Annotated in this window: 50 protein-coding genes (2 of these 50 cut by a window edge); 23 read left to right on the top strand and 27 right to left on the bottom strand. The window is 67.0% G+C overall.

What is annotated here, in order from left to right; translation table 11 throughout:
• The 3 genes in view from cysS to IT41_RS03040 are tightly spaced (at most 20 nt apart) and all read left to right on the top strand, a layout consistent with a single transcriptional unit that may run on beyond the window.
• A protein-coding gene (gene cysS / locus IT41_RS03050; protein WP_036738719.1) for a cysteine--tRNA ligase crosses the window boundary here: on the top strand, positions 1–1,452 show its 3' portion. The gene continues 6 nt to the left of window position 1, outside the view; only the last 1,452 of its 1,458 coding nucleotides appear in the window; its start codon lies beyond the left edge, outside the window; its stop codon occupies positions 1,450–1,452.
• Between the two features lie 20 nt (positions 1,453–1,472).
• Positions 1,473–3,092 carry a citramalate synthase gene (gene cimA / locus IT41_RS03045; RefSeq protein ID WP_036738718.1) on the top strand — a complete coding sequence of 540 codons (1,620 nt, stop codon included), beginning with the start codon at positions 1,473–1,475 and terminating at the stop codon, positions 3,090–3,092.
• Positions 3,093–3,102: 10 nt separating this feature from the next.
• Complete coding sequence (locus IT41_RS03040; protein ID WP_036738717.1) at positions 3,103–3,861, top strand: squalene/phytoene synthase family protein; 759 nt, start codon at positions 3,103–3,105, stop codon at positions 3,859–3,861.
• Positions 3,862–3,914: 53 nt separating this feature from the next.
• Here IT41_RS03040 and eno read toward each other — a convergent pair whose 3' ends face one another.
• The 4 genes from eno to IT41_RS03020 form a co-directional block, all read right to left on the bottom strand.
• Positions 3,915–5,192: a phosphopyruvate hydratase gene (gene eno / locus IT41_RS03035; protein ID WP_036738716.1), complete on the bottom strand. Its 1,278-nt coding sequence runs from the start codon at positions 5,190–5,192 to the stop codon at positions 3,915–3,917.
• A 64-nt stretch (positions 5,193–5,256) separates the two neighbouring features.
• On the bottom strand, positions 5,257–6,015 hold the full coding sequence (locus tag IT41_RS03030) for an endonuclease/exonuclease/phosphatase family protein (protein ID WP_036738715.1): 759 nt from the start codon (positions 6,013–6,015) through the stop codon (positions 5,257–5,259).
• A 13-nt stretch (positions 6,016–6,028) separates the two neighbouring features.
• Positions 6,029–7,444 (bottom strand): protein adenylyltransferase SelO, encoded by a 1,416-nt coding sequence (locus tag IT41_RS03025; RefSeq protein ID WP_036738714.1) that lies wholly within the window; start codon positions 7,442–7,444, stop codon positions 6,029–6,031.
• Positions 7,445–7,503: 59 nt separating this feature from the next.
• Positions 7,504–7,842 carry a DMT family transporter gene (locus IT41_RS03020; protein ID WP_269429283.1) on the bottom strand — a complete coding sequence of 113 codons (339 nt, stop codon included), beginning with the start codon at positions 7,840–7,842 and terminating at the stop codon, positions 7,504–7,506.
• A gap of 139 nt (positions 7,843–7,981) precedes the next feature.
• On the opposite strand from IT41_RS03020, the gene obgE reads away from it, so the two are divergent.
• Both obgE and proB read left to right on the top strand, forming a co-directional pair.
• Entirely contained in the window at positions 7,982–9,013 is a 1,032-nt protein-coding gene (gene obgE / locus IT41_RS03015; protein WP_036738712.1) for a GTPase ObgE, read from the top strand.
• A complete protein-coding gene (gene proB, locus IT41_RS03010) occupies positions 9,001–10,113 on the top strand; it encodes a glutamate 5-kinase (protein WP_036738711.1) in 1,113 nt (370 codons plus the stop codon). Before obgE ends, proB begins: the two co-directional genes overlap by 13 nt.
• A gap of 22 nt (positions 10,114–10,135) precedes the next feature.
• Here proB and IT41_RS03005 read toward each other — a convergent pair whose 3' ends face one another.
• The gene (locus tag IT41_RS03005) at positions 10,136–11,023 is read right to left on the bottom strand and encodes a 1-acyl-sn-glycerol-3-phosphate acyltransferase (RefSeq protein ID WP_231564680.1); all 888 of its coding nucleotides are present in this window, start codon (positions 11,021–11,023) and stop codon (positions 10,136–10,138) included.
• A 69-nt stretch (positions 11,024–11,092) separates the two neighbouring features.
• The gene (gene pepN / locus IT41_RS03000; protein ID WP_036738709.1) at positions 11,093–13,642 is read right to left on the bottom strand and encodes an aminopeptidase N; all 2,550 of its coding nucleotides are present in this window, start codon (positions 13,640–13,642) and stop codon (positions 11,093–11,095) included.
• Between the two features lie 156 nt (positions 13,643–13,798).
• Here pepN and IT41_RS02995 point away from each other — a divergent pair, with 156 nt between their 5' ends.
• The 6 genes from IT41_RS02995 to IT41_RS02970 all read left to right on the top strand — a co-directional run bounded on the left by IT41_RS02995 (position 13,799) and on the right by IT41_RS02970 (position 21,138).
• A complete protein-coding gene (locus IT41_RS02995; RefSeq protein ID WP_036738708.1) occupies positions 13,799–14,560 on the top strand; it encodes a hypothetical protein in 762 nt (253 codons plus the stop codon).
• Positions 14,561–14,733: 173 nt separating this feature from the next.
• Positions 14,734–16,881, top strand: a complete 2,148-nt coding sequence (locus IT41_RS02990) for a malate synthase G (RefSeq protein ID WP_036738707.1) — start codon at positions 14,734–14,736, stop codon at positions 16,879–16,881.
• Complete coding sequence (locus IT41_RS02985) at positions 16,878–17,324, top strand: methyltransferase family protein (protein ID WP_036738706.1); 447 nt, start codon at positions 16,878–16,880, stop codon at positions 17,322–17,324. The genes IT41_RS02990 and IT41_RS02985 overlap by 4 nt, the downstream gene beginning before the upstream one ends.
• A 12-nt stretch (positions 17,325–17,336) precedes the next feature.
• Positions 17,337–18,017, top strand: coding sequence for a D-lyxose/D-mannose family sugar isomerase (locus tag IT41_RS02980; protein WP_036738704.1), 681 nt, complete (start codon positions 17,337–17,339; stop codon positions 18,015–18,017).
• Between the two features lie 96 nt (positions 18,018–18,113).
• A complete protein-coding gene (locus tag IT41_RS02975; protein ID WP_036738702.1) occupies positions 18,114–19,688 on the top strand; it encodes a Re/Si-specific NAD(P)(+) transhydrogenase subunit alpha in 1,575 nt (524 codons plus the stop codon).
• A gap of 10 nt (positions 19,689–19,698) precedes the next feature.
• Positions 19,699–21,138: an NAD(P)(+) transhydrogenase (Re/Si-specific) subunit beta gene (locus IT41_RS02970; RefSeq protein WP_036738827.1), complete on the top strand. Its 1,440-nt coding sequence runs from the start codon at positions 19,699–19,701 to the stop codon at positions 21,136–21,138.
• A gap of 69 nt (positions 21,139–21,207) precedes the next feature.
• On the opposite strand, the gene IT41_RS02965 is transcribed toward IT41_RS02970, so the two are convergent.
• Positions 21,208–21,477, bottom strand: a complete 270-nt coding sequence (locus IT41_RS02965; protein WP_036738700.1) for a hypothetical protein — start codon at positions 21,475–21,477, stop codon at positions 21,208–21,210.
• Between the two features lie 160 nt (positions 21,478–21,637).
• On the bottom strand, positions 21,638–22,153 hold the full coding sequence (locus tag IT41_RS02960) for a L,D-transpeptidase family protein (protein WP_036738698.1): 516 nt from the start codon (positions 22,151–22,153) through the stop codon (positions 21,638–21,640).
• Between the two features lie 181 nt (positions 22,154–22,334).
• Here IT41_RS02960 and IT41_RS02955 point away from each other — a divergent pair, with 181 nt between their 5' ends.
• On the top strand, positions 22,335–23,630 hold the full coding sequence (locus tag IT41_RS02955) for a DUF3422 family protein (protein WP_036738826.1): 1,296 nt from the start codon (positions 22,335–22,337) through the stop codon (positions 23,628–23,630).
• Between the two features lie 115 nt (positions 23,631–23,745).
• Positions 23,746–24,090 carry an arsenate reductase family protein gene (locus tag IT41_RS02950; RefSeq protein ID WP_231564679.1) on the top strand — a complete coding sequence of 115 codons (345 nt, stop codon included), beginning with the start codon at positions 23,746–23,748 and terminating at the stop codon, positions 24,088–24,090.
• On the opposite strand, the gene IT41_RS02945 is transcribed toward IT41_RS02950, so the two are convergent.
• The 9 genes from IT41_RS02945 to IT41_RS02905 form a co-directional block, all read right to left on the bottom strand.
• Entirely contained in the window at positions 24,087–24,698 is a 612-nt protein-coding gene (locus IT41_RS02945; RefSeq protein WP_036738696.1) for a YitT family protein, read from the bottom strand. The genes IT41_RS02950 and IT41_RS02945 overlap by 4 nt on opposite strands.
• 65 nt (positions 24,699–24,763) lie before the next feature.
• Positions 24,764–25,747 carry an ABC transporter substrate-binding protein gene (locus IT41_RS02940; RefSeq protein ID WP_052081257.1) on the bottom strand — a complete coding sequence of 328 codons (984 nt, stop codon included), beginning with the start codon at positions 25,745–25,747 and terminating at the stop codon, positions 24,764–24,766.
• 87 nt (positions 25,748–25,834) lie between these two features.
• Complete coding sequence (locus IT41_RS02935) at positions 25,835–27,256, bottom strand: mannose-1-phosphate guanylyltransferase/mannose-6-phosphate isomerase (RefSeq protein ID WP_036738694.1); 1,422 nt, start codon at positions 27,254–27,256, stop codon at positions 25,835–25,837.
• Positions 27,257–27,407: 151 nt separating this feature from the next.
• The gene (locus IT41_RS02930; protein WP_036738692.1) at positions 27,408–28,328 is read right to left on the bottom strand and encodes a 2-hydroxyacid dehydrogenase; all 921 of its coding nucleotides are present in this window, start codon (positions 28,326–28,328) and stop codon (positions 27,408–27,410) included.
• Entirely contained in the window at positions 28,325–29,467 is a 1,143-nt protein-coding gene (gene rodA, locus IT41_RS02925; protein ID WP_036738690.1) for a rod shape-determining protein RodA, read from the bottom strand. Before rodA ends, IT41_RS02930 begins: the two co-directional genes overlap by 4 nt.
• Before the next feature lies 1 nt (position 29,468).
• Positions 29,469–31,412, bottom strand: coding sequence for a penicillin-binding protein 2 (gene mrdA, locus IT41_RS02920; RefSeq protein ID WP_036738688.1), 1,944 nt, complete (start codon positions 31,410–31,412; stop codon positions 29,469–29,471).
• 3 nt (positions 31,413–31,415) lie between these two features.
• Positions 31,416–31,946: a hypothetical protein gene (locus IT41_RS02915; RefSeq protein WP_036738686.1), complete on the bottom strand. Its 531-nt coding sequence runs from the start codon at positions 31,944–31,946 to the stop codon at positions 31,416–31,418.
• The gene (mreC, locus tag IT41_RS02910; protein ID WP_036738684.1) at positions 31,939–32,880 is read right to left on the bottom strand and encodes a rod shape-determining protein MreC; all 942 of its coding nucleotides are present in this window, start codon (positions 32,878–32,880) and stop codon (positions 31,939–31,941) included. Before mreC ends, IT41_RS02915 begins: the two co-directional genes overlap by 8 nt.
• A gap of 10 nt (positions 32,881–32,890) precedes the next feature.
• Positions 32,891–33,925 carry a rod shape-determining protein gene (locus tag IT41_RS02905; RefSeq protein ID WP_036738683.1) on the bottom strand — a complete coding sequence of 345 codons (1,035 nt, stop codon included), beginning with the start codon at positions 33,923–33,925 and terminating at the stop codon, positions 32,891–32,893.
• A 252-nt stretch (positions 33,926–34,177) separates the two neighbouring features.
• Between IT41_RS02905 and IT41_RS02900 the strand changes: the two genes are divergently transcribed.
• Positions 34,178–35,017 carry a glycosyltransferase gene (locus IT41_RS02900; protein WP_036738681.1) on the top strand — a complete coding sequence of 280 codons (840 nt, stop codon included), beginning with the start codon at positions 34,178–34,180 and terminating at the stop codon, positions 35,015–35,017.
• Between the two features lie 201 nt (positions 35,018–35,218).
• On the opposite strand, the gene IT41_RS02895 is transcribed toward IT41_RS02900, so the two are convergent.
• Both IT41_RS02895 and purD read right to left on the bottom strand, forming a co-directional pair.
• A complete protein-coding gene (locus tag IT41_RS02895; protein WP_036738680.1) occupies positions 35,219–36,781 on the bottom strand; it encodes a 2-isopropylmalate synthase in 1,563 nt (520 codons plus the stop codon).
• A gap of 344 nt (positions 36,782–37,125) precedes the next feature.
• Positions 37,126–38,388, bottom strand: coding sequence for a phosphoribosylamine--glycine ligase (gene purD / locus IT41_RS02890; RefSeq protein ID WP_036738679.1), 1,263 nt, complete (start codon positions 38,386–38,388; stop codon positions 37,126–37,128).
• A gap of 100 nt (positions 38,389–38,488) precedes the next feature.
• Between purD and xseA the strand changes: the two genes are divergently transcribed.
• Entirely contained in the window at positions 38,489–40,048 is a 1,560-nt protein-coding gene (gene xseA / locus IT41_RS02885) for an exodeoxyribonuclease VII large subunit (protein ID WP_036738678.1), read from the top strand.
• 49 nt (positions 40,049–40,097) lie between these two features.
• Here xseA and IT41_RS02880 read toward each other — a convergent pair whose 3' ends face one another.
• The 7 genes from IT41_RS02880 to IT41_RS02850 all read right to left on the bottom strand — a co-directional run bounded on the left by IT41_RS02880 (position 40,098) and on the right by IT41_RS02850 (position 46,363).
• Positions 40,098–41,312, bottom strand: a complete 1,215-nt coding sequence (locus IT41_RS02880) for an MFS transporter (RefSeq protein WP_036738676.1) — start codon at positions 41,310–41,312, stop codon at positions 40,098–40,100.
• 8 nt (positions 41,313–41,320) lie between these two features.
• The gene (eda, locus tag IT41_RS02875) at positions 41,321–41,959 is read right to left on the bottom strand and encodes a bifunctional 4-hydroxy-2-oxoglutarate aldolase/2-dehydro-3-deoxy-phosphogluconate aldolase (protein ID WP_036738675.1); all 639 of its coding nucleotides are present in this window, start codon (positions 41,957–41,959) and stop codon (positions 41,321–41,323) included.
• Positions 41,960–42,057: 98 nt separating this feature from the next.
• On the bottom strand, positions 42,058–42,684 hold the full coding sequence (locus tag IT41_RS02870; RefSeq protein WP_081967441.1) for a DUF1190 domain-containing protein: 627 nt from the start codon (positions 42,682–42,684) through the stop codon (positions 42,058–42,060).
• Positions 42,685–42,687: 3 nt separating this feature from the next.
• Positions 42,688–43,911: a glutathionylspermidine synthase family protein gene (locus tag IT41_RS02865; protein ID WP_036738673.1), complete on the bottom strand. Its 1,224-nt coding sequence runs from the start codon at positions 43,909–43,911 to the stop codon at positions 42,688–42,690.
• 78 nt (positions 43,912–43,989) lie between these two features.
• The gene (locus IT41_RS02860; RefSeq protein ID WP_036738671.1) at positions 43,990–45,309 is read right to left on the bottom strand and encodes a sensor histidine kinase; all 1,320 of its coding nucleotides are present in this window, start codon (positions 45,307–45,309) and stop codon (positions 43,990–43,992) included.
• On the bottom strand, positions 45,306–45,968 hold the full coding sequence (locus IT41_RS02855; protein WP_036738669.1) for a response regulator transcription factor: 663 nt from the start codon (positions 45,966–45,968) through the stop codon (positions 45,306–45,308). Before IT41_RS02855 ends, IT41_RS02860 begins: the two co-directional genes overlap by 4 nt.
• A complete protein-coding gene (locus tag IT41_RS02850) occupies positions 45,965–46,363 on the bottom strand; it encodes a PepSY domain-containing protein (protein ID WP_036738822.1) in 399 nt (132 codons plus the stop codon). The genes IT41_RS02855 and IT41_RS02850 overlap by 4 nt, the downstream gene beginning before the upstream one ends.
• A gap of 132 nt (positions 46,364–46,495) precedes the next feature.
• Here IT41_RS02850 and IT41_RS02845 point away from each other — a divergent pair, with 132 nt between their 5' ends.
• The 7 genes from IT41_RS02845 to IT41_RS02810 all read left to right on the top strand — a co-directional run bounded on the left by IT41_RS02845 (position 46,496) and on the right by IT41_RS02810 (position 56,183).
• The gene (locus IT41_RS02845; RefSeq protein WP_052081245.1) at positions 46,496–47,242 is read left to right on the top strand and encodes a hypothetical protein; all 747 of its coding nucleotides are present in this window, start codon (positions 46,496–46,498) and stop codon (positions 47,240–47,242) included.
• 253 nt (positions 47,243–47,495) lie between these two features.
• Positions 47,496–49,040: an OpgD/OpgG family glucan biosynthesis protein gene (locus tag IT41_RS02835; protein WP_231564678.1), complete on the top strand. Its 1,545-nt coding sequence runs from the start codon at positions 47,496–47,498 to the stop codon at positions 49,038–49,040.
• 5 nt (positions 49,041–49,045) lie between these two features.
• Complete coding sequence (gene mdoH, locus IT41_RS02830) at positions 49,046–51,217, top strand: glucans biosynthesis glucosyltransferase MdoH (protein WP_052081244.1); 2,172 nt, start codon at positions 49,046–49,048, stop codon at positions 51,215–51,217.
• A complete protein-coding gene (locus tag IT41_RS02825) occupies positions 51,214–52,326 on the top strand; it encodes an OpgC domain-containing protein (protein ID WP_036738667.1) in 1,113 nt (370 codons plus the stop codon). Before mdoH ends, IT41_RS02825 begins: the two co-directional genes overlap by 4 nt.
• Positions 52,327–52,386: 60 nt before the next feature.
• Positions 52,387–54,060: a formate--tetrahydrofolate ligase gene (locus IT41_RS02820; protein ID WP_175496387.1), complete on the top strand. Its 1,674-nt coding sequence runs from the start codon at positions 52,387–52,389 to the stop codon at positions 54,058–54,060.
• 3 nt (positions 54,061–54,063) lie between these two features.
• The gene (locus IT41_RS02815; RefSeq protein ID WP_074948040.1) at positions 54,064–54,669 is read left to right on the top strand and encodes a nicotinate-nucleotide adenylyltransferase; all 606 of its coding nucleotides are present in this window, start codon (positions 54,064–54,066) and stop codon (positions 54,667–54,669) included.
• Entirely contained in the window at positions 54,666–56,183 is a 1,518-nt protein-coding gene (locus tag IT41_RS02810; RefSeq protein ID WP_074948037.1) for a D-alanyl-D-alanine carboxypeptidase, read from the top strand. Before IT41_RS02815 ends, IT41_RS02810 begins: the two co-directional genes overlap by 4 nt.
• Here the strand turns inward: IT41_RS02810 and IT41_RS02805 are convergent.
• A complete protein-coding gene (locus IT41_RS02805) occupies positions 56,180–56,602 on the bottom strand; it encodes a tellurite resistance TerB family protein (protein ID WP_036738664.1) in 423 nt (140 codons plus the stop codon). The two genes, IT41_RS02810 and IT41_RS02805, sit on opposite strands and share 4 nt — an antisense overlap.
• Before the next feature lie 85 nt (positions 56,603–56,687).
• Here IT41_RS02805 and IT41_RS02800 point away from each other — a divergent pair, with 85 nt between their 5' ends.
• Positions 56,688–57,378 carry the start of a lysine--tRNA ligase gene (locus IT41_RS02800; RefSeq protein WP_036738663.1) on the top strand. It continues 902 nt past the right edge of the window, so only the first 691 of its 1,593 coding nucleotides appear in the window; the start codon lies at positions 56,688–56,690; its stop codon lies beyond the right edge, outside the window.

Here is a 57,378-nt window from a genome sequence, read left to right as displayed (position 1 = left end):
CAGATCAGGCTGACGAATACGAAAACCCGCCGGAAAGAGGATTTCCGGCCGATCGACCCGGAAAATGTGCGGTTCTACCTGTGCGGCCCGACGGTCTATGACCGCGCGCATCTGGGCAATGCCCGGCCGGTTGTGGTGTTCGACGTGCTGGTGCGGCTGCTGCGCCATGTCTATGGCGCGGATCACGTCACTTATGTGCGAAATTTCACCGATGTGGACGACAAGATCAACGCGGCCGCGCTGGCACGACAGCAGGCCGGCGCCCCCGGTACGCTTGAGGAGCTGATCCGCGAGCGGACGCAGGAAACCATCGGCTGGTATCATGCCGATATGGACGCGCTTGGCGCCGCGCGCCCCGATCACGAACCCCGCGCGACCGATTACATCGACCAGATGATCGCCATGATCGAAAAGCTGATCGCGGAGGGTCACGCCTATGCCAGGGACGGTCACGCGCTGTTCCGGGTGCGCTCCTATGCCGATTACGGCAAGCTTTCGGGGCGTTCTGTCGACGACATGATCGCGGGCGCGCGCGTCGAGGTCGCGCCCTTCAAAGAGGACCCGATGGATTTCGTGCTGTGGAAGCCTTCGGATGCGGGGCTGCCGGGCTGGGAAAGCCCCTGGGGGCGCGGGCGGCCCGGCTGGCATATCGAATGTTCGGCCATGGCGCATGAACTGCTGGGCGAAAGCTTCGACATCCATGCCGGCGGCATCGACCTGCAATTCCCCCATCATGAGAATGAGATCGCGCAAAGCGCCTGCGCCCATCCCCACGGCGAATTCGCCCGCGTCTGGCTGCATAACGAGATGTTGCAGGTCGAGGGCAAGAAGATGTCCAAGTCGCTGGGCAATTTCTTCACCGTCCGCGACCTGCTGGATCAGGGCATCCCGGGCGAGGTGATCCGTTTTGTGTTTCTCCAGACGCATTATCGTAAGCCGATGGACTGGACCGAGGAAAAGCGCATTGCTGCTGTTGGGCGGCTGAGTAAATGGGACGAGCTAAAGCGCCGTAGCCTGTCTGACCCTGAACGAGCGTTTGACGGCAGCATGGTTGATCACGCGGTTATTGACGCGCTTGCAGACGATCTGAATACCCCGGAGGTTCTGACGCGCCTCTATGCCATGCAGACCGAGGTGATGCTGGCGCGAAAGCCGGATAGTGAAATCGCCCTGAGTTTCTTTGATACGTTGCAATTTCTCGGTTTCAGTAACCTCGACACCCAAAGATTGCTTCGCAAGCAGGCAGTAGAAAAAGCGGCAGACAAGGTAAATCTCGTTGAAACCTTGCTGCAGGCGCGATCAGACGCCCGTCAGGCCCGTGACTTCAGTCGCGCCGATGCAATCCGTGATGCTTTGGTCGCGGCAGGCGTCGAAATAAACGACACGGCCGAGGGCTCCAGTTGGAGCTTTGCCCCAAATTTTGATGCTGATCGTCTGAAAGACGTGATCTGAATGCGACGGAGCCAGCCCGCATGAGCCAGCGCCTCTACCTCTACGACACCACCCTGCGTGACGGGCAGCAGACCCAGGGCGTGCAGTTCTCGGCCGCGGAAAAGACCGAGATCGCTGAAATTCTCGACCGCCTCGGCCTTGACTATATCGAGGGTGGCTGGCCCGGCGCCAACCCGACCGACAGCGATTTTTTCGCTACCGCGCCGAACACCCGCGCCACCATGACCGCATTCGGCATGACCAAGCGGGCCGGGCGCTCGGCCGAAAACGACGACGTGCTGGCGGCGGTGATGAATGCCGGGACCGGCGCCGTCTGTCTGGTCGGCAAGACCCATCCCTTTCATGTGCGCGAGGCGCTTGGCGTCTCGCTGGACGAAAACCTTGAAAACATCCGCGCCTCGGTCGCGCATCTGGTGGCGCAGGGGCGCGAGGCGCTGTTCGATGCCGAACATTTCTTTGACGGCTACGCCGATGACCCGGATTACGCGCTGACCTGCCTGCGCACGGCCTTGCAGGCCGGGGCGCGCTGGATCGTGCTGTGCGACACCAATGGCGGCACGCTGCCCGCCCGCGTGGCCGAAATCACCCGCGCCGTGATCGCGGGCGGCATTCCGGGCGACCGGCTGGGCATCCATTGCCATGACGATACCGGCAATGCGGTCGCCTGCACGCTGGCCGCCGTGGATGCCGGCGCGCGCCAGATTCAGGGCACGCTGAACGGGCTGGGCGAGCGCTGCGGCAATGCCAGCCTGACCACGCTGATCCCGACCCTGCTGCTGAAAGAGCCCTATCGCTCGGGCTTTCGGACCGGCGTGCCGGCTGGCGCGCTTGCGGATCTGACCCGAATCTCGCGCCGTCTGGACGAAATCCTGAACCGTGCCCCCGCGCGCGAGGCGCCCTATGTCGGCACCTCGGCCTTTGCCCACAAGGCCGGGCTGCATGCCAGCGCGATCCTGAAAAACCCCGCGACCTATGAACATATCGACCCTGAAACGGTCGGCAATGCGCGCATCATCCCGATGTCCAATCAGGCCGGGCAGTCGAACCTGCGCGCCCGGCTGTCGGATGCCGGGATCGAGGTCGAGCGGGGCGATCCCGCGCTGGCGCGCATCCTCGATCTGGTCAAGACGCGCGAGGATGCGGGCTATGCCTATGACGGCGCGCAGGCCAGTTTCGAACTGCTGGCACTGGCCGAACTGGGCCGGCTGCATCCGTTCTTTAGCGTCGAGCGCTATCGCGTCACGGTCGAACGCCGCCGCAATGCCATGGGCAAGCGCATCTCGGTTTCCGAGGCCGTGGTGGTCGTCGATATCGCGGGCGAGCGGATGCTCTCGGTCAGCGAAAGCATGGATGAGGACGGCCATGATCGCGGCCCGGTCAACGCGCTGTGGCGCGCGCTGGCCAAGGATCTGGGGCCCTATCAGGCCGCCATCGACGACATGCATCTGGTCGATTTCCGCGTCCGCATCACCGGCGGCGGCACCGATGCCGCGACCCGCGTCATCATCGACAGCGCCGACGGGCAGGGGCATCGCTGGTCCACGGTGGGCGTGTCGCCCAATATCGTCGATGCCAGTTTCGAGGCGCTGGTGGATGCCATCCGCTGGAAGCTGATCCGCGACGGTGTCGCCGCACAATAAGGGGCCGGGCATGAGCCTTGAAGAGATCGCGGCTGACCTGCGCGACGACGATCCCGACCGTTTCGGCGCCAGCCTGCTTGTGCCGCAGCCCGCCCGCGCGCGGCTATGGGCGCTTTACGCGCTGAACCACGAACTGGCCCGCGCGCCGCTGCACTCGAATGAGCCGCTGATCGCCGAGATGCGCGTGCAATGGTGGATCGATCGGCTTGAGGCGCTTGGCCGGGGCGAGGGGACGGGGCCCGAGCTGCTGGAATCGCTGGCCGCAACCTGGGGCGAGGCTGCCGCCGAACTGACCGATCTGGCCGAGGCGCGGCGGCGCGATTGCCAACGCCAGCCCTTTGCGGATGCCGATGCGGTCGAGGCCTATATCCGCGCCACGGCTTGCGCGCTGATGCGCCACGCGCTCCGGGCTCTGGCCGCGCCGGGCGGGGCGGATCAGGCCGCCCATGATCACGCATTGGGCACCGGGCTTGCGCAATGGCTGGCGGCGCTGCCGCAACTTGATGCCCTGGGGCTGGGCCTTGGACAGCCGGATCCGGCGCTGATTTCGGATCTGGCGCGGCGCGGGCTGGCGGCGCTGGATCGCGCCCGGGCGGCGCGTCGTTCGGTGCCCGGCAGGGTCGCGCCGGCGCTGTTTCGCGGCCCGGGCCATGTCGCGGCGCTGCGCCTCATGGCGTCCGAGGGGCGGCCCGTCGCCATTGCCGTATCCGAGTTCCGCCGCCGCTTTGCACTTGGCCGACTGGCGTTGACCGGGCGTTGGTGGGAATAGCGAAAGGCCCGCCTCTGTTCGAGACGGGCCTTGCTGCTCAAAATGGGCCCGGCTCAGCCGCGCAGGATCGAATTGCCGGCATACTCGGCGGCGGCGCCCAGCATTTCTTCGATTCGAATCAGCTGGTTGTATTTCGCCAGCCGGTCGGAACGGGCAAGGCTGCCGGTCTTGATCTGGCCGCAATTGGTGGCCACCGCCAGATCGGCGATGGTCGCGTCCTCGGTCTCGCCCGAGCGATGCGACATGACGCTGGTAAAGCGGGCGCGGTCGGCCATGCGCACGGCGTCCAGCGTCTCGGTCAGGGTGCCGATCTGGTTGACCTTGACCAGCAGCGAATTGCCGCAGCCCTTGGCGATCCCCTCGGCCAGACGGGCGGGGTTGGTCACGAACAGATCGTCGCCGACCAGTTGCACCGATGCACCCAAGCGGTCGGTCAACAGCTTCCAGCCGTCCCAGTCATCCTCGGCGCAGCCATCCTCGATCGACAGGATCGGGTAATCGGCGCACAGCGCGGCCAGGTAATCGACATTCTCGGCCGGGGTCAGGGTCTTGCCCTCGCCCTTCATCTCGTATTTGCCGGCCCTGAAATATTCGGTCGAGGCGCAGTCCAGCGCCAGCATGATGTCCTCGCCCGGCTTGTAGCCGGCCTTTTCGACGGCTTTCAGGATGAAATCCAGCGCGTCGCGGGTGCTGGAGAGGTTCGGCGCGAAGCCGCCCTCATCGCCGATCCCGGTCGAGAGGCCCGCCGCCGAAAGTTCCTTTTTCAGCGTGTGGAACACTTCGGAGCCCATGCGCACGGCGTCGCGGATGTTTTCCGCCGCCACCGGCATGATCATGAATTCCTGGATGTCGATCGGGTTGTCGGCATGTTCGCCGCCATTGATGATGTTCATCATCGGCACCGGCAGCACCCGCGCGCCGGCGCCGCCGACATAGCGGTAAAGCGGCAGGGCCGAGGCCTCGGCCGCGGCCTTGGCGGCGGCCAGCGACACGCCCAGGATGGCGTTGGCGCCCAGACGCCCCTTGTTGGGCGTGCCGTCCAGCTCGATCATCAGGCGGTCGATGGCGATCTGATCGGTCGCGTCCTCGCCGATCAGGTTCTCGGCGATCTCGCCATTCACTGCCGCAACGGCTTCCAGCACGCCCTTGCCCAGATAGCGGCCCTTGTCGCCATCGCGCTTTTCGACGGCCTCATGCGCCCCGGTCGAGGCGCCCGAGGGGACGGCGGCGCGGCCCATGGTGCCGTCCTCCAGCGTGACATCGACCTCGACGGTCGGATTGCCGCGGCTGTCCAGGATTTCTCGGGCGAAAATGTCGATGATCGCGGTCATGTCTCGGTCCCCTCGTGACAATGGTTGTCTGCTGTTTAACGGCCTTCGCCGGGGGGTGAAAGCGTCATTCGCCGGGCAGGGGGTCGATGCGGCCGGAAATTCCCGGCTCGGGCGCGGCCGAGCGTGGCTCATAGGCGATATCGGCCCAGACCGGCAGATGGTCCGAGGCCTGCCGCGCCATGTCATTGTCATGGACGCCGAAATCCAGCACCTCGATCCCGCGCGAGACGGCAAAGCGGTCGTAATGCAGGCGTGGAAACGGGGCGGGCCAGCTGGGGCCGGGGGCGATGACATGCATCGGCTCCAGCGCCTCGAGCCCGCGATCGCCGTGCCATTCGTTGAAATCCCCGGTCAGGACCAGCCGGTCATGGCCGAGCCGGCCGGCCTGCGCCAGAATCCGGCGCAGCTGCGCCCGGCGCGAGGTGCGCATCAGCCCCAGATGCAGCGCGATCAGCGTCAGGCCGGGCAGGCGCAGTGCCAGCGCGCCGCGCGGCTCGATCCCCGGCAGCGGCAGGCGGCGCACCTGCGCGTGTTCCATCAGTTCGGGGCGCAAAAGGATGGTCTGGCCGTGCCAGCCCAGCGAATTGCGCCCGGTGCCGTTGAAGACCGCGGGCACCATGCCGGTCGCATCCCGGATCTGGTCGCGGGGCAGGGCCTCGGGACGGTCGCCATAGCGGAAATCGACCTCTTGCAGGGCGATCACATCGGCCTTGATCTGGGCGATGACCTGCAGGTTGCGTTCCGGCGCATAGGGGCCGGTCATCCCGCGACATTTGTGCAGATTGTAACTGGCGAGGCGCAGGCTGTCCGGGACGGTCGACATGGGTCCTTTGATGTCAGGTGCCGCAGAAGGTGCGGTAAACGATTTCGTCTGCTTGCGGGGCGCGGGCCAGATCGACCCAGGCCTCGCGTTCATCGAAGGGCGAGCGAAGCGCAGAGTCAAGCCGCTCGAAGGGGGCGAAATCGCCCTCGCACGCGACCTCGATCGCCTGTTCGATGCGGTGATTGCGCGGGATGCGGCGCGGATTGGCGCGGGACATGGTCGCGCGCGCGCCGGGCAGGCCTTCGATGCGTGCCTGCCAGTCGAGGGCCCAGGCATCGAACGCCTCGCGGTCGGTGAATTCGTCGCGCGCCGTGCCATCGGCCAGCCCGGCGAAGCTGCGGGTGAAATCCGCGCGCTGGCCGGCCATCAGCTCCAGCAGGCGCTGGATCAGCGCGGTATCCTCGGCGCGCGGGTCGGCAATGCCCAGCTTGGCGGCAAAACGCGCGAGCCAGGCCTGCTGATAGGTTTCGGGAAAACTGTGCACGATATGGGTCGCGCGCTCGACCGCGGCCTCGTCATTGCCCATCAGCGGCACCAGGCAGCTGGCCAGCTGCGCCAGGTTCCAGACTGCGATATTGGGCTGTTCCTTCCAGGCATAGCGCCCGGCCGCGTCGATCGAGGAAAACACCTTGTCCGGCCGGAATTCATCCATGAAGGCGCAGGGGCCGTAATCGATCGTCTCGCCCGAGACGGACATATTGTCGGTATTCATCACCCCGTGGATAAAGCCGAGCGCCATCCAGCCGGCGATGGTCCGGGCCTGGGCGTCGACGACGCGCTGCAGCAGGCCGGCCGCGTCACCGGCATCGGGGTAATGGCGGGCGATGACGTGATCGGCCAGCAGCCGCAGCCGCGCATGGTCGCCGCGCGCGGCATAGAATTCAAAGGTGCCGACGCGGATATGGCTTGCCGCCACGCGGGTCAGCACGGCGCCCGGCAGCACCGATTCGCGGATCACCCGCTCGCCCGTGCTGACCGCCGCCAGCGCCCGCGTCGTGGGAATGCCGACCGCGGCCATGAATTCGCTGACCAGATATTCGCGCAGCACCGGCCCCAGCCAGGCCCGCCCGTCGCCGCGCCGCGAGAAGGGCGTCGGGCCGGAACCCTTCAGCTGAATGTCGAAACGCGCCCCGTCCGGGGCCACGATCTCGCCCAGAAGGACCGCGCGACCATCGCCAAGCTGCGGCACGAAGCCGCCGAACTGGTGCCCGGCATAGGCCTGGGCGATGGGCTCGGCCCCCTCGGGCAGGGTGTTGCCGGCCAGCATGGCGACGCCTTCGCCGCTGGTCAGCCAATCGGCATCCAGCCCCAGCTGAAGCGCCAGCGGGCGGTTCAGCGCCACCAGTTTCGGATCGCTGACCGGGGTCGGCGGCGTGCGGGTGAAAAACCCCTGCGGCAGGCGGGCATAGCTGTTGTCGAAACGGATCATCGCGGCGCTCCTTTACCAGAATATCTAGCGCCGATCGGGGAAATGTTAAGGGCAGGCGGTCAATGCGCGATGCTGTTTGAAAACAGGTTCACCACGATCACCCCGCCGACGATCATGCAAAGCCCGACCACGGCGGGCAGGTCCAGCTTCTGGCCAAAGACCACCAGCCCGATCAGCGAGACAAGGACGATGCCCAGCCCGCTCCAGATCGCATAGGCGATGCCCAGCGGCATGGTCTTCAGCGCCAACGTCAGGAAATAGAACGAGGCGGCGTAGCAGATGCCCATGATCAGCGTCGGCACCAGCTGGGTGAATTGCTGGCTGCGTTGCAGGAAGGTCGTGCCGATGACCTCCAGCGTGATGGCGGTGAACAGTGCAACATAGGTCATCAAGGGCATGGCGGGCTCCGTTCTGCTGCCCCCGCCCTCTAGCGCGGCGCGGGCAAAGAGTCACGGGGGCAGAAGCGATGCCCTTGAACCGCGCGGCGCAAGCGCGTATCCCACGGCTCTGCCCCGATATTCCCGCAAGGATGCCACCGTGAAATTCCTCGATCTCGCCAAGGTCTATGTCCGCTCGGGCGGCGGCGGCGCCGGCTGCGTGTCCTTCCGCCGCGAGAAATTCATCGAATATGGCGGCCCGGACGGCGGCGATGGCGGCCGCGGCGGCGATGTCTGGGCCGAGGCGGTGGACGGGCTGAACACGCTGATCGATTTCCGCTTTCAGCAGCATTTCTTTGCCAGATCCGGCCAGCATGGCATGGGTTCGCAGCGCACCGGCGCCTCGGGCGAGGATATCGTGCTGCGCGTGCCCGCCGGGACCGAGATCCTGGACGAGGATCAGGAAACCGTGATCGCCGACCTGACCGAACCGGGTCAGCGCGTGCTGCTGGCCAAGGGCGGCAATGGCGGTTTCGGCAACCTGCATTTCAAATCCTCGACCAACCGCGCGCCCCGCCATGCCAATCCCGGCCAGCCGGGGATCGAGCGGACGCTGTGGCTGCGGCTGAAGCTGATCGCCGATACCGGGTTGCTGGGCCTGCCCAATGCCGGCAAGTCCACCTTTCTTTCGGCGGTGTCGAACGCCCGGCCCAAGATCGCGGATTACCCCTTTACAACGCTTCATCCCAATCTGGGCGTGGTCGGCGTCGATGGCCATGAATTCGTGATCGCCGATATTCCCGGCCTGATCGAGGGCGCGAGCGAAGGCCGGGGCCTCGGCGATCAGTTCCTGGGCCATGTCGAACGCTCGCGCGTGCTTCTGCATCTGGTCGATGGCACCGGCGAGGATGTCGCGGCGGATGCCTGCACCATCCTGACCGAGCTTGCCGCCTATTCCCCGGCGCTGGCCGAGAAGCCGCGCGTGACGGTGCTGAACAAGATCGATGCCCTCGACCCCGAGACGCTGGCCGCGCGCAAGGCCGCGCTGGAGGCCGAGATCGGCGGCCCGGTGCTGCTGATGTCCGGCGTCTCGCGCGCGGGCGTGACCGAGGTGCTGCGCGCGCTCTGGGCCGAAATCGCGCCCTCGCGCGGGCCGGTGCGGGAACAGGAAACGAAACCATGGCAGCCGTAACGCCGGAACTGGCGCGCGCGCGCCGGCTGGTGGTCAAGATCGGCTCGGCCCTGCTGGTCGGCCCGGGCGGGCTGCGCGCGGAATGGCTGCGCGCGCTATGCGATGACGTGGCCCTGGCGCGGGCGCGGGGCACGGATGTGGTGCTGGTCTCCTCGGGCGCGATCGCCCTGGGGCGGCAGGTGCTGGAACTGCCCTTGGGCTCCTTGCGGGTCGAGCAGTCCCAGGCCGCCGCCGCCGTCGGCCAGATCCGGCTGGCGCGCGCCTATGAAGAGGCGCTGGCCCCGCATGGCGTCAAGACCGCGCAGCTTCTGATGACGCTGGACGACACCACCGACCGGCGGCGCTATCTGAACAGCCGCGCGACCATGCAGGCGCTGCTGGGCATGGGCGTGGTGCCGATCGTCAATGAAAACGACACCGTGGCCACGGATGAGATCCGTTTCGGCGACAATGACCGGCTGGCGGCGCAGATCGCGGTGACCTGCGGCGCCGATCAGCTGCTGCTTCTGTCCGATGTGGACGGGCTTTATACCGCCAACCCCAAGACCGACCCCGATGCCCGCCACCTGCCCGTGGTCGCGGCGATCACCCCCGAGATCGAGGCGATGGGCGGCGATCCGGTTTCCGGCCTCAGCAAGGGCGGGATGAAGACCAAGCTGATGGCGGCGCGCACGGCGGTGGCCGGCGGCTGCGCCATGGCGATCGCCGAGGGCTCGGTGCTGAACCCTCTGGCGGCGGTGGTGCAGGGCGCGCGGGTGACATGGTTTCTGCCCGATACCGACCCGCAACTGGCGCGCAAGCGCTGGATCGCGGCGATGAAACCCAAGGGCGAGATCGTCGTGGATGCCGGCGCGGCCAGGGCGCTCCAGCAGGGGAAATCGCTGCTGCCGGCGGGCGTCACCGGCGTCTCGGGGCGTTTCGGCCGCGGCGATCCGGTGCTGGTGCTGGACCAGCAGGGGGCGCGGCTGGCCTCGGGGCTGGTGCGCTATTCGCTGGCCGAGGCGCGGGCGATCGCCGGCCATCGCAGCGACGAGATCGAGGCGCTGCTGGGCTATCCCGGCCGGGCCGCCCTGATCCATCGCGACGATATGGTGGTTTAGCGGCGCAAGCCGGGCCGCGAATCTATTCGATCGGGCTGGGCTTGGCCACGGTGCGGCGACCCTGCGACAGGCGCCTGATCTGCTGCAATTTCGCCGCATCCTGCCCGGGCGGGGGCAGCGACAGCACGGCTTCGCGCAGGATGTTGATCCCGTCCTCGCTGCGGGCCGGCAGATCGCCCGGCTGGATCGGCGCGCCGATGGTGACGCGGAAGGGCTGGCGGGTCTTGTTCAGCACCTCGTTGAACAGGGTCACATCGCGCACGGTCGGGTGAATCGCGTCCAGCAGGTAGAACAGGGCCGAGTTCCGCGCCCGGATCCGCAGCGGGATGATCGGCGCCTCGAATTTGCGCGCGATCATCGCGGCGCTGGCCATCCACGGGCGTTCATGCAGGGTCAGCCCGCGCCGCTTGGCCAGCCGGCCCGAGGGAAAGATCAGCCCGATCCGCCCGCGCCGGAGCGCCTCGCGCGTGTAATCCATGGTCACGCGGGTCTTGGCATGGCTGCGCTTTTCGGGCCGCCATTCGACCGGGGCGATCAGGCTGGCGCATTGCGGCAGGATCCGCATGATGTCGTGATTCGCATAGATGAACAGATCGTCGCGCACCGCCGAGATCACCGCGCTGAGCACGATCCCGTCGGCGATCCCGGTCGGATGGTTGGCGACGATCAGCGCCGGACCGGTGGCGGGGATATGCTCCAGCCCCTCGACGGTCAGATCGCGCACGATCAGTTGCGAGATGCGGCGGATGATCTCATCGGTGGGCAGGTCGCGGAACTCGGCACCCAGCTCGATCGTGCGGGGATAGCGCAGCAGCCACATCAGGGCCTGCCGCGCGATATTGTGATGCCAGCGGCCCGAAAAAAGCCAAGGCGCCCGCTCGAGGATCAGCGGATCAAGGCGTCGTTTCATGTCCTCACGGGCATCCATGCCGGCAGTATTGCCGTGCCTGAACGGCGGCTGCAAGGGTGCTTTGTCCTGTCAGCCGAGTCCCGCCAGAATGCGTGACACCATTTCATCGGTATTGCGCGACAGGCCCGGCATGGCCGCGATCCGCTTCAGCGCCGCTCTGGCCCGCACTTGCCGGGCGGAATCGTAGCGGGCGATCGTCTCGAAAGCCGAACACATCCGTGCCGCGGTCTGTGGATTGACCGGGTCCAGACGCATCAGCCATTCGGCCAGGAAATCGTAGCCCGAGCCATCGGCGGCGTGAAACGCCGCGTGGTTCGCGGTAAAACCCGCGATCAGCGCGCGGAACCGGTTGGGGTTCTTCCAGTCGAAATCGGCGCGCGCCGCCAGCTCGCGCGCCCGCGCCAGCGCCTTGTCGGGCGCGGCGCGCAAGGGCTGGACCATGAACCATTTATCCATGACCAGCCGGTTGTCGCCGAACTCGGCGGCGAAAGCGGCAAGGGCCTGTTCATCGCGGCCGGCGGCGATGAGCTGCTCCAATGCTCCCTGACGCTCGGTCATGTTGCCGGCGGTGTCGAACAGCGCCGCTGCCCGCGCCCCGTCATCCAACTGCGTCAGCAGCGCGAGGCAAGCCAGCCGCAGGCTGCGCCGCCCCGCGCCCTCGGCATCGGGGCGATAGGGGCCGGCGACCGCCATGGCGTCGTAAAGCCGGGCCAGCACGGGCTCGTGGCGGGTGCCGATCTCCTGCATCAGCCCGCGGCGTGCCTGATGGATGGATGCGGGATCGGGGATGGCGCCGCGCGCGGCAATGGCGGTCGCGATCTCTTCCTCGCCGGGCAGGGTCAGGCACAGCGCGGCAAAGGCGGGATCGGCTTCGGCATCGTCAAGGATACCGGCAATGGCGCGGGTGAACTCCTCGCCGCCGGTGCGGCCAGCGGCGCGGGCGATCAGCCCGTCCAGCGCCAGATCGCGGCCCGCCTGCCAGCGGGCATAGGGGTCGGTGTCATGGGTCAAGAGCAGCGCCTGCTGATCGGCGCCGATCTCGCGCGCGACCGTCACCGGCGCCGAAAAGCCGCGCAGCAGCGACACGACCGGCCGCGCGCCCGTATCGCGGAAACTGACGCTTTGCTCGGCCGCGGTCATTTCCAGCACCGTGGTCGGCAGCACCTCGTCGCCATTCGGGCCGATCAGGCCAAGCGCGATGGGGATGACGCGGGCCGGCTTGTCGGGCTGGCCGGGCGTCGGCGCGGTTTCCTGGCGGAAATGCAGGGTCAGCGCGCCATCGGCCCAGTCCTCGGTCATGGTCAGGCGCGGCGTGCCGGCATCGGTATACCAGCGCTTGAACTGGGTCAGGTCGCGGCCGGTCGCGTCCTCGAAGACGCGCAGCCAGTCCTCGATGGTGCAGGCCTGGCCGTCATGGCGGTCGAAATACAGATCCAGCGCCGCGCGATAGCCGTCATCGCCGACCAGCCGTTTCAGCATGCCGATCACCTCGGCGCCCTTTTCATAGACCGTGGCGGTGTAGAAATTGTTGATTTCCTGATAGCGGTCGGGCCGTGGCGGATGCGCCAGCGGGCCGGCATCCTCGCGGAACTGGCGCGCGCGCAGCGCCTGCACGTCCTGGATGCGATTGACGGCGGGCGAGCGCATGTCGGCGGTGAACTGCTGATCGCGGAACACGGTCAGCCCCTCTTTCAGGCAAAGCTGGAACCAGTCGCGGCAGGTGATGCGGTTGCCGGTCCAGTTGTGGAAATATTCATGCCCGATGACACCCTCGATCCGTTCGTAATCGCCGTCGGTCGCGGTTTCGGGACTGGCCAGAACCAGTTTCGAGTTGAAGATGTTCAGCCCCTTGTTCTCCATCGCGCCCATGTTGAAATCGTCGACGGCGACGATGTTGAACACGTCCAGATCGTATTCGCGCCCGTAAACCCTTTCGTCCCATTGCATCGAGCGGATCAGCGATTCCATCGCGTAGCCGGCGCGCCCCTCGTCGCCCGGGCGCACCCAGACATTCAGCGCCACCTTGCGCCCGGACATGGTGGTAAAGCTGTCCGGGACCGCGCGCAGATCGCCCGCGACCAGCGCGAAGAGATAGGCGGGCTTGGGCCAGGGATCGTGCCAGATGGCGCGCCCCTCGGCCCGGCTGACCGGATTGCCGTTCGACAGCAGCACCGGCATGTCCGAGTTGATCGTGACCCGGAACGGCGCCATCACATCGGGCCGGTCGGGATACCAGGTGATATGGCGAAAGCCCTCGGCCTCGCATTGCGTGCAGAAGATGCCGCCCGAGAGGTAAAGCCCCTCCAGCGCGGTATTCGCCTCGGGGTCGATCGCGACCTCGGCGGCAAAGGTGAAACTGTCGGGCAGATCGGCGGCGGGCAGGGTCAGCCGCCCGCGCTCCGCATCGATCAGATCAAGGGGCAGCGGCTTGCCGTCTATCGCCAGCGACAGCGTGTCCAGCCCGATCCCGTCCAGCACCAGATCGCCCGCCGACAGGCGGCGGAAATCGATCTGCGAGAGGACCCGGGTCGCGCGCGGGGCAAGGTCGAATTCCAGCCGCGTCTCGGCGATTTCATAGGGAAAGGGGCGCCAGTCGGCGAGATAATGCGTGACAGTCATCGAAGCCCTGCGGAAAGTGGAAAAAAACGCTCTTGCGACGGAACTTGTGCGAAACCCAAGTGTTAGACGCAGCATAGCCGGGTCGCAAGACGGGGGTTGCCTCGCGGGGGCACCCGGCCAAATATGTGCAAGGCATAGTTCAAGAAGGAACCGTCAATGGCCAATTATGACCCGAACGATCCCCGCCGCACCGATGCGACCGATCCGCATCGTCCCAGTGGCGCGGCTGAAACCCATGTCGAACCGGTCGAACGCCGCGCCTCGCCGCTGCCTCTGATCATCGGGATCCTGCTGGCGCTGGCGATTGCCTATTTCGTCGTGCAATATTTCATGAGCAGCGATGAGGCCGCGACGACCACCGCCGAAGAGCCGGCCGTGACCACCACCGAACCGGCGCAGACCGTCGATGAGCCCGCCGCCGCGACCGACGCGCCGGTCGAAGCGCCCGCCGAAGCGATGGACGATGCCGCCGCCGAGGCCGAGGCCGCCGCCGAAGCCGCGAGCGAGGCCGCCGATGAGGCTGCGGGCGCCGCGGACGAGGCGATGGAGGCGGCGGATGAGGCCGCAGCCGGCGCCGCCGATGCTGCGGATGAGGCCGCGAGCGATGCCGCCGCCACCGCCGAAAGCGCCGCTGACACCGCCACCGAGGCCGCCGATGACGCCGCTGCGGCAGCAGACAGCGCCGCCGATTCCGCCGCCGATGCCATGGGCACCGCCGCCGAGACGGCGACCGATGCCGCCGCCGACATGGCCAATGACGCTGCCGAGGCGGCGGGCGATGCCGCCGCAGCCGCCCAGGACGCGGCCGAAAGCGCCGCCGATGCGGTCAATCAGGCTGTGCAGGATGCGGGTGATGCGCTCGACGGTGCCATTTCGGTCGAGGATCCGGCGCCCGCCACCACAGCGCCGAGCAACTGATTCACCGATCTCTGCACGGCCCGCCGCCCGGTTGCTCCGGGCGGCGGGTTTTTCATTTTCCGGCGCCGGGCCGGACCCGGCGTCAGGCGGAACAGGACAGGTTGAAACTCCGGTCTCTTTGGCATACCACGGTGCACAAATTCGCTCGGACGTATGATCAGAAGGGAAATGCCATGGCTCGCGTGGAAAAGGCAGGTTTGCGTGTGGATGAGGTTCTCATGTCCTTCATTCAGGAGCGGGCGCTGCCGGGCAGCGGGGTCGAGCCGCGCCGGTTCTGGGAGGGGCTGTCCACGCTGATCCATGAATTCGGCCCCCGCAACCGCGCGCTTCTGGACCGGCGCGATGATCTGCAGGCCCGCATCGACGCATGGCACGAGGCCAATCCCGGTCCGGTGGATGCCAGCGCATACCGGGCATTCCTGACCGGAATCGGCTATCTTCTGCCCGAGGGCGAGGATTTCGCCGTCGAGACCGCATCCACCGATCCCGAATTCGCCAGCGTCGCCGGGCCGCAACTGGTCGTGCCGATCACCAATGCCCGCTACGCGCTGAATGCCGCCAATGCCCGCTGGGGCAGCCTTTACGACGCGCTTTACGGCACCGATGCCCTGGGCGATCTGCCGAAGGGCGCGGAATATGACGCGGAGCGCGGTGCCCGCGTCATCGCCTGGGGCCGGGATTTCCTGGATCGCAGCGTGCCGCTGGCGCAGGGTTCCTGGGCCGATGTCACGGGCCTCTCGGTGCGCGATGGCGCTTTGCTGCCGGCGCTGCGCGACGAATCGCGTTTCGCCGGCCATGACGGCGATGCCGGGCGCCCGACGGATATCTATCTGCGCAATAACGGGCTGCTCATCCGTATCGTGATCGACCCCTCGACCCCGGTCGGCGGGCGTGACAAGGCCGGGATTGCCGATCTGGTGCTGGAATCGGCCCTGTCCGTGATCATGGATTGCGAGGATTCGGTCGCCTGCGTCGATGGTGCCGACAAGACGCTGGCCTATGCCAACTGGCTTGGCCTGATGAATGGCAGCCTGACCGAGGAGGTCAGCAAGGGCGGCAGGACCTTCGCCCGCAGGCTGAACCCGGATGTCAGCTTTACCGCGCCCGACGGCAGTCGCGCGACCTGCAAGGGCAGGGCGCTGATGCTGGTGCGCAATGTCGGCCATCTGATGACCACGCCGGCGGTTCTGGATCGCGACGGCAACGAGGTCTATGAGGGCCTGCTGGACGCGATGATCACCGCGCTTTGCGCGAAGCACGACCTGGACCGCAAGGGCGACAGGAACTCGGTCGCCGGCTCGATCTATGTCGTCAAGCCCAAGATGCACGGCCCCGAGGAAGTGGCCTTCGCCTGCGAGATCTTCGACCATGTCGAGGATGTGCTGGGCCTGCCGCGCCATACCGTCAAGCTGGGCATCATGGATGAGGAACGCCGCACCAGTGCCAACCTCAAGGAATGCATCCGCGCGGCGAAACATCGCGTGGCCTTCATCAATACCGGCTTCCTCGACCGCACCGGCGACGAGATCCACACCTCGATGAATGCCGGTGCCGTGCTGGTCAAGGGCGAGATGAAGTCCCAGCCCTGGATCTCCGCCTATGAGGATCGCAATGTCGATATCGGTCTGGCCTGCGGTCTGGCCGGCAAGGCGCAGATCGGCAAGGGCATGTGGGCGATGCCCGACCGCATGAAGGACATGCTGGACCAGAAGATCGGCCACCCGATGTCGGGCGCCAACACCGCCTGGGTGCCCAGCCCGACCGCCGCGACCCTGCACGCGACCCATTACCATCAGGTCGATGTCCATGCCCGCCAGGCCGAGATCGCGGCGATGAATCGCCCCGCCCGTCTGGACGATCTGCTGACCATTCCGCTGGCAGGCGATCGCATCTACAGCGATGAAGAGATCGCGCGCGAGCTGGACAACAACTGCCAGGGCATCCTTGGCTATGTCGTGCGCTGGATCGATCAGGGTGTCGGCTGCTCGAAAGTGCCCGATATCAACGATGTCGGCCTGATGGAGGACCGCGCGACGCTGCGCATCTCGGCGCAGTCGCTGGCCAACTGGCTGCATCATGGCATCGTGACCGAACAGCAGGTGATGGATGCGATGCGCAAGATGGCGCTGGTGGTGGATCGCCAGAACGCCGGCGACCCCGCCTATCGCGCGATGGCGCCGGGATATGACGGCGTCGCCTTCCAGGCGGCCTGCGATCTGGTCTTTCTGGGCCGCGTCCAGCCCTCGGGCTATACCGAGCCGGTTCTGCATGCCCGCCGCCAGCAGGCCAAGGCGGAGCAGGCGCGGGCCGCTGCCGCATGATCCGGCGGCTGGCCGGGCTGCCGCAGGTCTGGCTGGTGCTTTTCGCATTGGCGGGCGCGGCGGCCGGCCGGCTGCTTCCCTTTGAGCTGCCCCCCGTCATTCGGGGGGCGGGTTTCCTGCTGCTGCTCGCCGGCGGCGCGCTGATGCTCTGGGCGGCGGCGGTCATGCGGGCGGCGCGGACCAGCTTCATGCCGGGGCAGAGCCCCGATGCGCTGGTCACCGGCGGCCCGTTCCGTTTTTCGCGCAACCCCATCTATCTTGGCGATGTCATCGCGCTGGCCGGGCTGATGCTGGCCCTGTCGGCGCCTGCCGGGCTGGTGCTGGTGCCGGCTTTCGCGCTGCTTCTGGAGCGTCGCTTCATCCGGCATGAGGAAAAGCTGGTCGCCGCGGCGATCGGCCCGGCCTATGATCGCTATCGGGCGCGGGTCAGGCGCTGGCTTTAGGGGAACTGGTTCATGGAACGCTCACGCATCAACCGCGTCATGGCGGAAGCCGCCGAGATGATCGCGAAATCCGGGTTTCACCTGCCGCCCTTTGCGCATTGGAGCCCGGAGGAGTTTCGCGCGCGCGCCACGCCCGCCATCCGCGAGGCGCGGCTGGGCTGGGACATCACCGATTACGGCCAGGGCGATTTCGACCGGCTGGGGCTGTTCCTGTTCACCCTGCGCAATGGCCGGCTGGCCGATCTGCAGGCCGGGCGTGGCATGGTCTATGCCGAGAAGCTGCTAATCAGCCAGGAAAACCAGATCAGCCCCATGCATACCCATGTCATCAAGACCGAGGATATCATCAACCGCGACGGTGCGACCCTGGCGATCCGGCTCTGCGGCTCGGACGAACAGGGGCGCATGGACCGCAATGCGCCGGTGCGGGTGGATTGCGATGGCGTCCCGCGCGAGGTGGCGCCCGGCGGCATCCTGCGACTGGGGCCGGGCGAATCGGTCACCCTGCGGCCGGGCGACTGGCACGAGTTCTGGGCCGAGGGCGGCCCGGTCCTGATCGGCGAGGTCTCGACGGTGAACGACGATCTGACCGACAATATCTTTGCCGCGCCCATCGGCCGCTTCGCCCGGGTCCACGAGGACGAGCCGCCGCGGCATCTGCTGGTCAGCGATTACGCTGCGGACCTGACTTGATTCGATCCGAGACACCGTTACGTCACTCTCTTGTGAAAGATTGTTGCGCGATGATATGCAAGGGCGCTGACGGACGCTAACACAGGAGGACGGCTGGTGAAGATCGGCGCGTTGAAGGAAACTTACGAGGGAGAGTCGAGGGTTGCCGTTACTCCGTCCTCGGCAGCTCATCTCAGGAAGCTTGGCCATGAGGTCATCATCGAATCGGGGGCGGGCGCGCGGGCGCATTTCTCGGATGCGGATTACGAGGCCGCGGGCGTCTCGGTCGTGCCGAATGCCGCGGCGCTGATCGCCGCCGCCGATGTCGTGGTCAAGGTGCGCCCGCCCAGCGAGGACGAGCTGGGCCGGATGCGCGAAGGCCAGACCCTGATTTCGCATTTCTACCCGGCCCAGAATGCCGAGCTGCTGGAAAAGGCGCGCGTGCAGGGCGTCACCGCCATTGCCATGGACATGGTGCCGCGGATCAGCCGCGCGCAAAAGATGGACGCGCTGTCCTCGATGGCCAATATCGCCGGCTACCGTGCGGTGATCGAGGCGGCGAACAATTTCGGCCGCTTCTTCACCGGCCAGGTGACGGCGGCGGGCAAGGTGCCGCCGGCCAAGGTGCTGGTGGTCGGTGCCGGCGTCGCCGGTCTGGCCGCGATCGGCGCCGCGACCAGCCTGGGCGCGCAGGTCTATGCCTTTGACGTGCGCCCCGAGGTGGCCGAGCAGATCGAATCGATGGGCGCCGAATTCGTCTTTCTGGATTTCGAGGAACAGGCCCAGGACGGCGCCGCGACCGGCGGCTATGCCGCGCCCTCGTCGCCCGAGTTCCGCGAAAAGCAGCTGGCGAAGTTCCGCGAACTGGCGCCGGAAATGGATATCGTCATCACCACGGCGCTGATTCCGGGCCGCGATGCGCCCAAGCTGTGGACCCGCGACATGGTCGAGGCGATGAAGACCGGCTCGGTCATCGTCGATCTCGCGGCCGAGCGCGGCGGCAATTGCGAACTGACCATCCCCGATGAGCGCGTGACGACCGAGAACGGCGTCGTGGTCATCGGCTATACCGATTTCCCGTCGCGCATGGGCGCCCAGGCCTCCGAGCTTTACGGCAACAATATCCGTCACATGCTGTCCGACCTGACGCCGGGCAAGGACGGGGTCATCAACCAGAACATGGAAGATGACGTCATTCGCGGCGCCACCGTCACCCATGACGGCGACATCACCTGGCCGCCGCCGCCACCCAAGGTCGCCGCGATCGCCGCCCAGAAGCCGAGGGAAAAGCCCAAGGAGCTGACCCTTGAGGAGCGCCGCGCCAAGGAACTGGCCGAATTCCGCGCCCAGACCCGCTTCCAGGTCACCCTGCTGACCGTCGGCGCGCTGCTGATGCTGCTGGTGGGCGTGCTCGCGCCGGCCTCTTTCATGGCGCATTTCGTCGTCTTCGTGCTGGCGGTCTTTGTCGGCTTCCAGGTGATCTGGAATGTCAGCCATTCGCTGCACACGCCGCTGATGGCGATCACCAATGCGATCTCGTCGATCATCATCGTCGGTGCGCTGCTGCAGATCGGCTCGGGCTCGGCCCTGGTGATGATCCTGGCGGCGCTGTCGGTGCTGATGGCCGGCGTCAATATCTTTGGCGGCTTCCTGGTCACGCGCCGGATGCTTGCCATGTTCCAGAAGTCGTAAGGAGGGGATGATGGAATACGGATTCACCACCGCTGCCTATGTGGTCGCCGCGATCCTGTTCATCCTGTCGCTGGGCGGGCTTTCGGGACAGGAAAGCGCCAAGCGCGCGGTCTGGTACGGCATCGTCGCCATGGCGCTGGCGGTCTTTGCCACGCTGATCGGGCCGGGCTATGGCAACTGGGGCATCACGCTGGTCATGCTGGCGATCGGCGGCGCGATCGGCTGGGTCATCGCCATGCGCGTCCAGATGACCGAGATGCCGCAGCTGGTCGCGGCCATGCACAGCCTCGTGGGCCTGGCCGCCGTGCTGATCGGCTTCAACGCCCAGTTCGAACTGGGCCGGGTGCTGCGCGCCCGCGCCGCCGATGCCGCGGCCGAGTTCCAGGGCTTTGCCGCCGTTCTGGCTGCAAAGACCCCGGCCGAAATCGCCGTGCTCAGGATCGAGGTGGCGCTTGGCATCTTTATCGGGGCGGTGACCTTTACCGGCTCGATCGTCGCTTTCGGCAAGCTGGCCGGCCGGATCGACGGCAAGCCCCACAAGCTGCCCGGCGGGCATATGCTGAACGCGGGCGCGGCGGCCCTGTCGCTGCTGGCGGTCATCCTTTACGCGACCGCCGGGGCGCCGGTCCTGTGGCTGCTGCTGATCACGCTGCTGGCCTTTTTCATCGGCTATCACCTGATCATGGGGATCGGCGGCGCCGACATGCCGGTGGTGGTCTCGATGCTGAACAGCTATTCGGGCTGGGCGGCTGCGGCCATCGGATTCACGCTGGGCAATGACCTGCTGATCGTGGTCGGCGCGCTGGTCGGCTCATCGGGTGCGATCCTGTCCTATATCATGTGCCGGGCGATGAACCGCAATTTCGTCAGCGTGATCCTGGGCGGCTTCGGCGGCGCGGCCGGCCCCGCGATGGAGATCGAGGGCGAGCAGGTCGCCATCGATGCCGACAGCGTGGCCGCAGCGCTGAACGATGCCGACGAGATCATCATCGTGCCGGGCTATGGCATGGCGGTGGCCCAGGCGCAGCAATCGGTCAGCGAACTGACCCGCAAGCTGCGCGCGCGCGGCAAGAACGTGCGTTTCGCGATCCATCCGGTCGCAGGCCGCCTGCCGGGGCACATGAACGTGCTGCTGGCCGAGGCCAAGGTGCCTTATGACATCGTGCTGGAGATGGATGAGATCAACGAGGATTTCCCCTCGACCGACGTCGCCATCGTCATCGGCTCGAACGATATCGTGAACCCGGCCGCGCAGGAGGATCCCAACAGCCCGATCGCCGGCATGCCGGTGCTGGAGGTCTGGAAGGCCAAGCAGGTCTTTGTCAGCAAGCGCGGGCAGGGGACCGGCTACTCCGGCATCGAGAACCCGCTGTTCTACAAGGAGAACACGCGCATGTTCTATGGCGATGCCAAGAAGTCGATCGACCAGCTGCTGCCGATGGTCGAATAAACCGGCACAGACAATCGAAAAACCGCGGGGCGGGCCAGAAATGGCCCGCCCTTATCATGTCGTGGTCTCTCAATACGCGTTCAGCATGGATTTGATGACATCGGCGGGCAGGGCCGGGTGCAGCGCCAGCATCCGCGTCCGTTTGCCCTTGCGCGGGATCAGCAGGGCGCAGCGCGTCGCCATGGCATGAGAGCGTCGTTCCGAACTGACGACGATTGCCCCGGCATACCAGCGTGAATGCGGACCGAAACGCAGAACGCTTTCTATGGAGCCGGGAACATAGCCCTCGGTCTCGGCCGAATCGATCAGCGAATCAGTTATGACGGGCGGCAGGTACATGAAACAGGTTACTTGGCACAGTGTTGATACTGGACGGAAATCTTAACCCCGGAATGCCCGCGAATCACATATACCCTTTTGAACAGGTCGGTATTTCAGTCAATGAAAACAAGGCCGGAACGCCCTGCAGATTCCGGCCGCATGGCGCCAGGGGGCTGGATCACGGCGTGATCAGGATGGGGGTGCCATCCTTGACCATGGCATAGATCTCTTCGATTTCGTCATCCGTGACGGCGATGCAGCCGGCGGTCCAGTCCTGTTCCTGCTTTGACAGCACCCGCCCCTCGGGGCCAAGGCCATGCACGAAGATGTCGCTGCCGGGGTTGCGCCCGACCGCGGCGGCGGCGGCGATGTCCTCGGGCTGGGGGTAGTCGATGCCGACCGACAGGTGGTACTGGCTGTTGGGATTGCGGCGGTCGATGATGAAATTGCCCTCCGGCGTCTTGCCGTCGCCCTCGAACTGCTTGTCGCCGACCGGCTCGTTGCCCAGCCCGATGCGATAGGCCTTGAGCACCGTCTCGCCGTTATAGAGCAACAGCTGCCGCGCGCCCTTGTTGACCACCACCTGCGTGACCTCGGGGCCGGAATAGGTCTTGAACTTGCTGTCACGGGGCGCGCATGCGGCCAGCCCCAGAATCAGCGCGATGGCGAAGCTCCGCCCCAGCCAGACAATCATCCGCAATGTCCCCCATGTTCCTGCTTTCCGGGCATTTTGCCCGTCCGGCGCATATTCGGCAATGCGGCGCCCGTTCACGAAAGCCTGAAGCAACGGCGGCGGCGTTGCAGAAATGCGCGACAGGCTGCGCCGCGCGGTTTTTCCGGTTGCCAGCACCGGGGCTTCTACGGAACATGCGCGCATGAACGATCAGGACGAACATCCGCAACGCTACAAGCTGGTCAACGAGCTGCACGCCCGGCCCTCGCCGCGGCTCAAGGCGCCCTGCACTGTGGTCTTTCTGGCCATCAAGCAGCGCGGCGATGCCGCCAGCCGGGATCGCGGCCGCGATCTTGCGCATCTGGCCGAGCTTTGCGCCCGCCACGGCGCGCCGCCCCCCGAGGCCAGCGCCGGCCATTATGCGTGCCAGCTGGGGCGCTATCAGCTGCGGTGGGAAAGCCATACCGAATTCGTGACCTATGCCGCCTCGGTCGCGGGGCTGCCGGCGCGTCCATTCGACCCTTCGGCGGGCGAGATCTTCGCCGATGACTGGCAGCGGCAGGCGCCGGGCAAGCGGATCGCCGCGCTGATGATCCATGTGGATATCCTGCCCGAGAACCCGGCCGATATCAGGCCACGCCTTTCGGAATGGTTCGCCGATGACAGCCTGGCCTCGGTCTGGGTGCTGCAGGAGGCGGCCGTGGTGGCGGGCGATTTCCGCATCGATCCGGCGGGCTGGATGCGCTTCGCGGTCTTTGTCAAGCCGGGCACCGATCCGGCCCGCATCGGCCGCATCGTCCAGCGCCTGCTGGAGCTTGAGACCTACCGCGTCATGTCGATGCTGGGGCTGGGCCGCGCCCGCGTGGTGGCCGATCAGCTGAACGCGCTGGAGCCGCGGCTGAACGATATCGTGCAGGGGATGAGCGACGAATCCCGCCCCGCCGAGGCCCTGCTGCACGAATTGCTGGCGGTTTCCGCGCAGCTGGAAAGCGCGGCCAGCGAGCATGCCTTTCGCTTTGGTGCCACCTCGGCCTATGAGGCGATCGTTCAGGACCGCGTCGCTGCCCTGCGCGAGACGCGGTTCATGGGCGGGCAGATGCTGACCGAATTCATGTCGCGGCGCTATCATCCGGCGATGCGCACTGCGAAATCCGCCGAAAGGCGGCTGCTGGCGGTTCTGGACCGCAGCGAGCGCGCCGGCGATCTGTTGCGGACCCGCGTCGATGTCTGGCGCGGCGCGCAGAATCAGGCGCTGATGCAGCGCATGGATCGCCGCGCCGACCTGCAGCTTCGCCTGCAGCACACGGTCGAGGGGCTTTCGGTGGTGGCGATCAGCTATTACGCGGTCGGGCTGGCCGGTTACGCGCTCTATCCGCTGGCCAAGGCGATGAATATCGACAAGGCTGTCCTGATCGCCGCGCTGACGCCGGTGGTGGTGGCCGGCGTCTGGCTGGCGATGCGCCGCATCAAGGCGCGGCTGCATGACGACCGGCATTGACCGCGCCGCCCCTGGCGCGGGATGGATAGGGAGGTAGGAAATTGAAGGCACTTGTTCTGTTCTTTGCCGTGCTCGCCGTTTCGGCGTGTAACGTGCCGCTGGTTCCGGGGGTGTGATGGCGGGTCAAATCACGATGTACGGGCTGGCCCATTGCTCGACCTGCCAAAAGGCGCAGGCCGCATTGGAGGCCGGCGGCTGGCAGGTCGAGTTTCGCGACGTCAAGGCCGATCCGCTCTCCGAGTCCGAGTGGCGCGGGATGATCGACGAATTCGGCGACAAGCTGGTCAATCGCGCCAGCCTGACATGGCGCGGCATGTCCGAGGCGGAACGCGGCGGCACGCCGTTGCAGATGCTGGTCGCGAAACCCTCGCTGATGAAACGCCCGGCGATCGTCGAGGGCGAACAGCGGCTGCTGGGCTGGACGGCCAATGTCAAACGCGCATTGGGCGTGCCGGCCTAGACGATATAACGGTCGCGCCGGTGGTTGATCGCGATCACCAGGTTCAGCACCAGCGCGCCCAGGAACGACCAGGCGACCAGTTGCCAGTCGCGTAGCAGAAGCGCCGTGGCAAAGATGCAGATGTCAAAGATCAGCTGCGTCCAGCCGGCGCGAAACCCTGTCGCGTCCTGCAGATGCAGCGCCAGAATGCCGATCCCGCCCAGCGATGAGCCGTGCCGGAACAATGCCAGCAAGGCCGAGCCGATCAGCCCGCCGATCAGCACCGCGCCGATGGCGGGATGCACGCGGCCGAATTCCAGCCCTTGCGGCAGCAACACGACCAGAACCGACATCAGCGCCACCGCGGCAAAGCTTTTCAGCATGAAGGCCAGCCCCAGCCGTTTATAGCCCAGCCAGTAAAAGGGCAGGTTGATGACAAAGAAGACCGGCGCGAACCCCCAGCCCGTCGCGTATGAGATCAGCAGCGCCAGCCCCGCCGTCTGTCCGGTGACGAAACCCAGATGGGTCAGCAGCAGGACGCCGGTCGCCGCCATGAAACTGCCATAGGCAATGCCCTGGGCGTCCTCGATCAGGCTGTGGCGTTTGGGCTGGGTCTGGGCGTCGGGCATGGTCACTCGCTTTCCAGACACTCATGCCCGCCCGGCGTCAGGACGGCAAGGGGGCGCGCGCGACGTCAGCGGGTGGCGGCGCTGCGGTCGCCGTCCTGCCCCTGTGCGGCCGCCATGTCGCTGATCGCATGGGTGAACGCGCCCCTTGGCGCGTCGCGCAGAACCGCGGCCGGGCCGCCTGCCGTCAGACTGTCCACGCTGCGGCGATAGCCGGCCTCGTCCAGCCTGCCCGAGTTGGAAAGGAGCGCGGCGATGCCCCGCAATTCCTCGATCCGGCGTTGCAACACGCCCTCATCCGGGTCCGGGCCCAGGATCAGCCGCGCCGTGCCCTCGGGGTCGCGGGCGGCCTCGCGCCAGCCGCGCATGCTGGCGCGCAGGAATCCGGCCAGCCGTTCCCGCATCTCCGGGTCGTCCAGGTTTTCCTGCAACGTATAGAGCCCGTCCTCAAGCACCTCCGCGCCCTGTATCGCGGGGTCCAGCGTGACGGTGCCCGGACCGGGTGGCGCAGCAAAGCTATGGCTGACGATACAGGCCACCTGCCTTTGGCGCAGCATATCGGCGGCATCGGGCCATTGCCGCAGGACCGAGACCCCGGCGGGGCTGTGATCGTCGACCAGTCCCAGCCGGTTCAGCCAGGCGGTCAGCGCCAGTTCCTGACCGTCGAAACGGCTGCCGATCGTCTTTCCGCGCAGATCGGCAGCGCCCTTGACGCCCGCCTCGTCGAGGCAGGTCAGGCGCAGGGCGGGTTGGGCAAGGGGCTGCGCGAAATTCACCAGGGGCAGGCCGTGTTCGCGTGCCAGAAGGGCGACGGGCAGGGTCCCGACCGCCAGATCCGCGCGGCCGCGCGCCAGCGCCTCGAACGGGGCGGTTTCCTCGGCGCGGCGCAGCGCGACCTCCAGCCCCTCCTCGGCGTAATAGCCGCGTGCCTCGGCCAGCGCATAGCCGGCGAAGCGGACGGGCGCGGGGCCGGTCAATTGCACGACCAGTCCGGCGGCCTGCGCCGAATATGCGCAAACCGCCAGCAGCGCGGCTGAGATCAGGGTTTTCATCATGATGCCCTCGGCCCGGCGGGTTTTCGGCCATGGTTAGCCGGCAGGGTGCCGGGTCGCAAGAAACGTCCCCGCACGAAAGCGCGATCAGCCGCGCGAATAGACATCCTCATAGCGCACGATATCGTCTTCGCCCAGATAGACGCCGGTCTGGACCTCGATCAGCACCATCGGCACCTTGCCGGGGTTTTCCATCCGGTGAACGGCGCCCAGCGGCACATAGATCGACTGGTTTTCGGTCACCAGGGTGACGGTTTCGTCGACTGTCACGCGGGCCGTGCCACTGACCACGATCCAGTGTTCGGATCGGTGGAAATGCGATTGCAGCGACAGCGCCGCGCCGGGATTGACGACGATGCGCTTGACCTGGAACCGCTCGGCCAGCGCCAGCGTCTCGAACCAGCCCCAGGGGCGATGGTCGCGCAGGAAGACCTCGGCCTGGCGCGCGCCCTTTTCCTTGAGCGCGCTGACCGCCTGACGAACATCCTGCGCCCGGTCCATGCCGGCGACCAGCACCGCGTCACTGGTCGAAATCACCATCACGTCCTTCAGCCCGATGCCGACAACCTCGATCCCCTCATCCTGCGAGCGCAGCAGAACATTGTCGCAATCTATGGCGGTCGAGCGCGCATCGGCGACCGCGCCGCGTTCGGCGGGCGCGCCGTCCTGCATTTCGCGCCAGACTGCGTCCCAGCCGCCCAGATCGGACCAGTGCCCGGAAAAACGCACGACCGAAAGATTGTCGGCCTTTTCCAGAACCGCATAATCGACCGACAGATCGGGCAGGCGGTCCCATGGCTCGGGGGCAAGGCGCAGGAAACCCAGATCGGTGCGCGCCTCGGTCAGCGCGGCCTGAACGGGCGCCATGTAGTCCGGGGCGTGGCGGCGGAACGCCTCGATCATGGTCCGGGCCGCGAAGAGGAAAATCCCGGCATTCCACAGGAAACTGCCCTGGGCGATCATTCTTGCCGCATTTTCGGCATCGGGCTTTTCGACAAAGCGTTTCAGCACCAGCGGCCCCTGACCGGCGCCCTCGGCCTCCATATAGCCATAGCCGGTTTCGGGGCGGGTGGGAGTGATGCCGAAGGTCACGATGCGCCCCGCCTGCGCCGCCGGCAGACCCAGATCGACGGCCCGGCCAAAGGCCTCGGCATCGGGGATGACGTGATCCGAAGGCGCGACCAGCAGCACGGAATCGGGGTCGCGCTCGCTGGCAAAAAGGGCCGCGGCAAGGATCGCGGGCGCGGTGTTGCGGCCGGCGGGCTCGATCACGATGGCGGCCGGATCGGTGCCGATCTGGTCCAGCTGCTCGGCCACGATAAAGCGGAAATCGGCATTGGTCATGACCAGAGGGGCGCCGTAGCGCGGCCCCGACAGCCGGCGGGTCGAGGCCTGGAACAGGCTTTCCTCGCCCACCAGCGGGGCGAATTGCTTGGGAAAGCTCTTGCGGGAGACGGGCCAGAGCCGGGTGCCAGAACCGCCGGCCAGAAGAACAGGGGTAATCGCCATAGCTTCACTCCGATCGGCACGCGGCCGCTTGATTTCGTGCCAATTATTCCCTGCATGGCCTTCACGCGCAAGTTGCGTGGGCGGGCGGCGGGATTAAGCCGCGATAGCATGACGGTGCGCGTCCGGCAAACACGGGTCCGCCGCGCGTTTTTCAATAACCCCGCTCGCGGTCCACCAGATAGAGCAACGGCTCGTCCCGCATCGCGCGGCGCAGGTTCTCGGCGGCGATGGCGGCGGCGGTTTCGGGTCGCGTCGCGGCCGCGATATGGGGGGTGACGGTCACGCGCGGATGCGCCCAGAAGGGATGCTCCGCCGGCAAAGGCTCATGGCGGAACACGTCCAGCACCGCATGGCCGGGACGATCCCGCTCCAGCGCGGCGAGCAATGCGTCATCGTCGATCAGGCTGCCGCGCCCGGCATTGATCAGGGTTGCGCCCTTGGGCAGCAGCGCCAGGCGTTCCGCATCCAGCAGGTTGCGGGTCTGCGGCGTGTCCGGCAGCAGGCAGATCAGGATTTCCGCGCGGCCGAGCGCCTGGTTGAGCGCGGCGCCCGGCAGCACCTCGACCCCCGGCACCGGGCGGCCGGATTGCGACCAGCCGGTCACGCGAAAGCCCAGGGCGGTCAGCGCCCCGGCGCAGGCCCGGCCCAGTTCGCCCATGCCCAGGATGGTGACCGGACGCTGTTCGGCCAGCGGCGGGACGATCTCGTGCCGCCACTGGCCGTCCTGGGCAAAGCTGTCCATGCGCAGATGCGCCCGCATCGCCCAGCCCGCGCAATATTCGGCCATGCCGCGCGCCAGACCGGGATCGACCATCCGGCAAAGCGGCTGGGTCAGGGTCGGGTTGGTCACGATCTGCTCGACCCCGGCCCAGAGGCTTTGCACGATCCGCGCGCGGGAAAAGGGCGTGAAATCCAGCACCTCGCCATTCTCGGGAAAGCCCGGGGCGTAAATCAGCGCGTCGAAACTGGCGGGGTCGCCCTCGCGGTGCAGATCCATCTCGGGGCAGGCGCGGCGCAGGGCGGGGGCCCAGCTGTCCCACAGCGCGGCGCGGGCGGCGAAAAGCACCTTCATCCGCGCGGCCTGTGGACATGGGCCGACTGCACGATGCCAAAGGCCATGAGCAGGATCATCAGCGAGGTGCCGCCATAGCTGACCAGCGGCAGGGGCGAGCCCTTGGCCGGCAGCATGCCCATCACCGTCGCCATGTTGATCGAGAAATACAGGAAAAACGTGCCGGCGATGCCGATGGTCATCAGGCTGGCAAAGCGATCCCGGTTGGTCAGCGCCGAATGCAGGCAGAAGCCCAGGATCAGCACGTATAGAACCAGCAGCGAGCCGGCGCCGACAAAGCCGAATTCCTCGGCCAGCGAGGTAAAGATGAAATCCGTGTGCTTCTCGGGCAGGAAGTTCAGCCGCGACTGCGTGCCCTGCATGAAGCCGCGGCCCGACCAGCCGCCCGAGCCCAGGGCGATCTGCGCCTGCGCGATGTTGTAGCCCGCGCCCAGAGGGTCTAGGCCGGGATCAAGGAAGGTATCGATGCGGCGGAACTGGTAGTCGCGCAGCAGCTGCCAACTGGTGCCCCGGCTCTTCATCACGGCGGTGACGCCGGCGACGGCGATGGCGATGACGCCGGCGAAATACCACAGGCTGACGCCGGCGACGAACATCACGATGCCGCCCCCCGCGATCAGCATGATCGAGGTGCCCAGATCGGGCTGCATCACCACCAGCGCCGTGGGCAACAGGATCAGCACGACAGGGATCAGCACCCAGAGCGGGCGCGAGACCTTTTCGACCGGCAGCCAGTCGTAATAGGCCGCCAGCGTCATCACGAAGGCGACCTTGGTCAGCTCGGACGGCTGAATGCGGATCGGCCCGACCACCAGCCAGCGCTGCGCGCCCATGCCGACATCGCCGATCAGATCGACCAGCACCAGCAAGAGCACGCAGATCGCATAGGCGGCCACCGAGATCGAGCGCCAGAACCAGATCGGCACAAAGGCCAGCGCGATCATCAGCACCACGCCGACCGCGAAACGCTTCATCTGCGGCGCGGCCCATTGCTCGATATTGCCGCCCGAGACGGAATAGAGCATCAGAAAGCCGATGCAGCTGACCGCGGTGATCAGAAACACGAGCGGCCAGTTCAGGTGAAAAATCTTGCGCCAGCCGGTCGGAACCTGTGCGACCTGATAGTCGAGATAGTTCATGTCAGGCCTTGGCCCTTTCGGTTTTCGGCGCGGCGCTTGGCATCAGGTCCATGCGCGACCACATCTCCTGGACCTTGGCGCGTTCGCCGTCGGGATAGGCCGAAAGCGGCGGCAACCCGCCGGCCAGCGCAAACAGCATGATGTCCCGCGCGATCGGCGCCGCCACGGCCGATCCGCCGCCGCCATGTTCGACCACCACCGAGACCGCATAGCGCGGCGCATCGAAGGGCGCGAAACAGACGAAGAGCGCATGGTCGCGGCGGTTCCAGGGCAGCTGTTCGTTCTTGATGACGCCGCGGGCGCGTTCGGCCGCGGTGATGTTGCGCACCTGGCTGGTGCCGGTCTTGCCGGCCAGGCGCCATTCCGGTGCGGTGATGCGCATGCGGCGCGCGGTGCCGCGACTGCTGTTCATCACCGCATCCATACCCATGCGGGCGGCGCGAAGGTTCAGCGGATTCAGCCCCAGGTCCGGGAAATCCGGCTCGGGCTCCTGGATGCCGTCAATGGCGCGGACCAGCCGCGGCGCGACCGCGCGGCCGGTCGCGACGCGCGCCGCCATCACCGCCAGTTGCAGGGGCGAGGCCAGCACATAGCCCTGACCGATCGAGGCATTGATCGAATCGCCGATCTGCCATTCCTGCTGATAGCGCGCCATCTTCCAGGCACGATCCGGCGCGATGCCCTCGGTGATCGCGGACATGGGCAGGTCATGGTGGACACCGATCCCCATCCTGCGCGCCATCGCCGCGATCCGGTCGATGCCGACGCGCTGCGCCAGCTCGTAATAGTAGATGTCACAGGATTCCGCGAGGCTCTTAATGACATCGACGGTGCCATGGCCGCCCCGGCTCCAGCAGTGAAAGCGGCGTCCGGCGACGGTGATGTATCCCGGGCAGAAAAACCGCGTGCCGGTATTGATCACACCCGATTCCAGCCCGGCCAGCAGGGCGACCATCTTGAAGGTCGAGCCGGGGGGATAGGCGCCCTGCACGGTCTTGTCGGCCAGCGGCCGGTGGTCATGCTCCATCAGCGCGCGGTAATCGGGGCCGCTGATGCCGCGCACGAACTTGTTGGGGTCGAAGACCGGCGAGGACGAGATCGCCGCGATATCGCCATTGGTCACGTCGATCACCACGGCGGCGGCGCTTTCCTCGCCCAGGCGCTGCGCGACGAAGTTCTGCAGGCCGGCATCCAGGGTCGTCTGTACCGTCGCGCCCTGCTGCCCCTCCTGCCGGGACAGTTCGCGCATTTCGCGGCCGGCGCTGTTGACCTCGACCCGCCGCGCGCCGGCCTTGCCGCGCAGCACCTGCTCGAGCTTGGCCTCCATGCCGACCTTGCCCAGCTGGAACTCGGGCAGCATCAGCACCGGATCGGGGTTGTCGATCTTGGACAGGTCGTAATCCGAAACCGGCCCGACATAGCCCAGCACATGGGCGAAATCCCCGCGACGCGGATAGCTGCGCGACAGGCCGGATTCGGGCGTCACGCCGGGCAGGGCGGGCGCGTTCAGCGCGATCGAGGAAAATTCGGGCCAGCTCAGCCGGTCGGTGACCATGACCGGGGTGACGGCGCTGCGCCGGCGGATCTCGGCCAGTATCTCGGCGGCCTGACGATCCGACATGGGAATGATGCGCCGCAGCCGGGCAATCACCGCCGAGACATCGCCCGCCTCTTCGCGGGTCAGCGTGACGCGGTAATTCTGTTCGTTGCCGGCGATGATCATGCCGTTGCGGTCAAGGATCAGCCCGCGCGCCGGCGGCAGCAGGCGGATCTTGATCGAGTTGCCGTCCGACAGCAGCCGGTATTCATCGGCATGTTCGATCTGCATCGAACGCAGCTTGAGGCCAAGCACGGTCACCACCGCCGCCTGAATCGTGGCCAGCATCAGCCCGCGCCGCGTGATCACGCGGCTGCTTTCGACGATTTCCCTTTGCGATTTGCGCATCTCTCAGCGAAGCCTCGTGTCGGTCTCGACGCGGTTGCGGGGCAGGTTCAACAGCCAGCCGGCAAGGCCGGAAATCACCGGATAGGCCGCGATCGTCGCGATATATTGCAAGATTACCTGCCCAAGCGACGGCACCGGCAGGAAAAACAGCACCTGGACAAAGCGGTTCGCGGCCATCAGCATCGCGATCAGGATCGCCACGCGCAGCCATTCAACCATGAAAGGCAACTCGCGCCAAGCGGCTTCACGTTTACGTGCGGCCTCGGAGCCAAGCACCATGAGTGCGGCCCAGAGCCCGACCGGCCGCATCAGAAGAAGATCCTCGACCAGGAAGGCAAGGCCGATCGCCAGGACAGGAAGCTGCCTGGGCCGGCGCAGGACCCAGATGAGCGTCAGGCACAGGGCGAGGTCCGGCCCCGGCCAGACCACGCGCCCGGGCATCAGGGGCACCAGCCGCCAGAACAGGATCGCCAGGAACAGCGCCAGGAACAGCGCCGTGCCAAGACTGCGCTGCCGGCGCACCTGCTCAATCATCCGGGCTCTCCGCCTCGGACAGCGCGGTCTGGTCATTCGCGCCGATGCCGCCCGGGGGCATCGGCGGGCCGATGAAGTCGAATGCCGGCGGCGGGATCAGCAGCCCCGTATCGGGCAGCTGCTCGGCCGGGTGGCTGCGCAGAACGCGCAGGAATTCCAGCCGCCCGTAATCCGCCGCCAGCCTGACCCGCAGGCGCCCGTCGCTGGCCAGCGCCACCTGACCGACCAGCAGGCCGGGCGGAAACAGCCCGCCATCGCCGGAACTGACGACGCGGTCGCCGGGCCGGATGTTTTCCGGGCTTTCGACGAAATCCAGCGCGGGCAGGGCGGTGTTGTCGCCGCTCAGCAACGCATGCTGACCCGAGGGCTGTATGGTCACCGGAATCCGGCTGGTCGGGTCGGTCAGCAGCAGCACCCGGCTGGTGCTCTGCCCGACGCCCGAGATGCGGCCCACCAGGCCCAGCCCGTCCATTGTCGCCCAGCCATCGACGATGCCGTCGCGCGCGCCGACATTCAGCAGCACCGACTGGCGGAATGCCGTGCCGCTGTCGGTCAGCACCACGCCCGAGACCGAGGTCAGCGCCGGATCGATGCGAACATTGTTCTGCGCCAGCAGCTTGGCGTTTTCCTGTTCCAGCTGCACCGCGGCCTCTTTCCAGGCCGACATCTTCTGCAGCTCGCGCCGCAATTCCTGGTTCTGTTCGTAGAGACGGGCATAGGACTGGAAGCCCGCGACCATATGCGACAGCTTGGTGACCGGCACCATGGCCCATTCGAAACTGGGCACGAAACGGTCGATGAACCGCGCGCGCATGCGTTCGGCGCGCGGGCTGTCGATCTGCCAGAACAGGAACAGCGCCAGCAGCATCAGCACCAGCAGCGAAACGAGGATGCGGCGAACCGGAGCCGCGTAATCTGGGCCCTTGCGCGCCATCTTGCCGCGATCAGCTGTCGTAATCGATCACGTGGCGCAGCTGTTTTTCGAACTCCAGCGCCTTGCCGGTGCCCAGGGCGACACAGCTCATCGGCTGGTCGGCCAGGCTGATCGACAGGCCGGTCTGCTCGCGCAGCGCCAGATCCAGCTCGCCCAGCATGGCGCCGCCGCCGGTCAGCATCACGCCCCGGTCGACGATATCGGCGGCCAGATCGGGCGGCGTGGCCTCCAGCGCGACCATCACCGCCTCGCAGATCTGCTGCACCGGCTCGGCCAGCGCCTCGGCGACCATGGCCTGAGTGATCTCCATTTCCTTGGGGATGCCGTTCAGCAGGTCGCGACCGCGCACCATGATCGTCGCGCCGCGGCCGTCATCGGGCATCCGCGCGGTCCCGATCTGGGTCTTGACCCGCTCGGCGGTGGATTCGCCGATCAGCAGGTTGTGATTGCGCCGCAGATAGTTGATCAGCGCATCATCCATCCTGTCGCCGCCGATCCGGACCGAGCGCGCATAGACCACGTCGCCCAGCGACAGCACCGCGACTTCGGTCGTCCCGCCGCCGATATCGACCACCATGGAGCCGGTCGGCTCGGTGATCGGCATGCCGGCGCCGATGGCCGCGGCGATGGGTTCCGCGATCAGCCCCGCCTTGCGCGCGCCGGCCGACAGGACGGATTGGCGGATGGCGCGTTTCTCGACCGGGGTGGCGCCATGGGGTACGCAGACGATGATCTTGGGCTTGGAGAATGTCGTGCGCCTGAACACTTTCTTGATGAAATGCTTGATCATTTCCTCGGCGCTGTCGAAGTCGGCGATGACCCCCTCGCGCATCGGGCGGATCGCCTCGATCGAGCCGGGGGTGCGGCCCAGCATCAGCTTCGCGTCCTCGCCCACCGCCAGAACCTGCTTCTTGCCGTCCTTGACGTGATAGGCCACGACCGAGGGCTCGTTCAGGATGATGCCTTTGCCCTTGACATAAACCAGCGTGTTCGCGGTGCCCAGATCGATCGCGATATCGGTGGAAAACAATCCGCCAAAGGCCATGTGATTATCCCTTCTGCTGTCCCTGCCTCGACGGCGCCTGCGCCGTCCTTTGCGAACGGCCAATCCCCATTGCCCGGTGAGTCGCCCCGCCGGAGGTTGGCGACATATAGGCCGTGCCATGGCCGGGGAAAACCCGAAACTTGCCCCCGCCGGCGCCGCGTCGCGCAAAGTGATGACCGCTCATGCTTGACCCCATAGCAGCACATACCTAACAGTCCGTTAAGGATGCCGGATTTCAGAAGGGAACAACTCTTGCGCGACGATATCGTGGGCATCTGCCGGTTCTCGTTCCTGGGAAAATGCGACTGGGTCGAGACGCGCAAGGAAGGCGGCGGCGCACCGGAGGTCATCGCCGGACGCATCCCGAAGCTCTATGCCGACGAGCGGCTGACGCGCCGTTTCACCGCCTTCGAGACCCTGTGCCTGCCCTCGATCAAGGCCCAGACGGATGCGGATTTCCGCTTCTGGTTTCTGACCTCGCCGGAAATGCCGAAACCATGGCTGGAACGGCTGCGGGATCTTTGCGCCGACGTGCCGCAGATCCGGATCATCGTCTCGGGTGAGCGGACGCCGATGGACGCGCTGAGATCGCATCTGCTCGAGGCGGCCGATCAGGCGGGACGGCCGGTCATCCAGTTCCGGGTCGATGATGACGACGCCTTCAGCCGCCACCATGTGGACCGCATCCGCAGCACGGCGCAGCGCTTTACCGATCTGCCCGGCTTCGGTTTCAGCTCTCCCAACGGGTTGGTTTTCGGCAGTTACGACGGCGAGCCGGTCAAGTTTCACCACACGCACCAGGCCTTTGTCGGCGCCGGGGCGGCCGTGCGGATGCGGATGCCGGGGCGCTGCATCTATGCCTATAATCATTTCCAGCTGCCCAGGAATTTTCCGTCATTCACCGATCCTGACGGGCTGGGCTATGTGCAGTTACGCTGGGACGAGGGCGACTCGGCCGAGAAACGCACCTGGCGCTGGCCACGCTGGTTCCATGAGATCGACGGCGAGGCGTTTCAGGAACTGCTGGAGGACGATTTTCCCTTTCTGCAAGGGGTTGACCTGGAATTTGCCCAGAAGAAACAGCTTGCCTGAATGACCGCTCCGGCGACGCGAAGGCGCTGCCATGCGACCGAAGACGGCACATCCGTAACGTCGAGAACGCTTGGCTGTCCCCCGAGTGACGCCGCGCGGGGCAGGCAGTGCCCCGCAGGGCGAGCGGGGAGAACTGCCCCGATCGCCGCTCGGGCGGCATGGCGCGGGAAGGCCCGCGCCTAAGCCGGTTGGTTGCGCGATTCAATGCGAATACATGCTGACCTGTTTCTTGTCGGCCCCTTCACCGACCATTTCGCGCCTGACCTTCAGCCGGTTCAGGGCGCCGACATAGGCCTTGACGCTGGCCAGGATGGTGTCGGTATCGGCCGCCTGGCCAGTGGCGATGCGGCCCTCCTCCTCCATCCGGACGCTGACGGTGGCCTGGGCGTCGGTTCCCTCGGTCACGGCATGGACCTGATACAGCTGCAACCGCGCCTGATGCGGCCAGATCGCCTTGACAGCGTTGAAGCAGGCGTCGACCGGCCCGTCGCCGGTCGCATGGACGGTCTTTTCCTCATCGCCGACGATCATGGTCAGATCTGCCGATTGCCCGTCGCTGCCGCAGACCACGCGCAGATGCTTGACCTGCAGGTAATCGTCTTCGGTATTGGCCGTGCTGTCCTGCATCAGCGCGACCAGATCGTCGTCATAGATTTCCTTCTTGCGATCGGCCAGCGCCTTGAAGCGGACAAAGACATCTTTCAACTGGTTATCGCCCAGGTCATAACCCAGGTCGCGCAGCTTCGAGCGCAGCGCGGCCCGGCCCGAATGCTTGCCCATGACGATATTGGCTTCATTGAGACCGATATCGGCGGGGCGCATGATCTCGAATGTCTCGACATTCTTCAGCACCCCGTCCTGATGAATGCCGGATTCATGCAGGAACGCGTTCTTGCCGACGATCGCCTTGTTGAACTGCACCGGAAAGCCCGAGACCTGCGCCACGCGCCGCGACAGGCCCATGATCTTGGTGGTGTCTATGCCGGTGGAATAGGGCATGATGTCGTTGCGCACGCGCATGGCCATCACCACCTCTTCCAGCGCGGTATTGCCGGCACGCTCGCCCAGGCCGTTGATCGTGCATTCGATCTGGCGCGCGCCGGCCTCGACCGCGGCCAGCGAGTTCGCCGTCGCCATGCCCAGATCGTTGTGGCAATGGGTGGCAAAGACGACCTCATCGGCGCCCGGCACGCGTTCCAGCAGCATGCGGATCAGATCGGCGCTTTCGCGCGGCGCGGTATAGCCGACGGTGTCCGGGATATTGATGGTGTTGGCGCCGCATCTGATCGCGATTTCGACCACGCGACACAGATAATCATGCTCGGTCCGGGTGGCATCCATCGGCGACCACTGCACATTGTCGCACAGGTTGCGGGCATGGGTCACCGTCTGCTCGATCCGCTCGGCCATCTGGTCCATGTCCAGACCGGGGATCGCGCGGTGCAGGGGCGAGGTGCCGATGAAGGTGTGGATGCGCGGGCGTTTCGCGTGCCTCACCGCTTCCCAGCAGCGGTCGATATCGGGCAGTTGTGCGCGCGCCAGCCCGCAGATCACGCTGTTTCGCGCCTGTCTGGCGATCTCGCTCACGGCGGCGAAATCGCCCTCCGAGGCGATGGGGAAACCCGCCTCGATGATGTCCACGCCCATCTCGTCCAGCATCTGGGCGATTTCCAGCTTTTCGGCATGGGTCATGGTGGCGCCCGGCGACTGCTCGCCGTCGCGCAATGTGGTGTCGAATATGAATACGCGGTTCTTGTCGGTCATATCGGGGTCTTTCTTACGCTGAATTCGTTGCTGATCCGTAAAGCCGGGCACGAACCTGGCTGAGCGGCGGCCCGGAAGACCCGCTCAGCGCAGCGTAAGAAGCAGCAGACCGCGGAGGCTCACGGCAAAGCGCGCGCTTATTCGCGCGTTCCTGGCAGTGGCGATGTGTCGCATCCGAGTCATGGCCCGGACTATAGAACCGCCTCAGGCGACTTGCAAAGACCGAAACCGCCGCGGCCGCACAATTTATCTGCCGGTCGTCAGGACAGGCGCGCCGGGCGCCCGCCCGCGCCTTTTCTTCTTCATGCAAATATCCATGCCGGCAGCGCCGCCCGGACGGCGGCTCAAAGCGCGCGCCAGCCGATATCGCGGCGATGGAACCCTTGCGGCCAGTCGATCGCATCGGCCAGCGCATAGGCGCGCGCATGTGCCTCGGCCAGGGTCGCACCGCGCCCGGTCGCGGCAAGCACCCGCCCGCCCGAGGCCACGATCGCCCCGTCATGCCATGCAGTGCCGGCATGAAAGACCATATGCGCGGAATCCTCGGGCAGCGTATCCAGGCCCAGGATCCGGCTGCCCTTGTCATAGCCGCCCGGATAGCCCCTGGCAGCCATGACCACGGTCAGGGCATGATCATCGGCCCAGGTCACGGCGCATTCCGACAGCCGGCCCTCGGCACAGGCCAGGATCAGATCCAGCGCCTGTGCCCCAAGACGCATCATCAGCACCTGGCATTCGGGATCGCCGAAGCGCACATTGTATTCGACCAGCCGCGCCGTGCCGTTCTCGATCATCAGCCCGGCATAAAGCACGCCCTGAAACGGCATCCCGCGCCGGGCCATCTCGGCCACGGTCGGACGAATGATCCGCGCCATCACCTGGTCCTGAATGGCCTGCGTCAGCACCGGCGCCGGGGAATAGGCCCCCATGCCGCCGGTATTGGGGCCGCTGTCGCCCTCGCCGACGCGCTTGTGGTCCTGCGCCGTGCCAATGGGCAGGCAATCCACGCCGTCGCAAAGAACGAAGAAGCTGGCCTCTTCGCCGCTCATGAATTCCTCGATCACCACCTCGGCCCCGGCCGCGCCGAAGGCGCCGCCAAAGGCCTCCTCCAGCGCGGCGACCGCCTCGGCCTCGGTCATCGCGACGGTCACGCCCTTGCCGGCGGCCAGGCCATCGGCCTTGATGACGATGGGCGCGCCTTTCGCGGCGACATGGGCGCGGGCCGGCGCCAGCGCGTCAAAGCGCGCCCAGGCGGCGGTCGGGGCGCCGCAGGCATCGCAGATCTCCTTGGTGAAGGCTTTCGAGGCCTCCAGCCGCGCCGCCATCTTCGAGGGGCCAAAGACCAGGATCCCGGCGCCGCGCAGATCGTCGGCAACCCCGGCCGCCAGCGGCGCCTCGGGGCCGATCACCACCAGATCGATGGCGTTCTCCTCGCAAAAGCCGATCACCGCGGGTCCCGACAGGATGTCGAGCGCCGCCACCCGCGCCAGCGCCTCGATCCCGGCATTTCCCGGCGCCACGAACAGCCGGTCGCATTTCGGGTTCTGCCGGATCGCCCAGGCCAGCGCATGTTCGCGCCCGCCGCCGCCGAGGATCAGGATATTCATGCGCAGGTCCCTTCTGTCCGACTGTCCGCGCCTTCTAGGAACTGCCCGGGCGCGGATCAATCCCCTTGATCCCGCGCGCGCCGCGCGCCACAACCACGGTATGGAGCTTTTCGAGAATACGCCCGCCGGCAACGCCCATGAATTCACCGTCTCCGAGCTTTCCGGCGCGGTCAAACGCGTGATCGAGGGCGAATTCGGCCGCGTTCGCGTCCGTGGCGAGATTGGCCGCGTCTCGCGCCCCTCCTCGGGACATCTCTATTTCGATCTCAAGGATGACCGCGCGGTGATCGCGGCCGTCAGCTGGAAGGGCCAGGCCGCGCGCCTCTCGACCCGCCCCGAGGAGGGGATCGAGGTGATCGCCACCGGCCGCATGACCACCTTTCCCGGCCAGTCGAAATACCAGCTGATCGTCGACGAGATCGAACCCGCCGGCGCCGGCGCGCTGATGATGATGCTGGAAAAGCGCCGCAAGCAACTCGCGGCCGAGGGGCTGTTCGACGATGCCCGCAAGCGCCCGTTGCCCTGGCTGCCACGGGTGATCGGGGTGGTGACCTCGCCCTCGGGCGCGGTCATTCGCGACATCCTGCACCGGCTGCGCGACCGCTTTCCGACCCGCGTGCTGATCTGGCCCGTGGCCGTGCAGGGCGAGGCCTGCGCCCCCCAGGTCAGCGCCGCGATCCGCGGCTTCAACGCGCTCTCCGCCGAAGGTCCGATCCCGCGTCCCGACCTGATCATCGTGGCGCGCGGCGGCGGCAGCCTCGAGGACCTCTGGGGCTTCAACGAGGAATCCGTGGTCCGCGCGGCGGCCGCCAGCGAGATTCCCCTGATCTCGGCGGTGGGGCATGAAACCGACACGACGCTGATCGATTTCGCCTCGGATCGTCGCGCGCCCACGCCCACGGCGGCGGCGGAAATCGCGGTGCCGGTGCGGGCCGAACTCGCCCTGCGCCTGTCGGATCTGGGCACGCGCATGATCCGCGCCGGCCAATCGCAGCAGCAGCGCCGCCGCCAGCGCCTGACCGATCTGGGTCGCGCGCTCGGCCGGCCGCAGGCGCTGACCGGCCCGGCCCGGCAGCGCTTCGACCTTTTTGCCGAACGGCTCGAGCCGGCGCTGAAAGGCTTTGTCCGCGCGCGTCGCGACCGGCTGAACGCGCTGCCGCTCTCGCTTGCCGCCCTGCGCGGCAATCTGCGCAACCGCCGCGAACGCCTGCGCGATCAGCACCGGCGCCTGCCGCTGGGCCTGACCCGCCAGCAGGCGCGCCAGGCGGAACGCCTGGCCGAACTCTCCGGCCGCCTGACCCGCGCCCGCGCCCGCACCCTGTCCGAGGCCCGCCGCAACATCGCCCGCGACCGCGACCGGATCGCGGGTCTGGCGCAACGCATGATCCTTGCCGGCCGGCGCCTGCTGCCATCGCGCCGCGACGCGCTGGAGCGCCTCGACCGCCTCCGCCAGACGCTGGGCTATACGGAAACGCTGAAACGCGGCTATGCGGTGGTGCATGGCCCCGAAGGGCTCATCACCCGCAGCGACGAGGCCGCCCGCACGCCGCGTTTCGAAATAGAATTCCAGGATGGCCGCATGGCGGCACGCCCCGACGCGCCGCCTTCCAGAACCGCGCGCAGGTCGGATCCCGACAAGAGCCAGAAGACGCTTTTCTGAGCTTCTTCTTCAGACAAATATCCCGGGGTCCGGGGCAGAGCCCCGGTTATCAGCGCGCCAAGGCGCGCGGCCGCAGCATCAGCCACAGCAGCGCCGCCCCGGCCAGCACCAGAAAGGGCAGCATCGCCAGGTTGACCGCGTTCCAGCCCGCCTGGGTCGATCCGCCCATGCAGTTCATCAACCCGCCCGAGGACAGCGATGCCAGAAACACGCCGGTAAAGACCACCGCGTCGTTCAGCCCCTGCACCGTTTCGCGCTCTTCCGGGCGATGGGCGCGGGTCAGCATGGCGGTGGCGCCGATAAAGCCGAAATTCCAGCCCAGACCCAGCAGGATCAGGGCGGCATAGAACTGCCCCAGTTCGACGCCGGACAGCGCCACGGCACCGGCAGCCGCCAGAATCGCCAGCCCCAGCATGACGATGCGCCCCGAGCCGAACCGGGCAATCAGGTTGCCGGTGAAAAAGGACGGCGCGAACATGGCCAGCACGTGGAAGGACACGATATTCGCTGCGTCCGAGGTCTGAAAGCCGCAGCCGACCACGGCCAGCGGCGCCGAGGTCATCACAAGATTCATCAGCGCATAGGATACCATGCCGCAGATCATCGCGACGGCGATCTCGGGCACCCGGATCAGTTCGGCCAGACTGCGGCCCTGCGGCGCGCCGCCGGTGGGGGCCTGCGGCCGCGGCACATCCAGAAAGGCGAACAGCACCGGCCCCAGCAGGTTCAGCCCGATGATCGCGCCATAGGTCGCGATAAAGGGCACTGCGGTCAGCTCGGCGGTCATCCGCACCAGAAACGGCCCGGTCAGCGCCGCCGCCAGTCCCCCTGCCATCACCCAGGAAATCGCGCGCGCCTCGAATTCCGGCGGCGCGCAATCGGTCGCGGCAAAGCGATAGAAGCCCTGCGCGGCCATGTAGATGCCGGTCAGCAGCCCGCTCAGCATGAACAGCCAGAAATTGCCCGCCATCAAGCCATAGGCGGCCAGCGCCGCCCCCAGGGCCCCGGCGCCGCAGGCCAGCAGGAACCCCGCGCGGCGGCCGTGACGGCGCATGAACCCCGCCAGCGGCCGCGCCGACAGGGCCGAGCCCAGGATGATCATGGACAGCGGCAGCGTCGCGATGCAGGGATTGGGGCTGAGCATCTGCCCGGCCAGCCCGCCGACAATGAAGATCATCGACATCTGCGCGCCCAACAGCGCCTGGGCGAACAGCAGGACGATGACATTGCGCCGCGCGCGGCGCATCTGATCGGCGGATTCCATCGGAAAGCCTATTTCAGGGCGCGCGCCTCGCGCGCGCGGGCCTCGATCGCGGACCAGTTGCCGGCCGCGACATCGGCATCGGGCGAGATCCAGCTGCCGCCGACACAGATCACATTGGGCAGCGACAGGTAATCGGGTGCGTTGGCCGGGGTCACGCCGCCCGTCGGGCAGAAGCTGACCTGGGGCAGGGGGCCGGCCAGCGATTTCAGCGATTTCGCGCCGCCGGCGGCCTCGGCCGGAAAGAATTTCAGCATGGAATAGCCCCATTCCATCGCCCGCATCACCTCGGAGGCGGTCACCGCGCCGGGCAGCAGCGGCAGCTCGGCTTCTTCGCAGGCGCGCACGAGCCGTTCGGTCGCGCCGGGCGAGACGGCGAAACTGGCGCCCGCATCCCTGGCGCGTTTCACGTCCTCGGGCGTCAGCACGGTGCCGGCGCCGACATGGCCGCCGGGGACCCGGGCCATCTCGCGGATGACATCCAGCGCGGCCGGGGTGCGCAGCGTGACTTCCAGCACCGGCAGGCCGCCGGCGACCAGCGCGGTGGCCAGCCCCTCGGCCTTGGCGGCATCGGCCACGACCAGCACCGGGATCACCGGGGCAAGCTGGCACAGCGCGCGGGATTTCTGGGACTGGATCTCGGGGGTCATGGCAGCACCTGATGCAGAAGGGTTACGGGCGCCGACGCCCGGTTTCGTCGCGCAGATTGCGTTTTTTGGGGCGCTAACGCAACCCGGATGACCGTCGCTCAGCCGCCAAAGACGCCCCGGCCCGACGAGCGCGAGGTGGCGCCCGCGCCGAAGCCGCCGCGCTGGCTGACCTGCGCCGCCGACATCGGCGGCTTGCCGATGGTCGCGGGCGCACGCTGGAAGGTCGCGCCGGAGACCTTGCCGGCGCCGCGATTGCTGGCGAAGGTCTGGTCGCCCTTGGGCGTGGAATAGCGCCCGTCCGGCGTGTTCACCATCGGCTGCGAGGAAATGCCGCCGCCGCGCGACAGCATCGATCCCATCATGTAGCCGACCAGCAGCGGCATGAAGGAAAAACCGCCGCCCGACCCCTGTTGCGCCGAGCTTTCGGCAGCCGGATCGCCGCCGCAATTGCCGGCCCCGTGCTCCTGCTCGCAAAGCTCCTTGGACGCATAGCGCGGCGCGGTCTCCAGATATTCCTGCTGCGCGGCGGCGAAATTCTTGCGGCAATCCTCTTCGGTGAACCACAGCCCGTTCTCCTGGCTGGCGGCGATGCAGCTTTCCAGATCGGGAAAGCTCTGCGCGTCCACCCGGTTATCCTCGCAGGCGGCCAGCGCCATGGTCGCGCTGCCGGCCAGAATCAGCGCCACATGGCGCGAGCGTTTGCGGATGGGGGTCGGTCCGGTCATGTCTCAGTCCTCGATGAAATGCGGCTTGAAGCGCGACAGGTTATGGGTGATGCGCGAACGATCCTCGCGCAGGCCAAGCCCGGCGCAGGCCTCGCCCACGATCCAGGCGCCCAGAACCGGATGGAAGCCGCCGAAATCGGGCAGCGGCGCCAGGCCCTGCACGATCAGGGGGTGATGCGAATAGCTGTCATCCTCCGTCCGGGCGACCTCCCGGCCGTTTTCGCTGATGATAACCCCGGCACCTTCGCGCGAGAAGATCGGCTTGATCACATGGCCGCGCGCAAGCTGGTCGCGGGCGGCGTCAAAGGCCCCGGCGATCGCGGGCGCGGGGCTGCCGCCGGTCATCGCCTCGGCGATATCGGCATGGAAGAATGCCGGCAACAGGTTCGGATGGCCCGGAAACATCTGCCACAGCAGCGGCAGGATTCCCTTGTTGGACAGCACCGCCTTCCATGGCGGCTCGATATAGCGGGTCTGCGAGCTTTGCAGATGCGCCGCGAAATCGTCGCGCAGCATGTCCTCCCAGGGGTACAGCTTGAACAGCGTGCCGATGACGCGGGACTGGTCGTCGGCGAATTGCCCCTGATCGGTCAGCCCGATCTTGGCAAGCGCGGTGAAATGCGCGCCCAGGCCCGCCTCGCGCGCCGCCCAGGCCATGGTCTCGACGGTGGCGTAATCCTCGGGATTGTCGGGATCGGCGGCGAAATGCACGTCCTCGCCGGGCGTGCAGATCTGCGCCCAGCGTTCCACCAGCGCCTCGTGGATGCCGTTGAACTGGTCGGTCGCCCCGCCCAGCACCCCCGCCGCCTGCTGCTGTTCCAGCCACAGCCACTGAAAGGATGCGGATTCGTAAAGCGAGGTCGGCGTATCGGCATTGTATTCCAGAAGCTTTGCCGGTCCCCCGCCGTCATAGGCGAGGTCCATGCGGCCATAAAGCTCGGGTTCGCCATGCGACCAGCTTTGTTCGATCAGGTCCCAATAGGGGCGCGGAATCGCCAGCCGGGTCAGCCATTCGCCGTCGCGCACGGCGCGGCCGACCGCCTCGCGGCACATGGCATGGAGTTCGCTCGAGGGGGCCTCGATATCCTCTTCGATCTGGCGCAGGCTGAAGCGATAGGCGCTGGTCTCGTCCCAATAGGGCTCGCCGCCCATATCGGCGAAGGTAAAGCCCAGCTTCTCGGCCTCGTCGCGCCAGCCGGGGCGTTCGGGTAAGTCGATCTTGTCCATGATCTCTCCTTGGCGTGTGACATGCCGGAGGCGGCGGCCGCGCGCAAGTCCGGATCGGGAAACGGACGCGGCCCGCGCTCAGGCCGGCAGTTCCAGAACCACCCGCAGCCCGCCCAGCCCGGGCGAGCGCCCCAGCCGCAGCCGGCCGCCATGCAAGGCCGCCAGATCGCTGACGATGGCCAGCCCCAGCCCGGCGCCGGGCGGCCCGCTTTCATCCAGCCGCGTGCCGCGGGACAGAGCCTGCGGATAATCCTGTTCCGCCATGCCGGGCCCGTCATCCTCGATGGTGATGGCCAGCCGGTCCGGCGCCGGCATCCGGGCCGAGACGAACAGCCGGCCGTTCGCCCATTTCACCGCGTTCTCGACCAGATTTCCGATCATTTCCTCAAGATCCTGGCGTTCGCCGGCAAAGGCGAGGTCGGCCGGCAGATCGGTGGCGACCCGCAGCCCGGAATCGGCGATCGGGCGGCCCAGAACCAGCAGGATATCGGCCACGACCGGCGCGACGGGGGTCCGGCTGCCAAGCAGCCGCGCCGCGCCCGAGCGGCGCGCGCGGCGCAGGTGCCAGCCGATCTGGCGGTCCATGCGGGCGACCAGCGCATGGCCCGGATGATCCGCGGGCAGGCTGTTGTCCAGCGCCGCCAGCGGGGTTTTCAGCGAATGCGCCAGATTGCCGATATGTTCGCGCGTGCGCGCCAGCACCTTGCGGTTCTGTTCCAGCAGCGCGTTGATTTCATGCGCGATGGGGCGAAGCTCCGAGACCGAGGGCAGGGGCAGCGCCTCGGTCCGGCCGGCGCGGATGTCGCGGATGTCGCGGCCCAGCCGGTCCAGGCTGCGCAGCCCCGCCATCACCTGCAGGATGCCGGCGGCGGCCAGCGCCAGCCCCAGCACGGCAAGCGAAATCGCCAGCGGCCGGCGCAGCAGGGCGGTGCTGGCCTCGATCTCGGCCAAGGGCGCGGTCACCGTCACGCCGAGCGCGTCGTCGCTGTCGGGCAGGGTAAAGCGGTGATGGGTGACGCGCAGCGCCTCGTCCGAGGGGCCGATGCCCGGCCCGCCGGTGAAATCGCCCGCGGGCGGTCTCAGCACATTGTCGTAAAGCGAGGGCGACTTGGCGACCACGCGCCCGTCCTGCGACAATTGCCAGAACCAGCCAGAAAGCGGCATCTGGAAACGCGGATCGCCGGGGGCCGAGGCAAGCACCAGCCGGCCGCCGGGGTCGATCGCCGCGCCGGCGATCAGGGCATTGGACACGGCCTCGGCCTCGGCATCAAAGCGGCGGGTGATGAAATCCTCGAGGATCGCGGCGATGGTCAGATAGCCCGCGACCAGCGCCACCCCGATCAGCACCGCGCCCAGGCCGATCAGCCGCGCCCGGATCGAATCGCGGGGCAGGATCAAGACCCGCCCCGCAGCACATAGCCTTCGCCGCGCCGGGTTTCGATCAGGCCCTCGCCGATCTTGCGGCGCAGGCGGCCGATGACCACCTCGATGGATTTGAAATCCCGCTCGGCCGCCGAATCGTAAAGATGGTCGGACAGTTCGCTGCGGCTGACCACGCGATTCTGGTGATGGATCAGATAGGACAGGATGCGCGTCTCGAAGCCGGTCAACTTCAGGGCAAGCCCGTTGCGGGTGATGACGCCCAGCTGGCTGTCCAGTTGCAGCGGCCCCGCCTTGATCACCGCCTGCGCATGGCCGGCTGCGCGCCGCACCAGGGTCTGGGCGCGGATCACCACCTCTTCCAGGCGAAAGGGCTTGACCGCGTAATCGTCGGCACCGGCGCGAAAGCCCGCCACCTTGTCGGTCCAGTCGCCGCGCGCGGTCAGGATCAGCACCGGCATGGTCACGCCCGCGCCGCGCCAGCGGGTCAGCACCTCGATCCCCGGCAGGCCGGGCAGGCCAAGGTCCAGCACCGCCAGATCATAATTCTCGGTCGCGCCAAGGAATTCACCCTTTTCGCCATCGGCGGCGATGTCGCAGGCGAAGCCCGCGTCCCGCATGGCGGTGGCCAGCTGCCCGGCCAGAAGCGGGTCATCCTCGACGATCAGGCATTTCATTTACGTTCCTCTTTGCGGAATTGCGGGTCCCGCTCGGCCCCGGCAACCTCGAGAAACTCGCCGGTGCGGGCATCCAGCCGGATGCGCAGCAGATCGCGCGAGGGGGTCAGCAGGCGCAATTCCTGCACCAGAACCACGCCCATGTCACGCTCGCGCGGGGTCGGGCCGGTCAGCCGCGCCCCGATCAGCTTGCCGTGAAAGCGCCCGGCGACGATCTTGGCGGCGCGGCGCAGCGGGATGACGCGGAATTCATGGTCGTGACGGCTGGAGAGTTCGGGCGCCCATTCCTCGATCTGGTCCTCGGGAATGGCGCGGCGTCCCTTTTCGGCCGATGCGGGCAGCGCCGGCAGCAGGGCCGCGATCAGGGTGACAAGGGGCGGGACCAGACGGTTCATGATCCATATGTAATGCGCGAATGCCAAACGAAAGCCAAATGCCCGGTTGGCGTTCCATTGGTGCGGATCGGGTTAGCTTGCGATTCGGATCGGGCGCGAATGTCCTGCGCCCGGGAACGAAAGGAACCTGAAATGAGCAGAAAACCGACCTCTCCGATCGCATTGGCCGCCCTGTTGTCGATGCTGGCGGTCGCGCCGGTCATGGCCCAGGATACCGTGCCCGCGCCGGCGGAAAGCCAGGCCGAGCCGATGCCGGCACAAGACGCCGGCCCGAGCGTCACCCTGCCGCAGGCGCTGCAGGATGCCGGTTTGACCGATGTGACCAGCCGGCCGATGCATCGCGGCAATGCCACCCGGATCGAGGGCGCGCTGCCCGATGGCAGCAGGATCGGGGCGCTGATCGACGAAACCGGCGCGCTGCGCGGCCTGCGCGGTCTTGACGATGCGGCACTGCCCGCCGCGCTGAGCGATCAGCTGGTGCCGCAGGCGGTCCGCGACAATCCGGTCTATGCCGAGCTTGCGCAGCTTCGTTCGGTCTTTGTCGGCGAGCGCGGCGTCAGGCTGGCCGGGTCCGACGCGGAGAATAACCCGCTGCACGCCAGCTTTACCGAAGACGGCACGCTGATCCGTTTCGGCCGCGGCGACGATGACGAGCGCAAGATGGGCGAAAAGCGGCGCAAGGATGCCGAAAAGCAGCGCAAGGAGGCCGACAAGCGTCGTGACCGGGACGACAGGTGGCACCGGGACGCGCGCGACCGCCACCGGGATCGCGACGGCGATCGGGACCACCGCGGTCGCGACCGCATGCGTGAGCGCATGGATGACGCGGACAGGCGCCCGATGCCGGATGCGCCCCAGCCGGACGCGCCGGCGAACTGACGCCGGGAGGAGGCCGCGCAAGGCCTTTTTACCGGTGAAAACATCGTGAAGGCGGGCCGCGCGGGGTATTCCTGCGCGGCCCGCTCGCCTAATTTTGCACGATGTGTTCGGCAAGACCCTGCCTTTTGTCGCGAAAGAGCTTGCCTGATCCGTTCGGCGATGCGAAATCCCGTCGGTATTTCGGGGTCTTCGGTCCCCTGCTGAGAGGTTGTCGATGCGTCGTCGCGAATTTGTCCTATCCGCCGGGGCGGCCATGACCGCGGCCGGCGCGCTTTTCGCCTCATCGGGTGCTGCGGTGGCGCAGGAAACGCCGGCCATCGCACCGCCGGCCGCCGGGGACGAATCCGCGCAGCCCGTCGAGCCCCGGCCCTTTGGCTTCGAGGATGTCGCCTCGATCGCCCGCGAACTGGCCGCAAAGCCGCATGAGGCGCGCAGCGCCGAACTGGTCGGCTCGTTCGCCAATCTCAGCTACGACCAGTATCGCGGCATCCGCTTTCGCCGCGAACGCGACCCTTGGGCGGGCAGCGGCGACTTCGCGCTGGACCTGCTGCCGCCGGGCACGATCTTCGACGCGCCGGTGGATATCAGCCTGGTCGATGAGGGCGTGGTGATCCCGGTGCGCTTCGATCCGGGCATGTTCGAATTCGATCCCCAGCTTTTCCCCGATGGTATCGACGAGGAAACGCTGGGCGATATGGGCTGGTCGGGCTTTCGCATCCGCGCGCCGCTGAACCGTCCCGACGTGATGGACGAATTCGCGGTGTTCCAGGGGGCCAGCTATTTCCGGGCGGTGGCCCGCGATACGCTTTACGGGCTGTCGGCGCGCGGCCTCGCCATCGGCACCGGCAGCCCGGAGGGCGAGGAATTTCCCCTGTTCCGCGAGTTCTGGATTCACAAGCCGGCCGATCAGGACCGCTCGGTCCTGGTGCATGCGCTGCTTGACAGCCGTTCCGTATCGGGCGCGTTCGAGTTTCGCATCACCCCGGGGGCGGATACGGTTTTCGACACCCGGCTGGCGCTTTTTCCGCGCCAGAACATGAGCAATGCGGGGATCGCGCCGCTGACCTCGATGTACTGGTTCGGTCCGACCGACCGCTCGCGGGTGGATGACTATCGCTCGGCGGTGCATGACAGCGACGGGTTGCAGATGCTCAATGGCGGCGAACAGCGGCTGTGGCGGGTGCTGTCGGGGCACAGCACCCTGCAGACCTCGGCCTTCATGGACAATGACCCGCTGGGCTTTGGCCTGGTGCAGCGGGCGCGGGATTTCGACAGCTATCAGGATGCCGAGGCGCGCTATGAGCGGCGTCCCTCGGCATGGATCGCGCCGCATGACGGCTGGGGCAAGGGCACCGTGAACCTGATCGAGATCCCGGTCCAGAACGAATTCAACGACAATATCGTTTCGTTCTGGCAGCCGGCCGAGCCGTTGCAGGCAGGCCAGCGATACGACTTCAGCTATCTTCTGAGCTTTACCGAGGAACCCCCTGACAGCGCGCCGATTTCGCGCGTGATCGAGACGATGTCCGGACGCTCGGTGAACGATCCGAACGCGCGCACCTATGTGATCGATTTCGACCTGCGCCGGTTCGGGACCAAGGACCCGGTGCCCGTGATCCGGGCCTCGTCCGGGAAGGTCGGAGACGCCTATCTGCTGCGCCTGCCCGAACAGGGGCGGATGCGGCTGGCCTTTGACTATCTGCCCGAGGGGGCCAAGCCCGCCGATCTGTCCGCCGTCCTGAACGGCCCGGAAGGGCCGCTGAGCGAGACCTGGATCGCGCGCTGGACCCGCGAGTAGACGCCGTGACCCGCGCCGACGACATCGCCGAATCCGGGCCGCTGCGGGAGACGGCCGGCCGGGCGCTGCCGCTTTCCGCGGATGACGCCTGGGATGCGGTGGATCTGCCGGGCACGGCCGGCCCGGCGACGCCGCCCGAGGCGCCGCTGGAGATGCCCGAGCAGGATTTCCGCGGCCCCCCGCCGCAAGGTCCCGATGCCGGCCTGCCGCGCCCGGGCACGATCGCGGCGCGGATCGTCGCCTTTGGCGGCGCGGCGGCGGTGGCCTGGATCGGCTGGGTGGAGATGGTGGCGGCCTTCGGGACGCAGATCACATTCCTGCAATCGGTGCTGCTGGTGCTGTTCGTCACCACCTTCACCTGGGTCGGGTTTTCCTTCTGCTCGATGATCGCGGGGCTTTTCGCGCCGCGCCGGGTGACGCCCGTCGGGGACAATGATGCCCGCATCGCCGTCATCATGCCGGTCCATAACGAGGACGCGGCGATGACCACCGGGCTGCTGGCGGCGCTGGCGCGCGATCTTTACCGCGTCGGGCTGGGCGAGCGGGCCGAGATCTTTGTGCTCTCGGACAGCCGCAAGCCGGTTTCGGTGCTTGAGGAAATGGCCGCGATCAGCCGCCTGCGCGATATCTCGCCGGTGCCGGTCTGGTATCGGCGGCGGCGCGACAACAAGGGGCGCAAGGCGGGCAATGTCGCCGAATTCGTGCGCCGCTGGGGCGCGCGATACGACCAGATGGTGGTGCTGGATGCCGACAGCGTGATCGGCGGGGCGACGATCGCCGCATTGTCGGCACGGATGAGCGCCGATGCCTCGGTCGGGCTGATCCAGACCATGCCCATGCTGATCGGCGGGCAGACGATCTTCGCCCGGCTGACGCAGTTCGCGGGCCGCATCTATGGCCCGGCGATCGCGCGGGGGGTCGCCGCCTGGTCCGGTGACAGCGGCAATTTCTGGGGCCATAACGCGATCATCCGGGTCAGCGCCTTTGCACGCTGCTGCGGGCTGCCGGACCTGCCCGGCAAGCCGCCCTTTGGCGGCCATGTGCTGAGCCATGACTTCGTCGAGGCGGCGCTTTTGCGGCGCGCCGGCTGGAAGGTGCGGCTGGATCACGATCTGCGCGACAGCTATGAGGGCTGCCCGCCCACGCTCCTGGATATGGCGGTGCGTGAACGCCGCTGGGCGCAGGGCAATCTGCAGCATGTGCGGCTGATCTTTTCGCGCGGCTTCGCCTGGATCAGCCGGGCGCATTTCGTCATCGGCATCCTGGGCTTTCTGATGTCGCCGGTCTGGCTGGCGATGATCCTGGTCGGGCTGACGCTTTCGGCCAATGTGCTGCTGTCGCGCCCGGATTATTTCCCGCAGACCTACCAGCTGTTTCCGAACTGGCCGACCTTCGACCCGGTGCGCATGCTGTGGCTGTTCGTGGCTGCGATGCTGTTCCTGCTGCTGCCGAAACTGATCGCCATTCTCCGCGCCTGGCTGCGGCCGCTGGCCCGCGACTCGGGCGGCAAGGTGCGGCTGCTGGGCTCGGCCCTGTTCGAGATCGGGCTGTCGGCGCTGATCGCGCCGGTGCAGATGCTGATCCAGACGCGGCAGATCTATGAGATCCTGCGCGGCCGCGATTCCGGCTGGGCGGCGCAGGTCCGCGCCGGTCAGATGCCCTCCTGGGGCGTGGTGCTGCGCCGCCACGCGCTGCATGTGCTGCTGGGCCTGGGCACGCTGGTGGTGCTGGCCTTTCTGGCGCCGTGGCAACTGATCTGGCTGTCGCCGATCCTTGCCGGGCTGATCCTGTCGCCGATGACCTCGCGCTGGTCGGCCAGTCCGGTCTTTGGCCGCTGGGCGCGTCGGCAGGGCCTGCTGGTCACCCCCGAGGAACGCCGCCAGCCCGAGATCATCGCCGCCGCCAATGCGCTGAGCCATCGCATCGCCTCGACGCTGCCGGGTGACGGGCTGGCCAGCCTGGGCCGGGACGAGCGGCTGATCGCGCGCATCTCGGCGCTGTTGCCCGAGGCGCCCCATGGCACCGTGGCCGAGCGGCTGGATGCGATTTCGGCCGAGGCCAAGATCGGCCATGCGACCAGCCGGGCCGAGGCGCTGGAATACCTGTCGCCGGCCGAGCAACTGGCGCTTCTGGACAGCCGTCATCTGATCCGGGCATTCGCGAAACTGGATCGATGAAGCGGATCGCGGCGCTGGATATGCTGCGCGGATACGCGCTTGTCGGCATCATGCTGGACCACATGCCGATCGGCGTGCTGCGTCAGGTGACGCTGGCGAATTTCGCCGTATTCGACGCGGCGGAACTGTTCGTTCTGCTGTCGGGCTTTCTTGTCGGCATGGTCTGGATCAAGGTCGAGGCCCGCAAGGGGCGTTGGGTGGCGCAAAAGCGGTTCTTCAAACGCGCGGTGCAGGTCTGGCTGGCGCTGGTGATCGGCTCGCTGCTGCTTGCCCTGCTGTCGGCGCTGCTGTTCGAATTCCAGCTCAATCACAAGGCGGTCTGGTTCCAGTATTCGCGCTGGATCATGGAGAACCCGCTGGGCTATCTGGCGACGGTGGCGCTGATGTGGATGCAGCCGAATCTGATGGATGTGCTGGCGCTTTACGTCTTGCTGATCGCGACGGTCCCGGTAACGGTGCCCTTCATGCTGCGCTTTCCCTGGCTTGCGCTGGCCGTCTCGCTGCTGGTCTGGTGGTTCGCCGAGCCGCTCAACGCGCTGATCCCGAACCAGAGGCCGGGGCCGGGGCTCTTGTTCAACCCCTTTGGCTGGCAGCTGCTGTTTTTCGCCGGTGTCGGGATGGGGGCGTTTCGCGACCGGATGATGTCGGCGCTGGCGCGCCACGCCCGGCTGCTGACCTGGGTTGCGGTGCTGATCGTGCTGTTCAGCCTGACGATCGCGATCACCCGGATGATCGGCCCCTCGGCCAAGCCCTTTGCGCTGTTTCTGCGCGGCATCCACGGCCCGATCGACAAATGGTCGCTGGACGGGTTGCGGCTGATCTCGATCCTGGCGGCAAGCTGGCTGGTCGCGATGCCGCTGGCGCCCGCCTTCGCCTGGATGGCGGCGACCGGGCCGGGCCGGGCGCTGGCGGAAATCGGGCGCGGCGGGCTGTTTTCCTTTGTCGCCTGCGTGCTCTTGTCGATTATCGGCGATGCCATGGGGATGATCGCGCCCGAGGGGGCCCGGGGGTTCGTCGCGCGGCTTGGCATCGATATCTGGGTGACGGTCGCGCTATGGGCCGCCGCCGCGACCTGGATGCGACGTGAGGTCTGGCTCGGGCGCAAATAAGCGGTGCGGACTTGCCTAAATGCGGCCTCCCGGTCAGTTTGGCCCGACATGAAAGACGGAGTGGACATGAAATCGGATATCGAGATCGCGCGCGCCGCCCGCAAGCTGCCCATCGCGCAGATTGCGGCCCGCCTCGGCTTGACCGAGACCGATTTCCTGCCCTATGGCCATGACAAGGCCAAGATCACGCATGATTTCATCCGTGGGCTGGAGGGCCGTGCCCGGGGCAAGCTGGTGCTGGTGACCGCGATCAACCCGACCCCGGCGGGCGAGGGCAAGACCACGACCACGGTGGGGCTGGGCGATGCGCTGAACCGGATCGGTCAGCGCGCGACGATCTGCATCCGCGAGGCCTCGCTAGGGCCGAATTTCGGCATGAAGGGCGGGGCGGCCGGCGGCGGCATGGCCCAGGTCGTGCCGATGGAAGAGATGAACCTGCATTTCACCGGCGATTTCCACGCCATTACCAGCGCCCATAACCTGCTTGCCGCGATGATCGACAACCATATCCACTGGGGCAATGCCCTGGCGATAGATCCGCGCCGGGTGACCTGGCGGCGGGTCATGGACATGAACGACCGGGCGCTGCGGCAGAATGTCGTGGCGCTTGGCGGTCCGGCCAACGGCCAGCCGCGCGAATGCGGCTTTGACATCACCGTCGCCTCCGAGGTCATGGCGATCCTGTGCCTGGCCCGCGACCTTGCCGATCTGCAGGATCGGCTGGGGCGCATCGTGATCGGCCAGAACCTTGAGGGGCGGCCGGTGACGGCGGCGGATATCGGCGCCGCCGGCGCCATGACGGTGCTGCTGCGCGATGCGCTGCAGCCGAACCTGGTGCAGACGCTGGAAAACAACCCGGCGATGGTCCATGGCGGGCCGTTCGCCAATATCGCGCATGGCTGCAATTCGGCGATGGCAACGCGCACGGCGCTGGCGCTGTCGGACTATGTCGTGACCGAGGCGGGTTTCGGCGCCGATCTGGGGGCCGAGAAATTCCTCGACATCAAGTGCCGGCTGGCCGGGCTGTCGCCCGATGCCGTGGTGCTGGTGGCGACGGTCCGGGCGCTCAAGATGAACGGCGGTGTCGCCCGCGCCGATCTGGGCGCCGAGAATGTCGAGGCGCTGCGCGCGGGCTGCGCCAATCTGGGCCGCCATATCGAGAACATGCGCGCCTTTGGCCTGCCGGTGGCCGTGGCGATCAACCATTTCGCCGGCGATACCGAGGCCGAGACCGACGCCCTGCGCGCATATTGCGACGGCCGGGGTGTCCGCGCGATAATCTGCCGCCATTGGGCCGAAGGCGGCGCCGGGGCCGAGGATCTGGCGCGCGCCGTGGTCGAGATGACCGCCGGCGGCGCCGCCTTCGCGCCGCTTTATCCCGATGACATGCCGCTGTGGAACAAGATCGAGACGATCTGCAAGCGCATCTATCGCGCCTCGGCGGTCGAGGCCGCGCCGGGCGTGCGCGAGCGGCTGGAGGAATGGCAGGCGGCGGGTCATGGAAATCTGCCGGTCTGCATGGCCAAGACGCAATATTCCTTTTCCGCCGATCCGGGTGCGCTTGGCGCGCCGGAAGGCTTTACCATCCCGCTGCGCGAGGTCCGGCTGGCCGCCGGCGCGGGCTTCGTCGTCGCCATCTGCGGCCAGATCATGACCATGCCCGGGCTGCCGCGCGACCCGGCCGCCCTGCGCATCGGGATCGACGTGCAGGGCCGGGTGCAGGGGCTGTTCTAGGTGATGAGGGCAGGCTTCCCGATTGCACTTCCAGGGATGAAGGTCGGACTGCTGGGCGGTTCGTTCGATCCGGCGCATGAGGGGCATGTCCATATCACCAAGATGGCGATGCGCCGCTTTGGCCTAGACCGGATCTGGTGGCTGGTGACGCCGGGAAATCCGCTGAAGGCCCATGGCCCGGCGCCGCTCGAGGATCGCATCGCCCGCGCCCGCGCCATGATCCATGATCCGCGCGTCGAGATCACCGGGCTCGAGGCGCGGCTGGGCACGCGCCTGACCAGCGATACCATTGCCGCGTTGCAGCAGCTTTATCCGCATGTGCGCTTTGTCTGGCTGATGGGCGCCGACAATCTCGTGCAGTTCGACCGCTGGGAAAACTGGCGCGAGATCGCCGCCCGCGTTCCCATCGGCGTCATCGCGCGGCCGGGCTGGCGGATGCGCGCCCGCAATTCCCGCGCCGCCCATATCATGTGGCGCGCGCGCATGCCGGAAGCCGATGCCCGGCAACTGGCGGATGCCAGAACGCCGGCCTGGGTGATGATCAATGTGAAGCTGAGCAAGCAAAGCTCAAGCGAGATAAGGGCCAATGCGCGGGGTTCCAGCCGATGACCGAACTGTCACGACGCGGCTTCATCGCGGCGCTTGCGCTTCTGGGGGCGATGCCCTCGCTCGCGCGCGGCCAGGCGGCGGGCGCGCAGCCGCCCGAAATCCGGGGCACGCTGGCCTATACCGTGCTCGATCCGGCGACCGGCAGGGTGCTGGCCGAGCAGCTTGGCGACATGCCGATGCCGCCCGCCAGTACCTTGAAGACGGTGACCGCACTTTATGCGCTGGACCGGCTGGGCGCGGAGCATCGCTTTCCGACCCGCGTCATCCGGGCCGGGAATACGCTGATCCTGGCCGGCGGCGGCGATCCGGTTCTGGACACCGATGCGCTGGCGGCGCTGGCCCTGCGCACGGCCGCGCAGCACGAGGCCCTTGGCCTGCCCGCGCCGACCGGTTTTCTGGTCTGGGGCGGGGCCTTGCCGCGCGTCGCCCGGCTCGACCCGTCACAGGCCGAGCATCTGCCCTATAACCCGACCATCTCGGGGATGATGCTGAATTTCAACCGCGTGCATCTGGACTGGCGGCGCGGCGCCGAGGGCTACCAGATGTCGCTCCAGGCGCGCGGCCGCAAGCTTTCGCCCCGCGCCTATACCATCTCGGCTGCGCCCGTCAGCCGGCCGGCGCCGGTCTTTGCCTATGATGGCGGCAGCGCCAGGGAAAGCTGGACGCTCGCCCGCGGCGCGATGGGCCGCGCGGGCAGCCGCTGGCTGCCGGTGCGCCGGCCCGAGCTTTACGCCGGCGATGTCTTCCAGACGCTCTGCCGCGCCAAGGGGCTGGTGCTGCCCAATCCCGTCGCGGTCGAACTGCTGCCCGAGGGCGACGAGATCGCGCGTCATGACAGCCCGCCGCTGCGCGAGATCGTCGCCGGGATGATGGAATATTCGACCAATCTTACCGCCGAGGCGATCGGGCTTGCCGCCAGCGGCGCGGCGGATCTTCCGGCCTCGGCGGCGGCGATGGCGGGCTGGCTGAACGGGCAGAGGATCGCCGGCGATTTCCGCTTTCGCGATCATTCCGGCCTGTCGCCGGAAAACGCCATGACCAGCAACGGGCTTGCCCGCGCCATCGCGACCATCGGCGCGCGGCAGGATCTGCGCGGGGTGATGAAGCGCATCCCCTTTGTCGATGCGCGCGGCAAGCCGGTCGCCAGCAGCATCCGCGTCGCCGCCAAGACCGGTACGCTGAACTTCGTCTCGAACCTGGCGGGATATGCGCAGGAAGCGGACGGGCGCATGTTGATATTCGTGATCTTCGGCGCGGACCTGCCGCGCCATGAGGTCAGCCGTGGACAGGAGCTCCCCGAGGGCGTCATCGACTGGACCAGACGCGCCAAAGCCGCGCAGCAGGGCCTGCTTGAGGCATGGTTCGCGCAGGAGATCGACCATTACGCGATCCCGCAGCTGGACAATCTGCCGCCCGACGACCCGCTGCGCGCGCTGATCGTGCCTGCCGGGCGCGCGGCCTATGAAATCACGCCCGGCGCGATCCTTGAGGCGGGCCGCCTGCGCCGGGACTAAAGCGTGCGGTGCCGGGCGCGGGCGGCGAATTCGATCGCCCCGGCATGCAGGCGGTTGATCTCGAACTGGTCGCGGATCTCGGCCAGCATCTCGGATTCGATCTGACCGGCCCGCCCGTCCGAGGCGGCGACGTCGCAGGCCAGCAGATAGGCGGTGTCGAACAGTTTCTCGGGCAATGCCGCGCGCACCAGCCCGAACAGGGCATCCAGCCCGTCCTCTTCCTCGAACAGGGTGATGACGGTCTGCGACACTGCCCGCATCCGGTCGATGTCATAATTGGCGAAAATCGGCATATGGTTCACCGCGCGCTCGATCGCGACCAGTTCCGCCGTGCGCAGGTTCTGATCCGAAGCCGAGACCGCCACCATGACCGCAACGAGCGCGTCGCAGGGCGAAAAGGAGGGCAGGTTGTCGGACATGGGCTTTCTCCGTGAGTTTCGGGCAAATTATTGACCATTCGACGCCGTTTCAATACGGGGAAGTCCACAGCAATGGAGAGCCCCGATGACCGCCCTGCGTGATGCCGCGATGAAATCCAAGGCCTGGCCTTTCGAGGAGGCCCGCCGGGTGCTGAAACGCTATGAGAAAAAGCCCCCCGAAAAGGGCTATGTCCTGTTCGAGACGGGCTATGGCCCCTCGGGGCTGCCGCATATCGGCACCTTTGGCGAGGTGGCGCGCACGACGATGATCCGCCGCGCCTTCGAGATGATTTCCGACATTCCGACCAGGCTGATCTGCTTTTCGGACGATCTGGACGGCATGCGCAAGGTGCCCGAGAATGTGCCGCAGACCGAGATGCTGCGCGAGCATCTGCAAAAGCCGCTGACCTCGGTCCCGGACCCGTTCGGCGAATATCCCAGCTTTGGCGACCATAACAATGCCATGCTGCGGCGGTTTCTGGACACGTTCGGCTTTGAATACGAGTTCATCAGCGCGACCGAATTCTATCGTTCCGGCCGCTTTGATCAGGTCCTGCTGCGCGCGGCGGAGAAATACGACGCCATCATGGAGGTCATGCTGGCCAGCCTGCGCGAGGAACGCCAGCAGACCTATAGCTGCTTCCTGCCGATCGACCCGAAATCGGGCCGGGTGCTTTACCTCCCGATCAAGCAGGTCGATGCTGCGAACGGCACCATCACCTTTGACGACGAGGCTGGCGAGGAAATGACCCTGCCGGTCACCGGCGGCAATGTGA

Source organism: Paracoccus halophilus, from assembly GCF_000763905.1.
Taxonomy (GTDB): domain Bacteria; phylum Pseudomonadota; class Alphaproteobacteria; order Rhodobacterales; family Rhodobacteraceae; genus Paracoccus; species Paracoccus halophilus.
Note: the sequence above shows the minus strand (reverse complement) of the source record. Positions and strands in the feature narration are given on the sequence as shown.

Bases quoted from the DNA above. Each gene is read 5' to 3' on its own strand.
- IT41_RS03020 (WP_269429283.1), bottom strand. From the start codon at position 7,842: ATGCCCTTGATGACCTATGTTGCACTGTTCACCGCCATCACGCTGGAG.
- proB (WP_036738711.1), top strand. From the start codon at position 9,001: ATGGCAGCCGTAACGCCGGAACTGGCGCGCGCGCGCCGGCTGGTGGTC.
- IT41_RS02935 (WP_036738694.1), bottom strand. From the start codon at position 27,256: ATGGCGATTACCCCTGTTCTTCTGGCCGGCGGTTCTGGCACCCGGCTC.
- IT41_RS02985 (WP_036738706.1), top strand. From the start codon at position 16,878: ATGATCCGGCGGCTGGCCGGGCTGCCGCAGGTCTGGCTGGTGCTTTTC.
- IT41_RS02855 (WP_036738669.1), bottom strand. From the start codon at position 45,968: ATGAAATGCCTGATCGTCGAGGATGACCCGCTTCTGGCCGGGCAGCTG.
- IT41_RS03030 (WP_036738715.1), bottom strand. From the start codon at position 6,015: ATGTCGACCGTCCCGGACAGCCTGCGCCTCGCCAGTTACAATCTGCAC.
- IT41_RS02940 (WP_052081257.1), bottom strand. From the start codon at position 25,747: ATGAAAACCCTGATCTCAGCCGCGCTGCTGGCGGTTTGCGCATATTCG.
- IT41_RS02815 (WP_074948040.1), top strand. From the start codon at position 54,064: ATGAGGGCAGGCTTCCCGATTGCACTTCCAGGGATGAAGGTCGGACTG.
- IT41_RS02865 (WP_036738673.1), bottom strand. From the start codon at position 43,911: ATGGACAAGATCGACTTACCCGAACGCCCCGGCTGGCGCGACGAGGCC.
- eda (WP_036738675.1), bottom strand. From the start codon at position 41,959: ATGACCCCCGAGATCCAGTCCCAGAAATCCCGCGCGCTGTGCCAGCTT.
- IT41_RS02945 (WP_036738696.1), bottom strand. From the start codon at position 24,698: ATGCCCGACGCCCAGACCCAGCCCAAACGCCACAGCCTGATCGAGGAC.
- IT41_RS02995 (WP_036738708.1), top strand. From the start codon at position 13,799: ATGGCCAATTATGACCCGAACGATCCCCGCCGCACCGATGCGACCGAT.
- IT41_RS02810 (WP_074948037.1), top strand. From the start codon at position 54,666: ATGACCGAACTGTCACGACGCGGCTTCATCGCGGCGCTTGCGCTTCTG.
- IT41_RS02980 (WP_036738704.1), top strand. From the start codon at position 17,337: ATGGAACGCTCACGCATCAACCGCGTCATGGCGGAAGCCGCCGAGATG.
- IT41_RS02835 (WP_231564678.1), top strand. From the start codon at position 47,496: ATGACCGCGGCCGGCGCGCTTTTCGCCTCATCGGGTGCTGCGGTGGCG.
- pepN (WP_036738709.1), bottom strand. From the start codon at position 13,642: ATGACTGTCACGCATTATCTCGCCGACTGGCGCCCCTTTCCCTATGAA.
- IT41_RS03040 (WP_036738717.1), top strand. From the start codon at position 3,103: ATGAGCCTTGAAGAGATCGCGGCTGACCTGCGCGACGACGATCCCGAC.
- IT41_RS02850 (WP_036738822.1), bottom strand. From the start codon at position 46,363: ATGAACCGTCTGGTCCCGCCCCTTGTCACCCTGATCGCGGCCCTGCTG.
- IT41_RS02880 (WP_036738676.1), bottom strand. From the start codon at position 41,312: ATGGAATCCGCCGATCAGATGCGCCGCGCGCGGCGCAATGTCATCGTC.
- IT41_RS02960 (WP_036738698.1), bottom strand. From the start codon at position 22,153: ATGATTGTCTGGCTGGGGCGGAGCTTCGCCATCGCGCTGATTCTGGGG.
- IT41_RS02805 (WP_036738664.1), bottom strand. From the start codon at position 56,602: ATGTCCGACAACCTGCCCTCCTTTTCGCCCTGCGACGCGCTCGTTGCG.
- IT41_RS03025 (WP_036738714.1), bottom strand. From the start codon at position 7,444: ATGATCCGTTTCGACAACAGCTATGCCCGCCTGCCGCAGGGGTTTTTC.
- IT41_RS02870 (WP_081967441.1), bottom strand. From the start codon at position 42,684: ATGACCGGACCGACCCCCATCCGCAAACGCTCGCGCCATGTGGCGCTG.
- IT41_RS02825 (WP_036738667.1), top strand. From the start codon at position 51,214: ATGAAGCGGATCGCGGCGCTGGATATGCTGCGCGGATACGCGCTTGTC.
- IT41_RS02990 (WP_036738707.1), top strand. From the start codon at position 14,734: ATGGCTCGCGTGGAAAAGGCAGGTTTGCGTGTGGATGAGGTTCTCATG.
- eno (WP_036738716.1), bottom strand. From the start codon at position 5,192: ATGACCGCGATCATCGACATTTTCGCCCGAGAAATCCTGGACAGCCGC.
- IT41_RS02950 (WP_231564679.1), top strand. From the start codon at position 23,746: ATGGCGGGTCAAATCACGATGTACGGGCTGGCCCATTGCTCGACCTGC.
- mreC (WP_036738684.1), bottom strand. From the start codon at position 32,880: ATGGCGCGCAAGGGCCCAGATTACGCGGCTCCGGTTCGCCGCATCCTC.
- IT41_RS02930 (WP_036738692.1), bottom strand. From the start codon at position 28,328: ATGAAGGTGCTTTTCGCCGCCCGCGCCGCGCTGTGGGACAGCTGGGCC.
- IT41_RS02845 (WP_052081245.1), top strand. From the start codon at position 46,496: ATGAGCAGAAAACCGACCTCTCCGATCGCATTGGCCGCCCTGTTGTCG.
- IT41_RS02915 (WP_036738686.1), bottom strand. From the start codon at position 31,946: ATGATTGAGCAGGTGCGCCGGCAGCGCAGTCTTGGCACGGCGCTGTTC.
- rodA (WP_036738690.1), bottom strand. From the start codon at position 29,467: ATGAACTATCTCGACTATCAGGTCGCACAGGTTCCGACCGGCTGGCGC.
- IT41_RS02955 (WP_036738826.1), top strand. From the start codon at position 22,335: ATGAACGATCAGGACGAACATCCGCAACGCTACAAGCTGGTCAACGAG.
- xseA (WP_036738678.1), top strand. From the start codon at position 38,489: ATGGAGCTTTTCGAGAATACGCCCGCCGGCAACGCCCATGAATTCACC.
- IT41_RS02970 (WP_036738827.1), top strand. From the start codon at position 19,699: ATGGAATACGGATTCACCACCGCTGCCTATGTGGTCGCCGCGATCCTG.
- IT41_RS02905 (WP_036738683.1), bottom strand. From the start codon at position 33,925: ATGGCCTTTGGCGGATTGTTTTCCACCGATATCGCGATCGATCTGGGC.
- cimA (WP_036738718.1), top strand. From the start codon at position 1,473: ATGAGCCAGCGCCTCTACCTCTACGACACCACCCTGCGTGACGGGCAG.
- IT41_RS02965 (WP_036738700.1), bottom strand. From the start codon at position 21,477: ATGTACCTGCCGCCCGTCATAACTGATTCGCTGATCGATTCGGCCGAG.
- mrdA (WP_036738688.1), bottom strand. From the start codon at position 31,412: ATGCGCAAATCGCAAAGGGAAATCGTCGAAAGCAGCCGCGTGATCACG.
- IT41_RS02895 (WP_036738680.1), bottom strand. From the start codon at position 36,781: ATGACCGACAAGAACCGCGTATTCATATTCGACACCACATTGCGCGAC.
- purD (WP_036738679.1), bottom strand. From the start codon at position 38,388: ATGAATATCCTGATCCTCGGCGGCGGCGGGCGCGAACATGCGCTGGCC.
- IT41_RS03005 (WP_231564680.1), bottom strand. From the start codon at position 11,023: ATGAAACGACGCCTTGATCCGCTGATCCTCGAGCGGGCGCCTTGGCTT.